Source organism: Pseudomonas sp. DWP2-2, from assembly GCF_049897065.1.
Taxonomy (GTDB): domain Bacteria; phylum Pseudomonadota; class Gammaproteobacteria; order Pseudomonadales; family Pseudomonadaceae; genus Aquipseudomonas; species Aquipseudomonas paracarnis.
Genome location: NZ_JAFCVN010000001.1, coordinates 631561 through 686641, shown reverse-complemented (window position 1 = coordinate 686641; position 55081 = coordinate 631561). Strand labels below are relative to the sequence as shown.

At 56.8% G+C, this 55081-nt stretch carries 58 protein-coding genes, 5 tRNA genes and 1 pseudogene (2 of these 64 running past the window's edge); 42 read left to right on the top strand and 22 right to left on the bottom strand.

Features of this window, described 5'->3' with window-relative positions; all coding sequences use genetic code 11:
• The 10 genes from purF to ACP7CZ_RS02860 all read left to right on the top strand — a co-directional run.
• Positions 1-1011, top strand: partial view of an amidophosphoribosyltransferase gene (gene purF, locus ACP7CZ_RS02905; protein WP_294204194.1) — the 3' portion only. Its footprint begins 495 nt before the window's first position; only the last 1011 of its 1506 coding nucleotides appear in the window; its start codon lies beyond the left edge, outside the window; the stop codon is at positions 1009-1011.
• A 65-nt stretch (positions 1012-1076) separates the two neighbouring features.
• Complete coding sequence (locus ACP7CZ_RS02900) at positions 1077-2288, top strand: O-succinylhomoserine sulfhydrylase (RefSeq protein WP_294204195.1); 1212 nt, start codon at positions 1077-1079, stop codon at positions 2286-2288.
• An 11-nt stretch (positions 2289-2299) separates the two neighbouring features.
• A complete protein-coding gene (locus ACP7CZ_RS02895) occupies positions 2300-3064 on the top strand; it encodes an SDR family oxidoreductase (RefSeq protein WP_294204196.1) in 765 nt (254 codons plus the stop codon).
• Between the two features lie 107 nt (positions 3065-3171).
• Positions 3172-3247 (top strand) — tRNA-Val (locus ACP7CZ_RS02890).
• A gap of 55 nt (positions 3248-3302) precedes the next feature.
• Positions 3303-3379: transfer RNA gene (locus tag ACP7CZ_RS02885), tRNA-Asp, on the top strand.
• Positions 3380-3484: 105 nt separating this feature from the next.
• Positions 3485-3561: transfer RNA gene (locus ACP7CZ_RS02880), tRNA-Asp, on the top strand.
• Between the two features lie 388 nt (positions 3562-3949).
• A complete protein-coding gene (locus ACP7CZ_RS02875; RefSeq protein WP_294187564.1) occupies positions 3950-6781 on the top strand; it encodes a xanthine dehydrogenase family protein molybdopterin-binding subunit in 2832 nt (943 codons plus the stop codon).
• Positions 6774-7313 carry a (2Fe-2S)-binding protein gene (locus tag ACP7CZ_RS02870; RefSeq protein WP_236455126.1) on the top strand — a complete coding sequence of 180 codons (540 nt, stop codon included), beginning with the start codon at positions 6774-6776 and terminating at the stop codon, positions 7311-7313. Before ACP7CZ_RS02875 ends, ACP7CZ_RS02870 begins: the two co-directional genes overlap by 8 nt.
• A 2-nt stretch (positions 7314-7315) precedes the next feature.
• Entirely contained in the window at positions 7316-8551 is a 1236-nt protein-coding gene (locus ACP7CZ_RS02865; RefSeq protein ID WP_034128254.1) for a c-type cytochrome, read from the top strand.
• Position 8552: 1 nt separating this feature from the next.
• The gene (locus ACP7CZ_RS02860) at positions 8553-9524 is read left to right on the top strand and encodes an XdhC family protein (RefSeq protein WP_294187557.1); all 972 of its coding nucleotides are present in this window, start codon (positions 8553-8555) and stop codon (positions 9522-9524) included.
• A 73-nt stretch (positions 9525-9597) separates the two neighbouring features.
• On the opposite strand, the gene ACP7CZ_RS02855 is transcribed toward ACP7CZ_RS02860, so the two are convergent.
• Positions 9598-10881: an NAD(P)/FAD-dependent oxidoreductase gene (locus ACP7CZ_RS02855; RefSeq protein WP_116666556.1), complete on the bottom strand. Its 1284-nt coding sequence runs from the start codon at positions 10879-10881 to the stop codon at positions 9598-9600.
• 184 nt (positions 10882-11065) lie between these two features.
• Here ACP7CZ_RS02855 and ACP7CZ_RS02850 point away from each other — a divergent pair.
• The 3 genes from ACP7CZ_RS02850 to ACP7CZ_RS02840 all read left to right on the top strand — a co-directional run bounded on the left by ACP7CZ_RS02850 (position 11066) and on the right by ACP7CZ_RS02840 (position 12936).
• Positions 11066-11142, top strand: a tRNA-Val gene (locus ACP7CZ_RS02850).
• A gap of 272 nt (positions 11143-11414) precedes the next feature.
• Positions 11415-12347, top strand: a complete 933-nt coding sequence (locus tag ACP7CZ_RS02845; protein WP_294187553.1) for a hypothetical protein — start codon at positions 11415-11417, stop codon at positions 12345-12347.
• Entirely contained in the window at positions 12319-12936 is a 618-nt protein-coding gene (locus tag ACP7CZ_RS02840; RefSeq protein WP_294187552.1) for a hypothetical protein, read from the top strand. Before ACP7CZ_RS02845 ends, ACP7CZ_RS02840 begins: the two co-directional genes overlap by 29 nt.
• Here ACP7CZ_RS02840 and ACP7CZ_RS02835 read toward each other — a convergent pair.
• Positions 12845-13135, bottom strand: a complete 291-nt coding sequence (locus ACP7CZ_RS02835; protein ID WP_365693010.1) for a tyrosine-type recombinase/integrase — start codon at positions 13133-13135, stop codon at positions 12845-12847. The genes ACP7CZ_RS02840 and ACP7CZ_RS02835 overlap by 92 nt on opposite strands.
• 457 nt (positions 13136-13592) lie before the next feature.
• On the bottom strand, positions 13593-13823 hold the full coding sequence (locus tag ACP7CZ_RS02830; protein WP_294187547.1) for a hypothetical protein: 231 nt from the start codon (positions 13821-13823) through the stop codon (positions 13593-13595).
• Between the two features lie 186 nt (positions 13824-14009).
• On the opposite strand from ACP7CZ_RS02830, the gene ACP7CZ_RS02825 reads away from it, so the two are divergent.
• From ACP7CZ_RS02825 to ACP7CZ_RS02805, 5 genes are all read left to right on the top strand, one after another.
• Positions 14010-14516, top strand: a complete 507-nt coding sequence (locus ACP7CZ_RS02825; RefSeq protein WP_294187545.1) for an MltR family transcriptional regulator — start codon at positions 14010-14012, stop codon at positions 14514-14516.
• Between the two features lie 414 nt (positions 14517-14930).
• A complete protein-coding gene (locus ACP7CZ_RS02820) occupies positions 14931-15680 on the top strand; it encodes a DUF4145 domain-containing protein (protein WP_294187544.1) in 750 nt (249 codons plus the stop codon).
• Between the two features lie 135 nt (positions 15681-15815).
• Positions 15816-16100, top strand: coding sequence for a hypothetical protein (locus tag ACP7CZ_RS02815; protein ID WP_294187542.1), 285 nt, complete (start codon positions 15816-15818; stop codon positions 16098-16100).
• Entirely contained in the window at positions 16097-16552 is a 456-nt protein-coding gene (locus tag ACP7CZ_RS02810; protein ID WP_294187540.1) for a PIN domain-containing protein, read from the top strand. The genes ACP7CZ_RS02815 and ACP7CZ_RS02810 overlap by 4 nt, the downstream gene beginning before the upstream one ends.
• Before the next feature lie 104 nt (positions 16553-16656).
• On the top strand, positions 16657-17256 hold the full coding sequence (locus tag ACP7CZ_RS02805; RefSeq protein ID WP_294187539.1) for a hypothetical protein: 600 nt from the start codon (positions 16657-16659) through the stop codon (positions 17254-17256).
• 529 nt (positions 17257-17785) lie between these two features.
• Here ACP7CZ_RS02805 and ACP7CZ_RS02800 read toward each other — a convergent pair.
• Together ACP7CZ_RS02800 and ACP7CZ_RS02795 are read right to left on the bottom strand one after the other, a co-directional pair.
• Entirely contained in the window at positions 17786-18007 is a 222-nt protein-coding gene (locus tag ACP7CZ_RS02800; protein WP_294187537.1) for a hypothetical protein, read from the bottom strand.
• Between the two features lie 136 nt (positions 18008-18143).
• Positions 18144-18494, bottom strand: a pseudogene (locus ACP7CZ_RS02795) (LuxR C-terminal-related transcriptional regulator); the annotation flags it as partial.
• A gap of 1182 nt (positions 18495-19676) precedes the next feature.
• Here ACP7CZ_RS02795 and ACP7CZ_RS02790 point away from each other — a divergent pair.
• The 4 genes from ACP7CZ_RS02790 to ACP7CZ_RS02775 all read left to right on the top strand — a co-directional run bounded on the left by ACP7CZ_RS02790 (position 19677) and on the right by ACP7CZ_RS02775 (position 22593).
• On the top strand, positions 19677-20393 hold the full coding sequence (locus ACP7CZ_RS02790; RefSeq protein WP_014719143.1) for a DUF969 domain-containing protein: 717 nt from the start codon (positions 19677-19679) through the stop codon (positions 20391-20393).
• Positions 20390-21340 (top strand): DUF979 domain-containing protein, encoded by a 951-nt coding sequence (locus ACP7CZ_RS02785; protein ID WP_294187533.1) that lies wholly within the window; start codon positions 20390-20392, stop codon positions 21338-21340. The genes ACP7CZ_RS02790 and ACP7CZ_RS02785 overlap by 4 nt, the downstream gene beginning before the upstream one ends.
• Before the next feature lie 7 nt (positions 21341-21347).
• Positions 21348-21977 carry a pyroglutamyl-peptidase I gene (gene pcp / locus ACP7CZ_RS02780; RefSeq protein ID WP_054898331.1) on the top strand — a complete coding sequence of 210 codons (630 nt, stop codon included), beginning with the start codon at positions 21348-21350 and terminating at the stop codon, positions 21975-21977.
• A gap of 79 nt (positions 21978-22056) precedes the next feature.
• Positions 22057-22593 (top strand): anti-virulence regulator CigR family protein, encoded by a 537-nt coding sequence (locus ACP7CZ_RS02775; protein ID WP_054898330.1) that lies wholly within the window; start codon positions 22057-22059, stop codon positions 22591-22593.
• Between the two features lie 12 nt (positions 22594-22605).
• On the opposite strand, the gene ACP7CZ_RS02770 is transcribed toward ACP7CZ_RS02775, so the two are convergent.
• Genes ACP7CZ_RS02770 through ACP7CZ_RS02760 form a run of 3 tightly spaced genes read right to left on the bottom strand, consistent with a single transcriptional unit; the run spans position 22606 to position 24977 of the window.
• Complete coding sequence (locus ACP7CZ_RS02770; protein ID WP_294187531.1) at positions 22606-24006, bottom strand: heavy metal sensor histidine kinase; 1401 nt, start codon at positions 24004-24006, stop codon at positions 22606-22608.
• Entirely contained in the window at positions 24003-24674 is a 672-nt protein-coding gene (locus ACP7CZ_RS02765; protein WP_003192516.1) for a heavy metal response regulator transcription factor, read from the bottom strand. The genes ACP7CZ_RS02770 and ACP7CZ_RS02765 overlap by 4 nt, the downstream gene beginning before the upstream one ends.
• 42 nt (positions 24675-24716) lie before the next feature.
• On the bottom strand, positions 24717-24977 hold the full coding sequence (locus ACP7CZ_RS02760; RefSeq protein ID WP_054898328.1) for a DUF2790 domain-containing protein: 261 nt from the start codon (positions 24975-24977) through the stop codon (positions 24717-24719).
• A 183-nt stretch (positions 24978-25160) separates the two neighbouring features.
• On the opposite strand from ACP7CZ_RS02760, the gene ACP7CZ_RS02755 reads away from it, so the two are divergent.
• Entirely contained in the window at positions 25161-25838 is a 678-nt protein-coding gene (locus ACP7CZ_RS02755; protein WP_072446269.1) for an HAD family hydrolase, read from the top strand.
• Between the two features lie 20 nt (positions 25839-25858).
• Here the strand turns inward: ACP7CZ_RS02755 and ACP7CZ_RS02750 are convergent, their stop codons facing one another.
• The 3 genes from ACP7CZ_RS02750 to csrA all read right to left on the bottom strand — a co-directional run bounded on the left by ACP7CZ_RS02750 (position 25859) and on the right by csrA (position 26902).
• Entirely contained in the window at positions 25859-26143 is a 285-nt protein-coding gene (locus tag ACP7CZ_RS02750) for a hypothetical protein (RefSeq protein ID WP_072446267.1), read from the bottom strand.
• A 93-nt stretch (positions 26144-26236) separates the two neighbouring features.
• The gene (locus ACP7CZ_RS02745) at positions 26237-26497 is read right to left on the bottom strand and encodes a hypothetical protein (RefSeq protein WP_072446265.1); all 261 of its coding nucleotides are present in this window, start codon (positions 26495-26497) and stop codon (positions 26237-26239) included.
• Between the two features lie 210 nt (positions 26498-26707).
• Positions 26708-26902: a carbon storage regulator CsrA gene (gene csrA / locus ACP7CZ_RS02740; RefSeq protein ID WP_003192511.1), complete on the bottom strand. Its 195-nt coding sequence runs from the start codon at positions 26900-26902 to the stop codon at positions 26708-26710.
• A gap of 264 nt (positions 26903-27166) precedes the next feature.
• Between csrA and ACP7CZ_RS02735 the strand changes: the two genes are divergently transcribed.
• A complete protein-coding gene (locus ACP7CZ_RS02735) occupies positions 27167-27532 on the top strand; it encodes an SPOR domain-containing protein (RefSeq protein WP_034128243.1) in 366 nt (121 codons plus the stop codon).
• Positions 27533-27563: 31 nt separating this feature from the next.
• Here the strand turns inward: ACP7CZ_RS02735 and ACP7CZ_RS02730 are convergent, their stop codons facing one another.
• The 3 genes from ACP7CZ_RS02730 to ACP7CZ_RS02720 form a co-directional block, all read right to left on the bottom strand.
• Positions 27564-28253 (bottom strand): endonuclease, encoded by a 690-nt coding sequence (locus ACP7CZ_RS02730; protein WP_052199994.1) that lies wholly within the window; start codon positions 28251-28253, stop codon positions 27564-27566.
• 2 nt (positions 28254-28255) lie between these two features.
• On the bottom strand, positions 28256-28507 hold the full coding sequence (locus ACP7CZ_RS02725; protein ID WP_082423443.1) for a DUF1654 domain-containing protein: 252 nt from the start codon (positions 28505-28507) through the stop codon (positions 28256-28258).
• A gap of 258 nt (positions 28508-28765) precedes the next feature.
• Complete coding sequence (locus tag ACP7CZ_RS02720) at positions 28766-29854, bottom strand: asparaginase (protein ID WP_294187508.1); 1089 nt, start codon at positions 29852-29854, stop codon at positions 28766-28768.
• A gap of 564 nt (positions 29855-30418) precedes the next feature.
• Here ACP7CZ_RS02720 and ACP7CZ_RS02715 point away from each other — a divergent pair.
• The 7 genes from ACP7CZ_RS02715 to ACP7CZ_RS02685 are packed head-to-tail and all read left to right on the top strand — an operon-like array spanning position 30419 to position 37387.
• Complete coding sequence (locus ACP7CZ_RS02715; RefSeq protein WP_003192504.1) at positions 30419-31378, top strand: sugar ABC transporter substrate-binding protein; 960 nt, start codon at positions 30419-30421, stop codon at positions 31376-31378.
• 57 nt (positions 31379-31435) lie between these two features.
• A complete protein-coding gene (locus ACP7CZ_RS02710) occupies positions 31436-32989 on the top strand; it encodes a sugar ABC transporter ATP-binding protein (protein WP_294187505.1) in 1554 nt (517 codons plus the stop codon).
• The gene (locus ACP7CZ_RS02705) at positions 32986-33963 is read left to right on the top strand and encodes an ABC transporter permease (RefSeq protein WP_054898321.1); all 978 of its coding nucleotides are present in this window, start codon (positions 32986-32988) and stop codon (positions 33961-33963) included. Before ACP7CZ_RS02710 ends, ACP7CZ_RS02705 begins: the two co-directional genes overlap by 4 nt.
• Before the next feature lie 3 nt (positions 33964-33966).
• Entirely contained in the window at positions 33967-34989 is a 1023-nt protein-coding gene (locus ACP7CZ_RS02700; protein WP_054922657.1) for a LacI family DNA-binding transcriptional regulator, read from the top strand.
• A 23-nt stretch (positions 34990-35012) separates the two neighbouring features.
• The gene (gene rbsK, locus ACP7CZ_RS02695) at positions 35013-35930 is read left to right on the top strand and encodes a ribokinase (protein ID WP_054922656.1); all 918 of its coding nucleotides are present in this window, start codon (positions 35013-35015) and stop codon (positions 35928-35930) included.
• Positions 35927-36331 (top strand): D-ribose pyranase, encoded by a 405-nt coding sequence (gene rbsD, locus ACP7CZ_RS02690; protein WP_034128236.1) that lies wholly within the window; start codon positions 35927-35929, stop codon positions 36329-36331. Before rbsK ends, rbsD begins: the two co-directional genes overlap by 4 nt.
• A gap of 27 nt (positions 36332-36358) precedes the next feature.
• On the top strand, positions 36359-37387 hold the full coding sequence (locus ACP7CZ_RS02685; protein WP_054898319.1) for a nucleoside hydrolase: 1029 nt from the start codon (positions 36359-36361) through the stop codon (positions 37385-37387).
• A 29-nt stretch (positions 37388-37416) separates the two neighbouring features.
• Here ACP7CZ_RS02685 and ACP7CZ_RS02680 read toward each other — a convergent pair whose 3' ends face one another.
• Entirely contained in the window at positions 37417-37623 is a 207-nt protein-coding gene (locus ACP7CZ_RS02680; RefSeq protein ID WP_003192496.1) for a hypothetical protein, read from the bottom strand.
• Positions 37624-37780: 157 nt separating this feature from the next.
• On the opposite strand from ACP7CZ_RS02680, the gene ACP7CZ_RS02675 reads away from it, so the two are divergent.
• Together ACP7CZ_RS02675 and ACP7CZ_RS02670 are read left to right on the top strand one after the other, a co-directional pair.
• Positions 37781-38086 carry a hypothetical protein gene (locus ACP7CZ_RS02675; RefSeq protein WP_034128280.1) on the top strand — a complete coding sequence of 102 codons (306 nt, stop codon included), beginning with the start codon at positions 37781-37783 and terminating at the stop codon, positions 38084-38086.
• A gap of 144 nt (positions 38087-38230) precedes the next feature.
• On the top strand, positions 38231-38551 hold the full coding sequence (locus tag ACP7CZ_RS02670; protein WP_054898318.1) for an I78 family peptidase inhibitor: 321 nt from the start codon (positions 38231-38233) through the stop codon (positions 38549-38551).
• Positions 38552-38618: 67 nt separating this feature from the next.
• Here the strand turns inward: ACP7CZ_RS02670 and ACP7CZ_RS02665 are convergent, their stop codons facing one another.
• Both ACP7CZ_RS02665 and ACP7CZ_RS02660 read right to left on the bottom strand, forming a co-directional pair.
• Entirely contained in the window at positions 38619-38831 is a 213-nt protein-coding gene (locus ACP7CZ_RS02665; RefSeq protein WP_003234260.1) for a cold-shock protein, read from the bottom strand.
• A 289-nt stretch (positions 38832-39120) separates the two neighbouring features.
• On the bottom strand, positions 39121-39435 hold the full coding sequence (locus tag ACP7CZ_RS02660; protein WP_019820908.1) for a hypothetical protein: 315 nt from the start codon (positions 39433-39435) through the stop codon (positions 39121-39123).
• A 364-nt stretch (positions 39436-39799) separates the two neighbouring features.
• Here ACP7CZ_RS02660 and thrS point away from each other — a divergent pair, with 364 nt between their 5' ends.
• The 9 genes from thrS (at position 39800) to ACP7CZ_RS02615 (ending at position 47254) form a co-directional block, all read left to right on the top strand.
• Complete coding sequence (gene thrS, locus ACP7CZ_RS02655) at positions 39800-41722, top strand: threonine--tRNA ligase (protein WP_003192490.1); 1923 nt, start codon at positions 39800-39802, stop codon at positions 41720-41722.
• Positions 41722-42273 (top strand): translation initiation factor IF-3, encoded by a 552-nt coding sequence (gene infC / locus ACP7CZ_RS02650; RefSeq protein ID WP_015884933.1) that lies wholly within the window; start codon positions 41722-41724, stop codon positions 42271-42273. The genes thrS and infC overlap by 1 nt, the downstream gene beginning before the upstream one ends.
• A gap of 59 nt (positions 42274-42332) precedes the next feature.
• Positions 42333-42527, top strand: a complete 195-nt coding sequence (rpmI, locus tag ACP7CZ_RS02645) for a 50S ribosomal protein L35 (protein WP_002553160.1) — start codon at positions 42333-42335, stop codon at positions 42525-42527.
• A gap of 29 nt (positions 42528-42556) precedes the next feature.
• Complete coding sequence (gene rplT / locus ACP7CZ_RS02640; RefSeq protein WP_003192488.1) at positions 42557-42913, top strand: 50S ribosomal protein L20; 357 nt, start codon at positions 42557-42559, stop codon at positions 42911-42913.
• A gap of 109 nt (positions 42914-43022) precedes the next feature.
• Positions 43023-44039, top strand: a complete 1017-nt coding sequence (pheS, locus tag ACP7CZ_RS02635) for a phenylalanine--tRNA ligase subunit alpha (protein WP_003192486.1) — start codon at positions 43023-43025, stop codon at positions 44037-44039.
• Between the two features lie 26 nt (positions 44040-44065).
• Positions 44066-46444: a phenylalanine--tRNA ligase subunit beta gene (gene pheT, locus ACP7CZ_RS02630; protein WP_072446261.1), complete on the top strand. Its 2379-nt coding sequence runs from the start codon at positions 44066-44068 to the stop codon at positions 46442-46444.
• 3 nt (positions 46445-46447) lie between these two features.
• Positions 46448-46750, top strand: a complete 303-nt coding sequence (ihfA, locus tag ACP7CZ_RS02625) for an integration host factor subunit alpha (RefSeq protein ID WP_002553164.1) — start codon at positions 46448-46450, stop codon at positions 46748-46750.
• Positions 46731-47087, top strand: a complete 357-nt coding sequence (locus tag ACP7CZ_RS02620) for a MerR family transcriptional regulator (protein WP_003174972.1) — start codon at positions 46731-46733, stop codon at positions 47085-47087. Before ihfA ends, ACP7CZ_RS02620 begins: the two co-directional genes overlap by 20 nt.
• Before the next feature lie 90 nt (positions 47088-47177).
• Positions 47178-47254, top strand: a tRNA-Pro gene (locus tag ACP7CZ_RS02615).
• Between the two features lie 667 nt (positions 47255-47921).
• On the opposite strand, the gene ACP7CZ_RS02610 is transcribed toward ACP7CZ_RS02615, so the two are convergent.
• From ACP7CZ_RS02610 to ACP7CZ_RS02590, 5 genes are all read right to left on the bottom strand, one after another.
• A complete protein-coding gene (locus ACP7CZ_RS02610) occupies positions 47922-48248 on the bottom strand; it encodes a hypothetical protein (protein WP_153334724.1) in 327 nt (108 codons plus the stop codon).
• A gap of 128 nt (positions 48249-48376) precedes the next feature.
• The gene (gene brxL / locus ACP7CZ_RS02605) at positions 48377-50416 is read right to left on the bottom strand and encodes a protease Lon-related BREX system protein BrxL (RefSeq protein ID WP_153334723.1); all 2040 of its coding nucleotides are present in this window, start codon (positions 50414-50416) and stop codon (positions 48377-48379) included.
• Positions 50417-50430: 14 nt separating this feature from the next.
• Positions 50431-53055 (bottom strand): BREX-1 system phosphatase PglZ type A, encoded by a 2625-nt coding sequence (gene pglZ / locus ACP7CZ_RS02600; RefSeq protein WP_153334722.1) that lies wholly within the window; start codon positions 53053-53055, stop codon positions 50431-50433.
• A 170-nt stretch (positions 53056-53225) separates the two neighbouring features.
• Entirely contained in the window at positions 53226-54671 is a 1446-nt protein-coding gene (locus ACP7CZ_RS02595; protein WP_153334721.1) for a tetratricopeptide repeat protein, read from the bottom strand.
• A protein-coding gene (locus tag ACP7CZ_RS02590; protein WP_153334720.1) for an ATP-binding domain-containing protein crosses the window boundary here: on the bottom strand, positions 54668-55081 show its 3' end. It continues 2352 nt past the right edge of the window; only the last 414 of its 2766 coding nucleotides appear in the window; its start codon lies off the right edge, out of view; it ends in the stop codon at positions 54668-54670. The genes ACP7CZ_RS02595 and ACP7CZ_RS02590 overlap by 4 nt, the downstream gene beginning before the upstream one ends.

The window sequence follows — 55081 nt, the reverse complement described above, 5'->3', positions numbered from 1 at the left end:
GGTTATGCGGTGGTGGCGATGATCACCGGTTACGGCATCGTTGGTTTCCGCGACCCCCACGGCATTCGCCCGATCGTGTTCGGCCAGCGTCACACCGACGAAGGCGTCGAGTACATGATCGCTTCCGAAAGCGTGTCCCTGGACGTGCTGGGCTTCACCCTGATCCGCGACCTGGCGCCGGGCGAGGCTATCTACATCACTGAAGACGGCAAGCTGCACACCCGTCAGTGCGCCGTAGCACCGAAACTCACTCCGTGCATCTTCGAGCACGTCTACTTGGCGCGTCCGGATTCGATCATCGACGGCGTCTCGGTCTACAAGGCGCGCCTGCGCATGGGCGAGAAGCTGGCCGAGAAGATCCTGCGCGAGCGCCCCGAGCACGATATCGATGTGGTCATCCCGATCCCGGACACCAGCCGTACCGCCGCGCTGGAGCTGGCCAACCATCTGGGCGTCAAGTTCCGCGAAGGCTTCGTGAAGAACCGCTACATCGGCCGTACCTTCATCATGCCCGGCCAGGCTGCGCGCAAGAAATCGGTACGCCAGAAGCTCAACGCCATCGAACTGGAGTTCCGCGGCAAGAACGTAATGCTGGTAGATGACTCCATCGTGCGGGGCACCACCTGCAAGCAGATCATCCAGATGGCCCGCGAAGCCGGGGCGAAGAACGTGTACTTCTGTTCCGCTGCGCCTGCGGTGCGTTACCCGAACGTGTACGGTATCGACATGCCGAGCGCCCATGAGCTGATCGCGCATAATCGTTCGACCCAGGACGTGGCCGACCTGATCGGCGCCGACTGGCTGATCTACCAGGACCTGCCGGACCTGATCGAAGCGGTTGGCGGTGGCAAGATCAAGATCGAGCAGTTCGACTGCGCCGTGTTCGACGGCAAGTACGTGACCGGCGATGTCGACGAGGCCTACCTGAACAAGATCGAGCAGGCGCGCAACGACTCGTCGAAGATCAAGACCCAGGCGGTCAGCGCGATCATTGACCTGTATAACAACTGAGTAAACACCGGCCCTGAGGGGCCGGTTTTGTATCTTAAACAAAGAATTGAATAAGGAGTCGCAGCATGAGTCAGGAATGGGATGCCGGTCGGTTGGACAGCGACCTCAATGGCGTAGCTTTCGATACCCTGGCTGTGCGCGCCGGCCAGCACCGTACCCCGGAAGGTGAGCACGGCGACCCGATGTTCTTCACCTCCAGCTACGTGTTCCGTACTGCCGCCGACGCCGCTGCGCGGTTTGCTGGCGAAGTGCCGGGCAACGTGTATTCGCGCTACACCAACCCGACCGTGCGTGCGTTCGAAGAGCGTATCGCGGCCCTGGAAGGTGCCGAGCAAGCCGTGGCGACTGCCACCGGCATGGCGGCCATCCTGGCGGTGGTGATGAGCCTGTGCAGCGCCGGCGACCATGTGCTGGTATCGCGCAGCGTGTTCGGCTCGACCATCAGCCTGTTCGAGAAGTACTTCAAGCGTTTCGGTATTGAAGTCGATTACGTGCCCCTGGCGGACCTGTCCGGTTGGGAGGCGGCCATCAAGGCCAATACCAAGCTGTTGTTCGTCGAATCGCCATCCAATCCGCTCGCTGAGCTGGTGGACATCGCCGCGCTGTCCGAAGTCGCGCATGCCAAGGGCGCGATGCTGGTGGTGGACAACTGCTTCTGCACCCCGGCCTTGCAGCAACCGCTGAAGCTGGGTGCGGACATCGTGGTTCACTCGGCAACCAAGTTCATCGACGGCCAGGGCCGTTGCATGGGCGGCGTGGTGGCCGGTCGCAGCGAGCAGATGAAGGAAGTGGTGGGCTTCCTGCGCACCGCCGGCCCGACCCTCAGCCCGTTCAACGCCTGGATCTTCCTCAAAGGCCTGGAAACCCTCAGCCTGCGCATGAAAGCCCATTGCGCCAACGCCCAGGCCCTGGCCGAGTGGCTGGAGCAGCAGGACGGTATCGAGAAGGTGCATTACGCCGGCCTCAAGAGTCACCCGCAACACGCCTTGGCCCAGCGCCAGCAGCGCGGTTTCGGTGCGGTGGTGAGTTTTGAAGTGAAGGGCGGCAAAGACGGCGCCTGGCGCTTCATCGACGCGACGCGCTTGATCTCCATTACCGCCAACCTGGGTGACAGCAAGACCACCATCACCCACCCGAGCACTACCTCCCACGGGCGCCTGGCGCCGCAGGAGCGTGAGGCGGCCGGCATCCGTGACAGTCTGATCCGCATCGCGGTGGGCCTGGAAGATGTTGCTGACTTGCAGGCAGACCTGGCCCGCGGGCTGGCGGCCTTGTGATCGAGTGGTCCATGGAGGCCGCAGCGGCCAGCAACGGGCGCGTGGCGCTGGTGACGGGCGCGGCGCGGGGCATTGGCCTCGGGATTGCCGCGTGGCTGATCAGCGAAGGCTGGCAGGTGGTGCTGACCGACCTGGACCGCGAGCGCGGTGCCAAGGTGTCCAAGGTGCTGGGCGACAATGCCTGGTTTATCACCATGGACGTGGCCGACGAGAAGCAAGTGGCCCAGGGTGTCGCCGAGGTGCTGGGGCAGTTCGGGCGCCTGGATGCGTTGGTGTGCAACGCGGCGGTGGCCGACCCGCGCAATATCACCCTGGAAAGCCTCGACCTGGCGTACTGGAATCGGGTGCTGGCGGTCAACCTCAGTGGGCCGATGCTGCTGGCCAAGCACTGCGCGCCTTACCTGCGTGCCCATGGCGGTGCCATCGTCAACCTGGCCTCGACCCGGGCGCGTCAATCCGAGCCTGATACCGAAGCCTATGCGGCCAGCAAAGGTGGGCTGTTGGCCCTGACCCACGCCCTGGCCATGAGCCTTGGGCCGGAAGTGCGGGTCAATGCGGTCAGCCCTGGCTGGATCGACGCACGTGACCCGGCTGCGCGGCGTGCAGAGCCGCTCACCGACGCCGATCATGCCCAGCATCCGGCGGGCAGGGTAGGGACAGTGGAGGACGTGGCGGCGATGGTAGCCTGGTTGCTGTCACGCCAGGTCGGGTTCGTCACCGGGCAAGAGTTCGTGGTGGACGGCGGCATGAGCAAGAAGATGATTTACAGCGAGTAGGGCGGGTAGCTGTCTTGAAGTCATTTTGTCTTTTTCAGAAAAACTTCAAGCAGGCTATTGACTTAGGTCCGCTACCTGCGTAAATTTCGCGGCCTCAACGAAGCAAAGGGTGATTAGCTCAGCTGGGAGAGCATCTGCCTTACAAGCAGAGGGTCGGCGGTTCGATCCCGTCATCACCCACCACTTCTTGAGAGTTTTGCCCTAGGGCAAGACGCAACGTTAAAGGTTGCACCGACGCGCAGCGGTAGTTCAGTCGGTTAGAATACCGGCCTGTCACGCCGGGGGTCGCGGGTTCGAGTCCCGTCCGCTGCGCCATATTTTCCAGGTTCGATATGTCGGGCTTGAGATTGAACAGCCAAGGCTGATCGATCAGATGTTTAAAGGTGGTTGAGGGTTCATGCTCAATCAGCCAAGCGATACGCAGCGGTAGTTCAGTCGGTTAGAATACCGGCCTGTCACGCCGGGGGTCGCGGGTTCGAGTCCCGTCCGCTGCGCCATATCTGCATCAAGGCCCACTGAACGCCTTGAAGCACAAGGAAAGCCACTGGCTCACCTTGATCCGATAGCAAAGACCCTGGTCGAAAGACCGGGGTTTTTTGTGTCTGGGGTTTGAAAAAAAGCCTCATCTTCTTCGCTACCAACAGCGCTCATTATCGGCAAACGGCCGGCAGAACATTTCGATTCTGTCGGCCGTTTTGCGTTGTTGTGTCAAAAAATTTCAATGTGGTTATTTGCCGCAGGCGCAGAAACCTTTAAAGTTAACCCTTCGGTCAACTTTGCACTGTCATCATGGCCTTTTGATTCGTCGAGAAAGGTTTCTGCAAGTCTCCAGATTCGGTGTACTTAACCATAAGGGCGGATTTATAACCGCTCAGAGGATGATCCATGTCCAACCGTGAAATAACCCGGCGCTCGTTCCTCCAGGGCGGGCTGGTGGCGGGTGTGAGTGTCACGCTCACGCCGCTCAGCACCCAGGCGCTGGCTGCCTTGATGGAAAACAGCGTGACCGTGCCGTCTGAAAAGTGGCTTGGCCATAACGGCAAGGCGCGCCAGCGTAACGATGCCTTGTCGAAAGTCTGCGGCAGCAAGGTGTTTGCCCGCGACATCCGTTCCAAGGACATGCCTGGCTGGCCCCAGCAGCAAGGTCACGCCATGTTGCTCAAAACCATCAAGGCCGACCACATCTACGCGGGCTACGACCTGTCGTGGCTTGGCGCCGAGCTGCAGCCGGACCGTATTGTCACCGCTGCCGACCTGGACAAGGACGGTATCGTCTTCCCGGAAGAACATGCGCCGGACCCGTTGCTACCCGAGGGCAAAGTGCCGATGTTCATCGGTCACCCGGTGGCGATCCTGATCTGGAACGACTTCGAGCGTTTCCGTCAGGCCAAGAACAAACTCAAGTTCAATGACAAGGCGATTCGTTACGGCGCCAAAGTGCCGTATTACGAAGGTGACCCCTACGGTAGCTTCCGCTACGTGCGCGTGGGTGGCCCGACCTCGGCCGATGAAGACGAATTCGCCAGCCTCAAGGATTCGATCCTGTTCCCGATGCTGAAAAACCGTCGCCCAGTGTGGAATTCCCAGCCGAACCTGCACGGCAACCTGACCGAGCGCGGGCTGTTCTACGCCGAGCGCATGAAGAGCCAGATCAACACGCCACCGGACAACTGGCTAGTGTTTGACGAGCGCTACAAAACCCCATCGATCGAACCGGCCGCCATGGAGCCGGACAACGGCAACGGTTGGTACGATCCAGCGACCAAAACCCTGCACTTTGTGGTGGCCACCCAGTGCCCATTGGAAGTTGCGACCGAGACCGCCAAGATGATCTCGCCGTCGCGCTTCGGCCTGGCTCATCTGAACATGCACCCGGGTTACACCGTGGGTTACGGTTCCAAAGACCACAACATTTTCGTCTACTACGCCGCCCTCGCTGCGTTGTATGGCGCTGGTGTGCCGGTGCGCCTGGCCAACGACCGTTACGAGCAATTCCAGAGCGGCATCAAGCGTCACCCATTCGATATCCGCTATCAGTTGGCGGTCGACAAGAACGACCACAGCTTCAAAATCTTCCTCGCCGACATGAGCGTCGACGGCGGTGGCCGGATCAACTACAGCCCATCGGTGGCTGCGGTCGGCGCCACGGCGGCGCAGTCGATCTACTACATGCCGCAGAACGACCTGCAAGTCACCGCGTACCATTCCCGTGGCGTTGAAGCCGGTTCGATGCGGGGCTACGGCACCCTGCAAAGCATGGCGGCGACCGAAATGATGGTCGACGAAATCGCCGGCCGCCTTGGTGTGGATGCCATCGAGCTGCGGCGCAAGAACGCATTGCGTTCGGGCATGAAGAACACCCAGGGCGCGATCCCTGCCGGTGCGTTGCGGCTGCACGAAATTCTCGACAAGGCCGCTGTGCACGACGTGTGGAAAAACCGTGACGCGATCAAGCAACAACGCGAAGCCGCAGACCCGGATAACTGGTATGGCGTCGGTTTTGCCATCTGCCAGAAAGACTTCGGCACCGGTTCCGAAGCGCCGATGGCCAGTGTTGAATTCAGCGCTGACGGTCGCATCAGCCTGCGCCACATCGGAATCGAAATCGGCACCGGCATGTCCACTTCGCAGTCGCTGGTGGTTGCCGACTTCCTCGGCAGCCCGGCCCACGAAGTGAAGACCGGCGAAACACAATGGCAGGAAATGCAACTGGTCACCGGCGGCAACCCTTACACCATGAGCCAGGCCGAGCAGGACAACCTGCTGCGTAACCCGCGTTGGGTGGGCAAGCGCGCTTCGGCGTCTTCGGCGACCAACTCGGCGTACTACTTCAGCCACGCCACCCGCGAAGCGGCGCGTGTGCTGTTCAACCACGGCCTGTGGCCAGCGGCGCTAGAGATCTGGCGCCAGGGCCCGTTCGGCGGCCAGGCCAACCCCTATGTGGTACGCCGCGAAGACGCACATTGGGTGGACGGCAAGCTCACCGCCAACGGCATGCAGCCATTGAGCTTTGAAGAACTGGCCAGGCGCGCTCATGAGCGAGGCCTGGTCACCGCTGCCACGGTCCACGGGTTCAACCGCTGGAGCTGGGCCGAGGCTGAGTACAGCATCGACGGCGTGCGCGAGCGCCTGCCGCTCGACGGTCTGGCGGTGAAATACGGCGATGGCGCACCGAAAGCCAAGCAGGCGCTGATGAGCACTGCCGGTTTCCACCTGCTCGATCGCCAGAACGTCAGCTATCCCGCCACCCAGTTGAATAACGCTGCGGTGACGTACTACAGCCCCGTCGCCACGTTGGTCGAGTTGAAGGTCAACAAGGGTTCGGCGCAGGTCGAAGTGCTCAATCACCATTCATGGGTCGAGTGCGGGCGTGTGCTGGTTGAAGAGTTGGTCAAAGGCCAGCTCGAGGGTGGAGTGGCCATGGGTATCGGTCACGCGTTGATGGAGGAAATGCCGTTGTACGAAGGCGGGCCGGGGGAGGGCGACTGGAACTTCAACCGCTACCGTCTGCCGATGGCGCGTCACGTTGCCGTATGGAAGCAGACCTCGGAGATTCTGCCGGCGCTGTCGCCAAGCGACCCGTCCAAAGGTATCGCTGAAGTGGTGATGATCCCGATTGTCGGGGCCATCGGTAATGCGGTGGCACACGCCATCGGTAAACGTGTTCGCGACCTGCCAATCACGGCTGCCCGCATCAAGGAGGCCCTCAATGGCTAACCGTCCGCTTCAACTGACCCTCAATGGTCAACCCGTCGGCCCGGTGGACATCCCTGATGACCTGCCGATGATCGACTACCTGCACGAATACAAAAACCTCACGGGCTCGCGGCTGGGCTGCGGCCAGGGCATTTGCCACGCCTGTGTGGTGATCGTCGACAACCCGGACGGCACCAGCGAAGAAGTGCGCACCTGCATCACCGGCGCGCATTACTTCGAAGGCAAGCAAGTGCGCACTATCGAAGGCCATGCCAAGCGCGATGAGTCGGGCCAGGTCACTGAGCTCAGTCCGATCCAGCAGCGCTTCGTGGATGAGTTCGCCTTTCAGTGCAGCTATTGCGCGCCGGGCTTCGTCAACGCGGCGACCGTGTTGGTGGAGAAACTGCAACGCCAGCCGACCGTGCACAGCAAGCTGGAACAAGTCATCGAGGACAGCCTCGGTCATCACGTCTGCCGTTGTACCGGGTACGTGCGTTATTACAACGCCACCCGCAACGTGCTGACCGATCTCGGCCTGGTCAAGGAGGGTTAAGCATGAAGCTTTTTCTGACCCGCCTGGCCTTGGCGGTCGGCCTTGCCGCGCCGGTATTGTTTGCCCACGCTGATGATCAAGCCAAGCGCGGCGAATACCTCGCCCGCGCCGCTGACTGCATGGCCTGCCACACTGCACCGGGCGGCGCGCCGTTTGCCGGCGGCCTGCCGATTGTCTCGCCGTTCGGCACCATCTACGGCACCAATATCACACCAAGCAAAGAACACGGCATCGGCTTGTACAGCGATGACGAGTTCTTCGCCGCGTTGACCGAAGGCAAGCGTCGCGACGGTGCGTACTTGTATCCGGCGATGCCCTACACCTCGTACCACCTGATGCCGCGTGAAGACTCGGACGCCATTCATGCGTACCTCAAAACCATCGAGCCGATCGAGCGCGCAGCGCCGGTCACGAGCCTGAGCTTTCCCTTCAACGTGCGCCTGGGCCTGATGGGCTGGAACGTGCTGTACGGCAAAGCGCTGAAACTGGAACCGGCCGAAGGCAAGAGCGAAGCCTGGAAGCGCGGCCAGTACATGGTCGAAGTGCTCGGCCACTGCGGCGAATGCCACACGCCACGTGGCCTGCCCGGTGCGATGGAGCTGGACAAGCGCCTGACCGGCGGCATCCTCAATGGCTATCTGGCGCCCAGCCTGCTCGCCACCGACCTGGCCGCGCGCGGCTGGAATGAGCAGGACCTGGCCACGTTCCTCAAGCATGGCATGAGCGCACAAGGGACGATGTTCAACGAGATGTTCCCGGTGTTCCACAACAGCACCCAGGGCCTGAGCGATACGGACCTGGCCGCGATGGCGACCTTCCTGCTCGGTGATAAACCGCCCGCAGCCAAGGCGCTGGTCGAAGTGCCGGTGGAACACCTTGGCCCGAGCGCTCAGCGCGGCCGCCAGGAATACCTGAACGTCTGTGCCGGTTGCCATGCCGCCGATGGTGAAGGCAAGCCGCACATCGCGGTGGCGATGCGCGGCAACACCACGCTGCGTCTGGAAGACCCGCGCAACCTGGTGCGGGTGATCGAGGACGGGATTGGCGAGCAGAAGTTCTCCGGGTTCGAGCACATGCAACCGATGCCGGGCTTCGCGGGAAAACTCAGCCCGGAACAACTCACCGATCTGATCAATTACCTGCGCCAAGGCTGGGGCGGGCAATCGGCGGAGCTGGCGGTGAGCGATGTGCAGAAGCTGCAGGCTGAGGCGCCGTCCATCGAGCACAAGGCGCACTGACATGCAGCATCTGGATCTGCAGGTGATACGACGGGCGCTGGCGTGGTCGGTGGCGGGGCAGCGCATTTGGCTCTGTACGGTGCTGGCCACCTACGGCTCGGCGCCGCGGGCGCCGGGTTCGCTGCTGGCGGTGAACGCCGCTGGGCAGTGGATTGGGTCGTTGTCGGGTGGTTGCGTCGAGGAAGACTTTCTCGAACGCGTCGCCGAAGGTGCGTTTTTCGCTGCGGTCAACGTGGTGCGCTACGGCGCAGGGGACGATCCGCGCTCGCGGGTCAGCCTGCCCTGCGGCGGCATTCTCGATGTATTGGTTGAGAAGTTCGAGCCTGACTGCGAGGTGCAGGCGCACCTGCGTGAAGTGGAGTCGGCGCTGCTCGGGCAGCGCCGCTTGATTCGCCAGGTCGACCTGGCCAGCGGGGCGCGCAGCCTGGTCGCTGATTGTGAGCAGGGCGTGCGCATCGAGCGTGACAGTGAGCGGGTGCGCATCCGCGTCGGTGCGGCTCAGCGTTTATTACTGGCCGGGTACTCCAGCGTGGCGCAGGCGTGTGCCGAGTTTGCAGTCGGCCTTGGGTTCGAAGTGATTCTCTGCGACCCACGTGATGAAGTGCTCGAAGGCGTGGTGCTCAATGGCGTGGAGATTCGTCGCCAGTTGCCGTCGGTGTTTATTGCCGACGGCGGCTGTCACCGTGATACGGCGGTGGTTGCGCTGACGCATGACCCGCGTATCGACGATCTGGCGATGATGGAAGCGGTGCGTACCGACGCGTTCTACATTGGCGTGATGGGGTCGTTGCAGACCTCGCAGAAACGCTTTGAGCGACTGCGCCGCGTCGGTGGGTTGGGGGAGCCTGAACTGGCGCGGATACACGCGCCCATCGGGCTTAACCTGGGCAGCAGGACGCCGTCGGAAATTGCGTTGGCGGTATTGGCGGATATCGTACGGATTCGTAGCGGGATTGCTCGCGACCAGCTCTGAAGCGCATCTTTGCTTGAAGGCTTGATGTAAATGTGGCGAGGGAGCAAGCTCCCTCGCCACAGGTTGCCTGTGTTTACATCCCGAATTTATCCCGCAACCCGTAGTACCAAGCTCCCAGCGCCGCAAACGGCGTGCGCAACATTTGCCCACCCGGGAACGGGTAATGCGGCAAGCCCGCAAACGCATCAAAACGCTCAGCCTGACCTCGCAAGGCCTCCGCCAGTACTTTGCCTGCCAAGTGCGTGTACGTCACGCCATGACCGCTACAGCCCTGGGAGTAATAGATGTTGTCACCCAGGCGGCCGACCTGCGGCAAACGCGACAGGGTGAGGAGGAAATTGCCGGTCCAGGCGTAGTCGATCTTCACGTTCTTCAGTTGCGGAAAGGCCTTGAGCATTTTCGGTCGGATGATCGCTTCGATATTCGCCGGGTCCCGCGCGCCATAGACCACGCCGCCGCCGAAGATCAGGCGCTTGTCGCTGGTGAGGCGGTAGTAGTCGAGCAGGTAGTTGCAGTCCTCGACACAGTAATCCTGTGGCAATAAAGTCTTGGCTACTTCATCGCCCAGTGGCGCCGTGGTGATCACTTGGGTGCCGCACGGCATCGACTTGGCCGCTAGCTCCGGCACCAGATTGCCCAGGTAAGCGTTCCCCGCGACGATAATGAATTTGGCCCTGACCCTGCCTTCGGCGGTGTGTACCACCGGATTGGCACCGCGCTCAATGCGCACCGCTGCCGATTGCTCATAGATCGTGCCGCCCAGGGATTCCACAGCCGCGGCTTCACCGAGCGCCAGGTTGAGCGGGTGGATATGGCCACCGCTCATGTCCAGCAAACCCCCCACATAGTTGTCACAGGCCACCACCTCGCGGATGCGGCGCTCGTCCAGCAACTCCAGTTGCGTATGGCCGTAGCGCTCCCACAGACGCTTTTGCGACTCCAGGTGGCCCATGTGCTTGCTGTTGAGGGCGGCGAACACGCCACCGTCCTTCAAGTCGCACTGGATCTGATACTTGGCCACGCGCTCACGGATGATCCTGCCGCCTTCAAACGCCATCTGCCCCAACAACTGCGCCTGCTGGGGCCCGACGCTGCGCTCGATCACGTCGATATCGCGGCTGTAACTATTGACGATCTGCCCACCGTTGCGACCCGAGGCACCAAACCCCACCTTGGCGGCTTCCAGCACCGTGACGCGAAAGCCGTTCTCCAGCAGAAACAGCGCACTGGAAAGCCCGGTATAGCCGGCCCCGATCACGCACACATCGGTCTCGACTTCACCTTGCAACACAGGACGGGGCGGAACTGCATTCGCAGAAGCGGCGTAATACGACTGGGGGTAGGGGGTGTTCGCCATCCTGGAACCTCTGTTTTATATTTTTTACGAGTGCGCCGATCCTACCTGAGTTGAAAATTGCCTGCCAGCCACCCGAAAATCACGGGTGTACCCGGCGCAAATAAAAAATTCGCATATTCATAGGGTTAGCTGCAAAAAAGATGTTGACACCCCTTCGGAATTCCGTAGAATGCCGCCTCACAGCAGGCACGTAGCTCAGTTGGTTAGAGCACCACCTTGACATGGTGGGGGTCGTTGGTTCGAGTCCAATCGCGCCTACCAAACAAAATCCGCTCTGCTGGGCGGTCTAGAGGGGTCATCGGAAACGGTGACCCCTTTTTGCTTTCTGCGATTTGCAAAACTTTTGCAAAACCCCCAACTGACTTATGCTCTATAACTGATCTGCTGTAAGTACATCCAGTTCTGATCTCTCACCAGGATGAGTATGATGGCGCTTTGGTATGTGGTCTCAACGCGTGCTCAAACATCATTGCAATCGCTGGAACCATCTGGCGTTTGCTAAGCACATCAGTGTCATAGGGAAGTGAATTTAGATGTACATATCAAAAAATTTTGGTTTTTCTTTTTCGACCGCGAAAAGTGACATACCGCTCTGTGACTTCCTGAATTCTCTGATTGGCAAGAATATAGAGTTCTCCCTAAAATCTGGGAATGTTCGCCGTATTATAGTTGATCAAAGTGATAATTTCTTTTGTGGTGTCGTTATTACTCTTAAGGATCAAAGAAGCTATGCTTCGCTGGTGAACGATCAAGGTCAGGTAAAAGTTAAGATCTCTGATCTGGCAGATCTTGAGAAAATCGCAGAGTTTAATTTCTGGGTTATAAATAAGCTTAATGGATTTGGCATGTATCAGTATCATTATGGTGCTTGCACGCTTTCAAACTTTGCCTCAATGGTAACATCTCAATATCGAAGGGATCTTGAGGCTAAAAGAAAGGTTGAACTTGCGAAGTTGCCAGATAAGGCTCCTGCGAAGCAAGAGAAAGCAGTCAATAGTCGCTTTTTCCATGGCTTGGCTTTTGAGATGTTAGTGCAGGCTAGGGATATTGAAGAGGTTTTGGCCAAATACAAAGAAATCCGGTCTTTCAAGTATGAGGTCGCATCAGTTGAAGCGCTCGCCAATGACGATTTTCCACTTCTTGGTATGGTATCCAAGGTTCGACATCATGTAAGTTTTGACAGCACTGTAGATTCTCATTTGATTATCAAAGGGATTCAGGACATGATGTCGTCGGTTAAGGATAGGAGCGGTAGAGTCGAGGTCCTTGATGATGAAGATGAACCTTTTTCCGTTAAGCTTATGGACGTTCCCGTTAATTTCGGCGAGATGCCATATGACATTTTCATGAAAGGGCTAGCCACGTTTGACTCGACTGACGCGAGCAAATGTGATCTGATTAAAGTGCTTATGGATAAGTGCGAAAAGGAGTACGCTCATGTATTCACAAAAGAAGTTGCGAATTAATCTAAATGAGCGGTGGGTAATACCTACCGCGATTGTTATTACAATGGTTTTGTACGCGGCTGTTATCCTGCTAGCTACGAGCCCCTCAAGTTTGGCTGACTTTATTTTGCTTCCGCCCGGAACCACTCGAAGGATATATGAGTTCTATGCTGGCAATTTGCGAGGAAGTTTTTTTACCGGCTTTCTTGCGCTAGGTGGTTTCTTAATGTCGGCCAAGACCTTCATTATTGTAAATATGAAAAAGGAAGTTTATGACTCTGCGGCGTATGAGAAGAAATGGCTCGATGGCCTTATGCTGAACGGTGCTGCAAAATATGACACGTTGTTTTATCCTCTTCGTAGATTAAGTAATATTATTTTTTATACAATTGCTTTTTGTTTTATTGCGTCTGTAGCGCAGCTTACTGTGGGGCTATTTAAAAATATTCCTGCAGTGATGATATGCTTCTTTCTTGTCGTTGTTGCGGTTTGTTTCTTGATGTTGTCACTGTTTTTGATTAAGAAAAATCTTGGGACGATGTTCGATCATCTTGATGAAAAAAGTCGTCAAAAAATGGAGGCTGACCGTAATGGAACCCCCCTGCAATAGGGGGGGCTACAGAGCCAATTCGGCGCTTACTACGACGTACTCTATTTTCTTCATGCCCCTCCTGATAGTGCTTCGTCATTTTCTCATCCGAATGTCCCATGAGCGCCTGGATATATTCCTGCGGGAATTTCTGCTGCTCGTACAGCCATGCACCCAATACGCGGATCTCGTGAAAAGTGGGGCGCTCTCCGGCCGGCACGTGGTCATAGGCGTGCGCTGCGTCCCTGGCCTTGCTGAACTCCTTGGTCAGGTGGTCCGGCGTTACCGATGTCCAGTGATCCTTGGCGTCTATCTGCTCCCGCCTGCGGGCTTTGGGCTTGTAGTGGATCAGGTAGGGCGAGGCGAGCGCAGGCACTCTCCGACCACGTCCCGCAGCGCCGCCCCCATGGTGATCTTTAGGTGTACGGGGTTATCGTAGCCTTGGGTTTTGCCAGGCTAGACGGTGAGTTTGTTCTTTTCCATGGCGTAACCTCCCGGCGCGGCCATTGAACATAGGGGCCGTCATCCGTATCGAAGATCCCCATCAGGAACCACCCAGGCCCTGGCGACTCTGGATTCTAGGCGGTGTACGCAGCATCCTAGTCAGGTAGATTCTCGATCTCGTCGCCAGAGTGCCAGCCTTTCAGCTCCAGCCCCTGTTCCTTGACCCAGGCAATTTAGGGCGCCGGGTCTTCGTCCCCGCCAAAGCTCGGAATGTTAGGGTGATACCACCAGCCGTCCGCATCGCGCTCTACTTTGACCGCACCGAATGGCTTGCTGCCGCTGTGCGCCACGCAGGGAGTGATGTAAACCACGTCGGAGTAGCAACCGCCGCCAGAGCTGAACTCCGTGCTGCATCCGCACTTGGCTGGCTCGCTGTTGACGAACGTAATCTTTTGTTCAAGCATGACTTCGTCCTTGCCGCTATTTTGGGCGATCTACAGGGATTGGAAATATCGGGTAAGATTTTAAGTGGTTGAATTGTGAGGTTGTCTGATTTGCTGCATCATCGATTCAGCCTTGGCTGAGGCAGTACCTCACGTAATTTCCCTAATTTTATTTACCTGAAATGCTTGTTGTAATGGGAGCGTAGCTTGAAGCCAGAAACTGCAACTTTAATGAATGAGTCTGATAGAGGTTGCGTTATCGTTGCGGCAGTTATTCTCGAGAAACGCTTGGTTGATGATTTAACTAGCATATTCAAACTAAATGAATTATCGAACAGATATATCGCCCATATGTTTGATGGTAACGGAGCACTTGGGAATTTTTCATCAAAAGTCTTGTTGGCGCGAGGAATTGGACTGATTTCTGAAGACGTTTTTCATGATTTGATGGTTGTCAGAAAAATGCGCAATGAGTTTGCGCACTCTCTTAATGATATTTCGTTTTTAGATCCCGCAGTTAAAGGGCGAATTGATTCAATGTTTTTTGCTCGTCAAGCCAAAGAAATTATGAGGGGGATTCCAGCCTTCAATCTCTCTGATAATATGGAAGGGGAAGCCGTGTTTAGCTATAAGTCAATATTTTGTGTTGCGGTAAAGAATATGGAGGTCTATTTGCTGGAGAGTCGCGCTCTAAGAGCAGGATTAAAAATTTAGCTACCTTAGCTTGCGGTGATTACGATTTGCGTGCATATCTGTTGTTTTCTGTGGTTATGGGGAGTCCTTGCCGGGCCATACTCGGGCGGTGGAGTAGGGCTTGAAGCCGGATGTATTGGTAAAGGAACAACGTCTCTCCCATAATCTGGAGACTTAACTCAATGAAACGCTTAATTCGCGCGCTTCAATTAACTACGGCGTTGGTGCGCCTATTCGTTGATTTCGTTCGCATGATCGATGCGCTCATCCGTTTGTTGCGGGAGACCGAACCTATGTTGACCGCGGTCTGGCGCAGGTGGCTGGGCATGAGTTGGGGCCCAAGCTGATTGCTGGGAAAGACCTATAGGTTTTTATGGGCACGGGGATGCCTGGCGTTTATCATCAGGCTTTTCGGCGCGTTCGCTGGAGGTGGAAATGGATAAGGAATTACTTCAAGGTGCCTTCAAGCGCGGTGAGATTCCCGAATATAAGTGCCCGCACTGCCATAAAGGCGTGCTTCGAGAGGAGGGTGAGCTCAGGGCTGTTGAGACTGAAGCGTCCAAAGCCAGGCACCGGGAAGACTGGTGGGATCCCGAAATGATAGAAGGGGTATTCAGTTTGACCCTACAGTGCTCAAAGTGCCGTGAGATGGTGCTCGCTATTGGTAGTACCTTTGTGAATCAAAGTGTCGACTTGGACGATGAGGGCGAGCTTTCGATGGAGTACTTTGAATTCCTAAAGCCCGCTTACTTTCAACCTTCACTCAGATTAATTGATTACCCTGCCAAGACGCCTAAGGAAGTTACCGCTTCGTTAAATGTGGCAAGCAGTCTTTACTTCTCCAGCCCCCCTTCATGCTGCAATCAAGTCCGAATAGCCGCAGAAAGCATTTTGACTTATCTGGGGGTTCCAGCGAAAGACGGCGAGTCATTCATCCCTTTTGGCAAGCGAGTTCAGCATTTGCCGGATGACCAAAAATCTGTGAAGGCTCTCTTTAGCGCGATCCGCTGGTTAGGCAATCATGGTAGCCATCCAAGTGGTGAGATACAGCCTGGAACTGCGCTTCACGCGCTGGAGATGACCGAATTTCTTTTGGAAGAAATATTCGGGGAGCGCAGAGCAGCCCTTGAGAAGCTTGCAGATGCCATCAATGAGAGCAAGGGGCCCGTCGGCAGGGTGCACTAACGGCTTTATATCTAAGCGCGCGCCTGCCTCGCCGTCTGGCGTGATTCGTTTATATGGGGTATAGGTATGGTTTTTTTGATCTGAGTACATAATTCGCTTAGGCTTTAGCGACTAAATTGCGCAAGGAGTTTCAAAATGTCACTTTCGATTCGCGAAGCATCCCGATCAGCAGTCGGTGCGGTAACTGAGCTCTTCGACGAACAGTCAATCTCCAATGTCATGTTTGAAGAGGTTGATAAGGACACCGCCGGTAACTGGTTGATAACCGTAGGTTTCGATAGGAAGCTTGAAAAGTCATCAGTGGGTTTGGGTGGGATGCTGGGTGAGGCTTTCAGAATCGAGCGAAAGTATAAAGTTGTAAAGGTTGATGGCAGCGGCGAGGTGTTGTCGGTAAAAGACCGGCTGCTCGCCACCAAATGAAGCGGCGTGTTCTGATTGACACTAATCTTTTAATGCTACTTGTTGTGGGTTATTACGATAAAGATTTCGTTTTCGAACACAAAAGAACTAATAAATTCACGCCCGATGATTTTGATGTGCTCGAAATATTGATCGAAGGCGCAGATATCGTGTTAACACCTAACGTGTTGACGGAAGCTAGTAATCTTCTATGGCAATGTTCGGAGCCGCATAAATCTTTGATTAGATCAAAACTCGCTCAAATTGCGCATATTTGCGATGAGCAGTTTATTGCTAGCAGTGATGTGATTTCCTGCCCTGAATTCATGGGCCTAGGCTTAACTGATGCCGGTATTCTTGAGCTCAAGAAGGTGTCAGGTCTAATTCTGACCCAAGATTTAGACCTGCATTTGGCAGCATTGGCCAGGGGGCTTGAAACCGAAAACTTTACTCACTATAGAAATCTTATTTAGCTCTTAGCTAAGGAAGGCCGACCTGCTGCAGATCGGCCGTTCTTGTTACTTCGGATCGAACGCAAAAGAGATGCCTGATCTTACTCAGCACTTAAGGATAATTTATGAATGACATGTTTGGTGAGTTTGCAAAAGACAATATTTCGATTGTCAAAAAGAATGGGCAAAAATTTGAGGGTTTAAAAGCCAGCGTTCAAAAGGGGAAAGTATACCTTTGGAACTCTTCCATCTTTGTAGAACCCAACGATCTTATTCTTCGACATATGTCGAACGGTGGCGCTGAAACCTTCGAAGTGGTTGAGCCTGGTTTTTTTGAAGCTGTTATGGATTTCGAAGCCCACTATCAAATGACGGTTCGGCGCTTAGGCGAGGCTGAAGCGAGCAAGGCGGTCCAAAACGTGACTTATATCTTTCATGGTGATAACGCACGCGTGAACAATCATAGCGTTGATCACTCAGTCAATTCTGTTGCTCATAATAATAAATTTTCAAGTGTGGTTAGCGAGCTTAGATCGGAAATTGAAAAGCTGGATATTTCTGCCGCGGATAGACAAGAAGCTTTTGAAGTTCTAGGTGAACTCGAAACGCAACTTAAACTACCCGCACCAAAAAAAACAATTATCAAAGGACTTATTGCAGCGCTCCCTTCTTTCGACTCGATTGCTTCAATTGGAGCATCCATTGTCGCAATGATCGGATCTTAAGGATGGAGCAGCGCTAGGAGCGATTGACGCTAGCCCATGTCTGTCGTCGCCGCTGGCGCACCTGGTTGCTGGCGTGCTCCATGGGCTGTCGGCGAACTTGAAGCCGTTCTCCTGCGCGATCAGCGTCACGCGCTTGATGTGCATACCCAGGGTCTTCGCTGCCACGCTGGCCACGACGCCCTTAGCTGCTTCGGCGCGTACGGATGGTGCGAGCTTGCCGCGTTCTTTCCGCAGGCGTTCGTGATGTGCCGTGGTGCCATTGTAGGGACCGTCAACACCAACGCCGTTGGGATGACCTGGGTTGTCTTGCCTGAACCGAAGAAGGCGTTCAACTGCTGGTTCAGTTCGTCGATGATTGAGCACCCTGGATCCGGCATTGGCTCGCCGATCATGGCTGTGCACCGTAGTAGGCGAACAGCACAAGCAGCGCCGAGAAGCCGGCCGTCCAGCGCACCATTCGCCAACCGAGGCGCTTCGACGTGGCCTTGGCTGCATTGAAGAAGTCAGCGTTGCGCTCGAGCTGGTCGGCTTACTGACAGGCGCCGTCGTGGCCGGTACGTGCACCGCGGGAAACGCCTGTGGAGCGCTCCACCACATCGAACAGGTTCTTGCCGAGCGGCACCACGTTGAAGCGCGGCGCCCTCACAGGTTCTTCGCGACCGATCTTCATGTACATCTCCGAAGTGGAAAGCGAAACACGTTCCCGCAGGGTCTGCAGAAAGGCTTGGTTTTGTTGGATGGCTGGGTTCATGCCGACTCCTTGGTTGTGGTTGCGTTTATTCGTCAGCACCCTGACCGCCTGGTATGTGCCGGTGGGCCCAGGGGAGGGGGCTGACGGGTAAAGGCAAGTCGTAAAAAAGCCCAGTCGAAACCGGGCTTTCGTCCTGTTACAAACGCCTCCGTACGTGACAAGCCGGCAGAGCCTTCTGGGGCCGTGCAGGTACTCGGCGGTCACGACGCATGGAGTCGTCACCGATCATTGCGTGCATCGAGATCAGGCTGGACAGCACAAAGCGCATCGGCGAAATGATCTGGCGGCGCATGGTCTCAGCTACCGCTGCTGTCTGGTGGGTCACGCCAAGCTTGAGCATGGCGCAGGAAAGACGCTTGGCCACGGTGCAGGCCGCCACGTCGAACTGGCGGGCTATCTCTTTTGCTGTCTTGCCCTGGGCGGTGCCCAGCAGGTACTGAACTTCCTTTGGCGCATGGCCGCGTCCGAGATGACCCTTCCATGCACCGCTGTTCGTTCTGGCTGGAGATCATCTTCAGGCTCATGATCTGTTTGCCTCTTTCCGAGTAGTCGACATTTAAGCGGCTGAGCTCAGCCTCCACACTACGAGGCTTTTCTTCTGCATCCGCCTTGCCTGTCATCAGCAGGTCATTCATCTGCACCAGCCCGGCGATATTCGCGCGCTCGACGCGGCATGCGCTCTGTCTCCACCAGTTCATCTACGAGGATGGAGCATTGGTGCTGGTACATCTCTAGCGGAGTGGGGCAGCCGTGCCAATCATCGGTGTCCGTGTCAACGTGCATAGCGTGAATCTTAAATTCTATATGTGCGTACAGTGATCGAGGCGTTGCAGGTTTGGGGGGGGTGTTCGTCGGCAGGACGCCGGGAGGGGAATCAATGCAGGAATATAAATATCTAACTTATTGATTATTATAGGGATATAAGCTTTTTTGGTCTGGCCTAAATAGGCATTATTATTTCTATATATATCAAAAATCTTACGAGCGTTCCGGGGTCACCTTGTCATTGTGGGGGTCGTTGGTTCGAGTCCAATCGCGCCTACCAAACAAAATCCGCTCTGCTGGGCGGTCTAGAAGGGCTCACCGAAAGGTGGGCCCTTTTTTGTTGTCTGAAATTTGGGCAAAGGAAAGCCAAGACGCCGAGCGGCGTCCTTTCAGGGCTTGAATGTTCGATCAGGCGAACAGAGTCGCCACCGCCAGCAGGCAAATTACCTGGGCGAACAGCTGGCAGCGTATTTCGCCAAGCGTGGTCGCCATATTACTCATTTGTCCGGCATACATAGCGGGAACCCCTCATTGTCGGCACGACGCCGTGAATGAACTCCAAGTACACACAGCTGCACCGTGGAGTATAGGCGCTGATCAGGAATTTTCCCTGCCGACGCCATAGCGAGTTCATCCTCGCGATTTTTCCAAAAAAACTGCGCTGAATCTCTGCATGGCACCGTACCGCCCGAAGCCATCCCCCCACAAAAATTATTGGTTTGCAGCAACAATTTTTCTTGTTGGACACCCCCGGCCCCAGGCAGCAAAGTTGCGCCACTGACGCTCGACCTTCCAGGTCAACAATAAAAAACCGAGCCGACTGCACGCCACTTTCACGCTGTGAGCCCTTTGCCCACATCCTGCTGTAATGGCGCCGCAGCGCGCACTAAAGGACCTCCCCGCCATGCAAACTGTTGTGAACTTATGGCCGTTGATCGGCGTACTTGTCATCGTGGTCGGCTTTGTATTGCGCTTCAATCCGCTGTTGGTGGTCACCGCGGCCGCCATCGCCACCGGGCTTGCCGCCCAGTTCCCGCTGGAAAAAATTCTCGCCACCATGGGCGATGGCTTCCTTCAGACCCGTGCGCTGCAACTGATTCTGTTATTGCCGCTGGCGGTGATTGGCCTGCTGGAGCGCCATGGCCTGCGCCTGCATGCGCAGAACTGGATTGCACGCTTCGAACGCGCCACGGTCGGGCGTTTGTTGATCATCTATCTGTTTGTGCGTGAGTCCACGGCGGCCATGGGGTTGACCAGCCTGGGTGGGCACCCGCAGATGGTGCGGCCGCTGCTGGCGCCGATGGCCGAGGGCGCTGCAGAAAAACGTTATGGCAAGCTGCCTGACAAGCTGCGCCACAAGGTACTGGCCATGTGCGCTGCCACCGACAACGTCGGGTTGTTCTTTGGTGAGGACATCTTCGTGGCCTTTGGTGCGATTGCGTTGATGCACACCTTCCTGCTTGGCTCGGGGATTGATGTGGAGCCGCTGCACATTGCGGTGTGGGGCATCCCGACGGCGATCTGCGCCTTCATCATTCACGCTATCCGGTTGCATCGTTTTGACCGGCGCTTGACCCGCGAAATGAGCTCGGCCACCGCTCCGGTGGAGGCTGCTCAATGATTATTTCCATTCAATACCTGTACTGGCTGGCGGGCGTGCTGTTGCTGATCACCGCCGGCATGACCCTGCTCGACCGTTCCCACCCCAAGCGCTGGTCCAGTGCGCTGTTCTGGTTGTTGTTCGCCGTACCGTTCCTTATAGGCGAGCGCCTGCCTTCGGTGGTCATCGGAGTGGGTGTGGTGATGATGGCATTGATTGCGGGCTTGGGCGGCGTTGGTCGTGGCCGCCATGCCGAATTGCACGACAAGGCGTCCCGCGCCAGTGCCGGGCGCCTGGGCCACAAATTGTTCATTCCGGCGTTGGCGATTCCGCTAACCACGGTGATTGGCTCAGTGTTGCTCAAACACATCGAAATCGGTGGTGTACCGCTGCTGGACCCGAAGAACACCACCTTTGTCTCCCTCGGCATCGGTTGCCTGATCGCCCTTGGCCTGGCCTGCTGGCTGACCCGGGATACGCCGGTACAAGCGTTACGCGAATCCCGTCGCCTGACCGAAGCCCTGGGCTGGGCCATGGTGCTTCCGCAAATGCTGGCGATGCTCGGGCTGTTGTTCAATGAGGCCGGGGTGGGCACGGCGGTCGCTCATGTCACCACCACCTACATCAACCTGGACTACAAGTTGGTGGCGGTGATGGTCTATGTGTTGGGCATGGCCTTGTTTACCGTGATCATGGGCAATGGTTTTGCGGCCTTTCCGGTGATGACCGGTGGCGTCGGCGTGCCGGTGCTGGTGGGGATTTACGGCGGCAATCCGGCGGTGATGGCGGCGATTGGTATGTTCTCTGGCTATTGCGGTACGTTGATGACGCCGATGGCGGCCAACTTCAATATCGTACCGGCGGCGCTACTGGAGCTGCCGGATAAAAATGCGGTGATCAAAGCCCAACTACCCACGGCGCTGATGATGCTGGTGGTCAATATCGTGCTGCTCTATCTGTTGATGTGAGGCCACTGTGCAAAACGTATTGCTGACGGGCTTCGAGCCCTTTGATAAGGCGGCGGTAAACCCTTCTTGGGAGGCCGTGCGCCAGTTGGACGGTGTGCAGTTGTGCGAGGGGGTGCAAATGGTTTCGCGTTGCTTGCCCTGCGCATTTGCCACCGCTGCCGAAACCTTGCTGCAGTTGATCAACGAACTGCGGCCGGCAATGGTCATCGCCACGGGCCTGGGGCCTGGGCGCAGTGATATTTCCGTCGAGCGCGTTGCGATCAACGTTAACGATGCGCGTATTCCCGACAATCTGGGGGCGCAGCCGATTGATATTGCGGTAGTGGATGGCGGCCCGGCGGCGTACTTCTCGACGTTGCCGATCAAGGGCATGGTCAAGGCGGTGCGTGAGGCGGGCATTGCGGCCTCGGTATCGCAGACGGCGGGGACGTTTGTGTGTAATCAGGTGTTTTATCGTTTACAGCATGCCTTGGTGGGGACTGGGGTGCGCAGTGGGTTTATTCACGTACCTGGTTTGCCTGACGCGGGCGAGCATTCGATGTCGCTATCGACAATAGTCGAGGGGTTGCGTGTGGCGGCATTGGCAGCCTGGCAAACCCAGGTAGATATCGCCTTGAGTGGTGGTCAGGTGAGCTGACGGCAGGCGCTGTTGTTTGTGTACGCTGTGTTGCGATTTCAACTACAGTTCAAGCACATATTTGCCTTGGGAAGTCACCATGTTAAAGCGTACGAAGTTCGTGTCGGTTGCGTTGTCCCTTGCACTGTCCGTGACCAGTGGCCTTGCCTTTGCAGATCCAGGCAATGGCAAAGGCCAAGGTAACAATAAAGGTGATGTCTACGGTGGGCAGGGCAAAGGCCAAGGCAATAGCAAGGGTGATGCCTATGGTGGGCAGGACAAGGGTAAAGGCCAGGGTAATAACAAAGGTAATGCCCAGGGTGGGCAAGGTAGGGGCAAGGACAATGGCGGGCCTTCCAGGAATGACTTCAGCGTTGATCGCGGTCTTGTACTGAACGTGCTGGGCGGTCACCGCGATTATTGGAGCCCTGGGCCAGCCTTGCCGCCTGGCATTCAGAAAAACCTGGCACGCGGCAAGCCCCTGCCGCCCGGTATTGCCAAGAAGCTGGACGGCCGCTTGCTGGGGCAGTTGCCTCGCTACGACGGTTACGAGTGGCAGCAAGCGGGGACCGACTTGATATTGGTGGCCATCGCGACCGGTATCATCTACGAAGTTCTGAACGGCGCGTTTGATTGAGTCGCAGCGCCCTCAGGCTTCACGGCCGGGGAAAAACAACTCAAAACAGGTCACGCCATCTTCACTGCTTACACGGTACCGCCCGTTATGCAGCTGCATGATGGTCGCCACGATCGAGAGTCCCAGGCCGTTGGACTGGGCTGACCGCTCGCGGGATTCATCCACCCGGTAGAACCGTTCGAACAGCCGCGGCAGGTGCTCGGCCGGGATCGTCTGGCCGTGGTTACTGACCCTCAGGTTGATGCCCGCGCCATCCGGCACTGCCTGGATACTCAGTTCCGAGCCCGGCGCGCCATATTTGATGGCGTTGGCGCACAGGTTGGCCAAGGCACGGCGCAGCAACATCGGCTCAGCCCAGATCACCCCTTCGCCCAAGGCGGTGATGTGCATGTCCACATCACCGGCCAGCCCCTCGAAGTAATCCGCGATGCGTTCCACTTCATCCGCTGCGTCCAGCGCCTGGCGTTGGCGCAGTGCGCTGGCGGGGTCGGTGCGGGCCAGGAACAGCATGTTGTCGAGCATTCGCGCCAGGCGTTCCAGCTCTTCGACATTGGAGGCCAGCAGTTGCTGGTAGCTCTCGATGCTGCGCTGCTGCTGCAGGGCAACCTGGGTTTCGCCGAGCAGGTTGTTGATCGGGGTGCGCAGTTCATGGGCCATGTCGGTGGACACTTGGCCCAGTTGTACAAAGCCTTTGGCCAGGCGTTCAAGCATGGTGTTGAACGAGTCGATCATGGGCAGCAATTCTTTCGGTGTGCCGTGGCTGTCGAGCCGTTCGGCCAGGTTGCTGACGCCGATCCCTTGGGCATGCCGGGCCAGGCGGCGCAATGGCAGCAAGCCGCGATGAACCAGCAGGTAACCCACCAGCGCCAGGATGATCGCGGCGATACTCGCCAGGATGTATACGCTGAGTCGATAACTGGTGAGCACCGCGGTGCGCTCGGTCATCAGGCGGCCGCTGGTGATTTGCAGGCTGCCCAGGTCGCCGGAGTCGATAGCCACGGCCACTAGCGAGAAGGGAATACCGTTCAGGCCTGGCAAATGTTGCACGTCGCTCAACATGAGTTTGTGATCCTTGGGCAGCGGCTGGATCGACGGCAACTCAATATTCCCCGGGTTTACCAGCAGCAGTGGCTGTTTGTCGGGGGCGGCAATGCTCAGCACGGATTCGCGGTTGCCCAACATGTTCTGGAACAGCTCTGGCTTGGTCTTGATCAGGTCCAGGGTATTGCTGTCGTTGAGCAGGTTGCGTAACTGGTCCACCCGGGATATCAGCGCGGCGTCATCGCGGCGGATCAGTTCGCGCTCCAGTTCCCGGTACAGCGCCACGCCCAGGGTGGCCAGCAAGGCGAAGGCGAGCAGGGCGAAGATCAACGCCAGGCGCAGGGTCAGGGAGTAAGGGTGTTGACGGTTCATGGCTGGGTATCGAAGCGGTAGCCAATGCCCCGCACGCTGTGGATCAGCTTGAGCTGGAACGGGTCGTCGATTTTCAGGCGCAGGCGGCGCACGGCGACATCCACCACATTGGTGTCGCTGTCGAAGTTCATGTCCCACACCCGCGAAGCAATCAGCGAGCGGGACAGCACTTGGTCCTGGTGCGTGGCAAACAGATGCAGTAGGGCGAACTCTTTGTTGGTCAGGGTAATGCGCGTGCCGGCGCGGGTGACCCGACGTTTGAGTACGTCAATGTGCAGGTCGGCGATGTGCAGTTGCTCTTCATCCCGGCTCGGGCCACGACGGTTGAGGGTACGCAGGCGCGCCACCAGTTCGGCGAACGAAAAGGGCTTGATCAGGTAGTCATCGGCACCAAGTTCAAGGCCTTTGATGCGGTCGGCGATGTCATCGCGGGCGGTGAGGAACAGCACCGGCGTATCGGCCTCTTTGCGCAGGCGACGCAGCACTTCCCAGCCATCCATTTTCGGCATCATCACGTCGAGTACGATTACGTCGAACGGCGTCTCCAGGGCCTGGTGCAAACCGTCCACGCCATCGCGGGCCAGGCTCACACAATGCCCCAGTTCCTGCAGGCCATTGAGCAGATAATTGCCGGCCTTGGGTTCGTCTTCGACTACAAGGATGTTCATGGGAAGTGCTCTGCTTCAATAAGTTGCGCCAGTGTAGCCCGATCAATTGTCATTGGCGCAACCGGTGCCCTGGACTTGGTAATCGAGAACATGTTCACGGTCTTGGTGGTCCAGATAGCGCAGTTGCGCCGGCACAACCCCGCATTGGCCGTAGGTGTCGGTGCTCGACAGCACCCTGGCGACATCCAGGTGCACGAAGAAGCCGGTTTTGTCGTGGATCACGTTGGTAGCGGGGGCGGTATCGGCAGCGAATGCCGAGCCAGTGGCGAGCAAAGCGGCGAAGCCCAGGGCAATCAGTTTCATGGTGGTGTCTCACGTTCCGGGTGGGTAGTGAGCTCACGGTAACCAGGCGACCCCAACAGCCAACCAACAGGATCATGACAAGTTCGTCATTTTTTACTTGGAGGTGACGGGCCAGGACTCGGCGTTTACAAGCGTCGAGGTGATCCGTAGATTGCAGGGCCCAGCCCATGAGGAAGCCGCGCAGTGTCCAGCCCAACTCCAAATGTATTTACCCGGCGTTACCGCGCCTTTCTGTTCGATATGGACGGGACCCTGCTCAACTCCATTGCCGCTGCGGAGCGCGTCTGGAGCATCTGGGCTGCACGGCATGGCTTGGATGTCGAGGCGTTTCTGCACACCATTCATGGCGCCCGCGCGATTGATACGATCACCCGCCAGGCATTGCCGGGCGTCGATCCGCAGGTAGAAGCCCAATGGATCACCGAGGCTGAGCTGGACGATGTCGAAGGCATCGTGGCGATTCCCGGCGCGGTGGCGTTTTTGGCGAGCCTGCCCGTCGATCAATGGGCGTTGGTCACCTCAGCGCCAAAGGCATTGGCCGTGCGCCGGCTGCAAGCAGCGGGCATCCCCGTGCCGGCGGTACTGGTGACAGCCGAAGATGTGAAGACGGGCAAGCCCGATCCGGCCTGTTATGTGCTGGGTGCTCGGCGCCTGGGCGTGCCGGTGCAGGACTGCCTGGTGTTCGAGGACGCCACAGTGGGTATTCAGGCTGGGGAAGCGGCGGGGGCGGATATCATGGTGGTGACCTCGACACACGTGGCGCCGATGGTGACCGCCCATGCTTGCATCGAGGAATATAGTGCGTTGAAAGCCGAGCGTGGGGCTGATGGCTTGCTGTCCTTAAGTTCGTTGGCGCCATGATATGTGGAAGGCCGAGCCCGTTACCGGTCTCGTCCTTCCATGCAGTCGAGCGCCTGCAGTCGGCTGTTTTTCATCCCCTGGCGCGACACCACCATTTCCCTGAGTATCTCGGTGGCGAGCCGGTTGATGGCTTCTGTACCGTGATAATGCGCGCGCACGATGCCGGTAATCGCGAAGTGATCGGTTCCCGGGCCGCTGAGAACGGCTGAGAGAGTACCGTCGGCATGCAGCGTGCACTCAACGGTATAGCTGGGCAGGCGCGCTGCCAGTGCTGACTCAATCTGGGCTTTACTGAGGGTATCCATCTGTATCTGCACCTTTGACTGACTGCGCAAGCCCAATGATAGGTGGTGCGGCGGCGCTGTAAATACCGGCGATCCGATAACAGGTAAACGCCCTCAGCGTGCGGTTTTTTCATGGGGGCGATGAGCGGCACGCTGGCGCAGTTTGCGCAAGATCACCTTCTGGATGGGTTTGAGGCAGAACACAAGCAGGTAGCCACAGAGCAGAAGCGCAAGATCCAACCAGGAATGGGTGTCGGGATCAGCCCCTTCCACTTCCATTCTCAAGCAGCACCCGAGTGCCACGAAGACCAGCCCTATCAGCAGGGCGATCATCCAGGATTTTGAAACAAGCGGTTGCGACGCGGCTGGCCTCATCGACGTGTTCCCGAAATGCACTCGGACGGCAGGATAAAGTGTCAGAAGTTGGGCTGCCAATAGCGCGACAAGTTCCGGATTCCCTCACAGTTTCATCTTGCAGCGAAGGGAGGGCTCAAGGTGCGCTGGTCACGCGCGGAAGCGCGAACAGGCCAATTGGGTTTTCGCCAGCCGTTACAGTGAACGAAAAGGCTGGCTACTGGAGGCGTTTCAAGGCGTCTGGTTTTTGTCAGGTGCAGTCAGGCCGGCCTGGATACGCTGGTAAATCTCCTCGCGATGCACGGCAACATCCTTAGGTGCGTTGATGCCGATTCGTACTTGCTGGCCGCTAACGCCCAGGATGGTGATCGTAATGTCATCACCGATGTTTATGCTTTCACCGACTTTGCGGGTGAGTATAAGCATGGACTTCTCCTTGAATTACTTTTAAGGACACATGTTTCAGACAGGGTAGGTGTCGGATGTGTGTAGCTTACTGCGAAGCGCTTCCCTGTGACTGCCTCTTTCTAGGACGCATAGAGGCGACATTAATTCCCATGGCGGTATCATACAGGTCGCGATACATGATTCGCATTGTTTAAGCCAACGTTTATGACGGCCAGAATAGACAGTGAATGGTAAAGTTGCCTCTTTGATCCTCAAAGGAGCAGGGCAGTGCGTAAAGTAGCGATGGCAATTGTGGTGTTGGCGTTGGCCGGATGCGGTGAAGGTAAGTCGGTCGACGCCCCCAAGGCCAAGCCTGCCGTGACCGAAAGCCTGCCGCAAACCGGTGCGATTGCCGCTCAGGAATGGGATATACGGGTCGGCCCGCCGGACCATAAGCTGCAGGCGATCACCGACCTGACCGCCTGGTTGCTGGAGCACGGGTTCAATTTCTACATTGTGAAAGTCGACGGCAAGGATGAGGTGCTATTGGGGCCGTTCGCGACCAAAGCCGAGGCCGAAGCCAAGCAGGCGCTGCTAAACGAAAAAATGGCGCGGGCCAAGAAAAACGACACCGTGTCGGAGATTATCGAACACCAGGCTGCGCAGTAGCAGGTGAAGTGGGCGGGCACCCCGCCCACAGTCAGCCGCAGGCCTTGAGGTTGACCGGGCCGACGAATTCATTACCACGTCCCATCACGCACGCCACTGTCTGGTTGCGCTGGCGCTCCCAGGTTTGCACCGGATAGGTCTTGTTCCAGGCTTCATACAATTGCCGGTCCTGCTTCGACAGGCGCAGGCCATACTGCTTGCTCATATAAAAATACGTGCGTGCGATCATCCCGCGAATGGACGGGCGCGGCATGACTTTCTTCGCCTTGAAGTCCACCTGGGTCAGGCATGAGCCGTACTGCCCGCTTTGCACCGGCAGCCAGCCAAAACTGAAGTTGTTACGGTCACCATTCACTTCGCCGATGCTCGGCACCAGGTTGTGCAGGTCTGCCTCGGCGCGCTTGAACACCTCATCATGGCGCGTGCAGTTTTTTCGCCCGCCATTTTGCCAGCATTGGCGCTGATGTCCGATTTGCCAAGCCGGCACGATGTGTTCCCACTCAATGCGTGCAGCGCGGTTGGCGTTTTTGCGGGGGATGTAACCGCAGGCTTTCAGGTTCACCCGGTTACCGGTGTATTTGCAGCCGCAATAAAATTCGGTGGATTGCGGCGCGTAGAGCTTCCAGGCGATCTTCTTGGCTTCGCTGAAGGTGCGAGGGGCTTGGGCGTTGGCGGTGAAGGTTAAAAACAGACAGCACACAGCAATAAAACGGGCACTCACAATCAATCTTCCTTCGGCACAACCCAAAAAATCTGCACGCCACCGTCGTCCCGATAGGCGAGGGTGACGTTGTCATTTTCTGCAATCTCTTCCAGTAAACGTTGCCAATCGTTCTCCGGTTCCTCGGGTAAACGGAAGATCAACGCCGCCTTGGTTTTCTGCGCGTTGGTCGAATTGATGATTTTTTGCACGCGGATAGCCAGGCGCTGATAGGCGTCAGGCGCTGCAGGTGCTGCGGAAGAGGGCTTTGCCACAGAGCATTCCTTAATTGGCTGTACGCACATACAGTATTTAACTGTAGGCAATTTCGCAACTGCTTAAATTTCAAGAAGTTCGTCTGACAGCGAATCAGGGAGTTTGTTGAAGTTCGGGGGGAGAGGGGCTGAATGTGGCGAGGGAGCTTGCTCCCGCTCGGGTGCGTAGCGCCCGCAAGTATTTTGGGCGCTTCGCAGCCCAGCGGGAGCAAGCTCCCTCGCCACAAAAGCATCTTTCTACAGATGAATCAGCAGGGATTAGTATTCCCAGAAGATCCGTTGCAGTTCCTTGCTGTCCTGGGTCTTGGTCAGGGCGACCATGGCCAGGATGCGGGCTTTCTGCGGGTTCAGGTCAAGGGCGGCGACCCAGTCGTATTTGTCGTCTGGCTGTTCGGCGTTACGCAGAACCATGCCACCGGCGTTGACGTGGGAAGAGCGAATGATCTGCACGCCTTGTTTACGCAATTCCACCAGCGCTGGAACGACCTTGGACGATACTGACCCATTACCGGTACCGGCGTGAATGATCGCTTTGGCGCCCGCTTGGGCCAATGCCTTGTAGGCAGTGTCGCTCACGTTGCCATAGCCGTAGGCAATTTCAACGTCAGGCAGGCTTTTGATGGTCTTGATGTCGAACTCAGAATCCATGGTGTGACGCTTGGCCGGCAGGCGGAACCAGTAGGATTTACCCTCGACGACCATGCCCAGCGGGCCCCATGGGCTCTTGAACGCTTCGGTCTTGATGTTGATCATCTTGCTGACGTCGCGGCCAGATTGGATCTCGTCGTTCATTGTCACCAGCACGCCTTTGCCCCGTGCATCCTTGCTGCCCGCGACCGCAACGGCGTTGTACAGGTTGAGCATGCCGTCCGCCGACATGGCGGTGCCTGGGCGCATGGAGCCGACGACCACGATAGGCTTGTCGGTTTTTTCCACCAGGTTCAGGAAGTAGGCGGTTTCTTCAAGGGTGTCGGTGCCGTGGGTGATCACGATGCCGTCCACGTCCTTGTTGTCGGCCAATTCGGCGACACGCCGACCCAGTTGCAGAAGGTTTTCGTTATTGATGCTTTCCGACGCAATTTGCATCACTTGTTCGCCGCGAACATTGGCGATCTGGCTAAGCTCAGGAACGCCGGCGATCAGTTGTTCGATGCCGACTTTGGCCGCCTGGTAGGTGGCACTGTTGGCCGCACTGGCGCCGGCGCCAGCGATGGTACCGCCGGTGGCGAGGATGACTACGTTGGACAGTTTGGTCTTGCTTTCGACTTCCTTTGCCTGGGCGGCAACGGGGAGCAGCAGCAGAAGGGCCAGGGCGCCCGGAATGACGTTCTTCAATGCAGATTTCATTATTTTTCTCTCTGGTTTTTGATGAGTGCTGTAGCAGGTTCATCTAGAACACCCGGGCGGTTCTGAACGCCGCGAGGTGCTGAGAAAGAGCAGGATTTGTACCAGACTGAGCATGTTGGTTTTTATAAATTAACTTATTGATTTAAAACAACTTAACCTAAGATTTTAGTTTCGTGGGGCTTGGCGCTGTCCGGCTTTCCGAACGCGAAGGGTTGTGGTGTTCGGTTGTCCGAAAGCGATCACGATATGTCCGAGCGCTGTGGTCGATCATTCGCAGTGCAGTCTGTCGTTTCAGCGAACGGCAGAAACGGCGAGCTGGCTTAAACGTATCAGCGGTCGGTGGCTCAAGGGAGAGCTTGGAGGGCGCCAATGAAAGGCTTGCTGCTACCGTTGACAAATCTCGACAAGGTTCTCATAGTTTGCTCAACGCAAACGTTTGCGAGATGTTTCACTGCGCCCTTGGCGCATCGTGACAGCTCGTATCAGCCGCCCAGGTGGGAGGGCTGCCGAAGGGCTCTTCGGTGCAGGCGTTGCTCACAATAATCATAAGATCGGAGTGAACCCATGAAGCTGCCATTTGCTGGACGTCTTCTTGCTGTTGCTGTGCTTGCTGCCGCATCCGCCGCTTTGCCTCTCTCTTCTGCATTTGCCGATGACGCTGCCAAAACGCCTACCGTGGGTTTGGTCATGAAGTCCCTTGCCAATGAGTTTTTCGTCACCATGACCGACGGTGCGAAGGATTACCAGAAAGCGCACCCAACAGAATTCAAGTTGATCTCCAACGGCATCAAGAACGAAACCGATACCAGCGCGCAGATCGCCATTGTCAACGAAATGATCAACGCCAAGGTTGATGCGCTTGTCATTGCTCCCGCCGACTCCAAGGCACTCGCCAGTGTGCTGAAAAAGGCTTCCGATGCCGGTATCAAGGTGGTCAACATCGACAATCGCCTGGACCCGGAAGTACTCAAAAGCAAAAACCTCGATATTCCGTTTGTAGGCCCGGATAACCGCAAAGGCTCCAAGCTGGTGGGCGACTACCTGGCCAAGCAACTGGCCGCCGGTGACAAGGTCGGCATCATCGAGGGCGTACCCACTACCACCAATGCCCAGCAGCGCACCGCAGGCTTCAAGGATGCGATGGACGCGGCAGGCATGAAGATTGTTTCCACCCAATCCGGTAACTGGGAAATCGACCAAGGCAACAAAATCGCGGCAGCGATGCTGAGCGAAACGCCGGATATCAAGGCGCTGTTGGCCGGTAACGACAACATGGCCCTGGGCGCTGTTTCCGCCGTGCGTGCGGCAGGCAAGGCCGGCAAGGTGTTGGTGGTAGGTTACGACAACATTGACGCGATCAAGCCAATGCTCAAGGACGGCCGCGTGTTGGCCACCGCTGACCAGGCCGCCGCCCAGCAAGCCGTGTTCGGTATCCAGAACGCGCTGAAGCTGGTCAAGGGTGAGAAAGTCGATGCCAAAGATGGCGTGATCGAAACCCCGGTCGAACTCGTCATCAAGCAGTAATCCTGGCAGTACCCAACAGCGCCCGCTCGTCCTGAGCGGGCGCCTGGAGATTTTCCTATGTCATCTTCCGCCCCGAACGCTGTCCTCTCGGTCAGCGGTATCGGTAAGACCTATGCCCAACCGGTTCTGTCCGACATCACCCTGACGCTCAATCGCGGGGAAGTGTTGGCGCTGACCGGTGAGAACGGCGCAGGCAAAAGTACCTTGTCGAAGATCATCGGCGGCCTGGTCACGCCCACCACCGGGCACATGCAATTCAACGGTCAGGATTATCGCCCCGCCAGCCGCACCCAGGCCGAAGCCTTGGGCGTGCGCATGGTCATGCAGGAACTCAACCTGCTGCCGACGCTGACCGTGGCTGAAAACCTGTTCCTGGATAACCTGCCGAGCCGCTGTGGCTGGATCAGCCGCAAACAACTGCGCAAAGCCGCGATCGAAGCCATGGCCCAAGTCGGCCTGGACGCGATCGACCCGGACACACTGGTAGGCAGCCTGGGCATTGGTCACCAGCAAATGGTCGAGATCGCTCGTAACCTGATCGGCGACTGCCATGTATTGATCCTCGACGAGCCCACGGCGATGCTTACTGCTCGTGAAGTCGAGATGCTGTTTGAAAAAATCACGCGCCTGCAGGCTCGAGGCGTGGCGATCATTTATATTTCGCACCGGCTCGAAGAGTTGGCCCGTGTCGCCCAGCGCATTGCGGTATTGCGCGACGGCAAGCTGGTCTGCGTCGAGCCGATGGCCAATTACAACAGTGAGCAGTTGGTGACCTTGATGGTCGGTCGCGAACTGGGTGAACACATCGATTTGGGCCCGCGCACCATCGGAGGCCCGGCCTTGACCGTGACGGGCCTGACCCGTTCGGACAAGGTCCGCGATGTGTCCTTTGAAGTGCGCGCCGGTGAAATCTATGGCATTTCCGGCCTGATCGGCGCCGGCCGCACCGAATTGCTGCGCCTGATCTTCGGCGCCGACCCGGCTGACAGCGGCACCGTGGCCTTGGGTTCGCCGGCCAAGGTGGTGAGCATTCGCTCGCCGGTCGACGCGGTCGGTCATGGTATTGCCTTGATCACCGAAGACCGCAAGGGTGAAGGCCTGCTGCTGACCCAATCCATCAGCGCCAACATCGCCTTGGGCAACATGCCGGAAATTTCCGGCGGGGGCGTCGTCAACAGCCGTAACGAAACCGCTCTGGCCAAGCGCCAGATCGACGCCATGCGAATCCGCAGTTCCAGCCCGACGCAACTGGTGTCCGAGCTGTCGGGTGGTAACCAGCAGAAGGTGGTGATTGGCCGCTGGCTGGAGCGCGACTGCGCAGTAATGCTGTTCGATGAGCCCACCCGCGGTATCGACGTCGGTGCCAAGTTCGATATCTATGCCTTGCTCGGTGAATTGACCCGCCAGGGCAAAGCGCTGGTGGTGGTGTCCAGTGACCTGCGTGAGCTGATGCTGATCTGTGACCGCATCGGTGTGCTGTCCGCCGGGCGCCTGATCGAGACCTTCGAGCGTGACAGCTGGACCCAGGACGAATTGCTCGCCGCCGCCTTTGCCGGCTATCAGAAACGTGATGCGCTGCTCAACGAAGCAGCGCCTAGGAATACCCCATGAAAACAAACATTTCCCCCGGTAAAACTGGCGGCAACTTCTATGGCCTGGGTACCTACCTCGGGCTGGCGGGTGCCCTGCTGGCGATGATTGCGCTGTTCTCGATGCTCAGCGATCACTTTCTGTCCTATGACACCTTCAGCACCCTGGCCAACCAGATTCCAGACCTGATGGTGCTGGCGGTGGGCATGACCTTCATCCTGATCATTGGCGGCATCGACCTGTCTGTGGGATCGGTACTGGCATTGGCGGCCTCGGCAGTCAGCGTGGCGATCCTGGGCTGGGGCTGGAGCGTGTTGCCTGCCGCTCTGTTGGGCATGGGTTGCGCGGCGTTGGCCGGCACCATCACCGGTTCCATCACGGTGGCCTGGCGCATTCCGTCATTTATCGTATCCCTCGGCGTGCTGGAGATGGCCCGCGGCGTGGCCTACCAGATGACGGGCTCGCGCACCGCTTATATCGGTGACTCGTTTGCCTGGCTGTCCAACCCGATTGCCTTCGGTATTTCTCCGTCGTTCATCATCGCCTTGCTGGTGATCATCGCGGCCCAGTTGGTACTGACCCGTACGGTCTTCGGCCGCTACCTGATCGGCATCGGCACCAACGAAGAAGCGGTGCGCCTGGCGGGTATCAATCCCAAGCCTTACAAGGTCCTGGTGTTCAGCCTGATGGGCCTGTTGGCTGGTGTGGCGGCGCTGTTCCAGATCTCGCGCCTGGAAGCGGCGGACCCGAATGCCGGTTCGGGCCTGGAGCTGCAAGTGATCGCCGCCGTTGTGATCGGTGGCACCAGCCTGATGGGCGGGCGTGGCTCGGTCATCAGTACGTTCTTCGGGGTGTTGATTATTTCGGTCCTGGCCGCCGGGCTGGCGCAGATCGGCGCGACGGAACCGACTAAACGCATCATTACCGGTGCCGTGATCGTGATTGCCGTGGTCCTCGATACTTATCGCAGCCAGCGCGCCAGTCGGCGGGGCTGAACCATGGCAACGATCAAGGATGTGGCAGCGCTTGCAGGTATTTCCTACACCACCGTGTCCCATGTGGTGAACAAGACGCGCCCAGTCAGCGAGCCGGTACGCATCAAGGTCGAGGCGGCGATCAAGCAGTTGGACTACGTGCCCAGTGCCGTGGCACGCTCGCTCAAGGCCAAGACCACGGCCACCATCGGGCTGCTGGTGCCCAACAGCCTCAACCCGTATTTTGCCGAGCTGGCTCGGGGTATCGAGGATTACTGCGAGCGTAATGGCTATTGCGTGATCCTCTGCAACTCGGATGACGACGCAGAGAAACAGCGCAGTTATTTGCGCGTGTTGCTGGAAAAACGCGTCGACGGCTTGATCGTGACATCCGTGGGCGGTGATGACAGTGGCCTTGCCGCAGGCTTGAGTGCAGTGCGCACGCCGATGGTGATTGTCGACCGGGCGCTGGATGGGATTGATGTGGACCTGGTGCGCATCGATCACGAAGAGGGCGCTTACCTGGCGACCCGGCACTTGCTGGAGTTGGGGCACCGGGACATCGCCTGTATCGGCGGCCCTGGGCATACCCGCGTGGCGCAGATGCGCCTGGCCGGGTACCAGCGTGCATTGCGCGAGGCGGGCATCGAGGTGTTGTCCAGTCGTACCCTGGAAAGCGATTTCACCAGCACGGGCGGGTATGCCGCAGCCGTACAGTTATTATCGCAACACCCGCCCAGCGCGATTTTCGCCAGCAACGATATGATTGGTTTTGGCGTGCTGCGCGCCGCCGCCGAGCGCAATGTGCGGGTGCCGGGCGAGCTGTCGGTCATCGGTTTCGATGACATCCAGATGGGGCGCTACGTCTACCCGGCGCTGACGACGGTTGGCCAGTCGATCCTGCAATTGGGCGAGACTGCGGCCGAATTATTACTGCAACGAATAGCAACCCCCCAACTGCCGATCGATCAACGTATCGTGACGCCCAGTATTGTTTTGCGTGAGTCGACCGCGCCATTGGCTGATGTGTTCGCCCAATACCGCTGAACCGAATTGATGAGTACTGATGTATGCCAGCAAAAGTAGTGGTAATAGGCAGCTTGAACATGGACCTGGTCACCCGCGCCAGTCGCTTGCCGCGTGCCGGTGAAACCCTGATCGGCCAGACATTTTCCACTGTGCCCGGTGGCAAGGGCGCCAACCAGGCCGTCGCCTCGGCACGCCTGGGGGCGAGTGTCGCCATGGTGGGGTGCATCGGTACCGACGCCTATGGCAGCCAATTGCGCGATGCGCTGCTGGTGGAAGGGATCGACTGCCAGGCCGTCAGCACGGTGGATGGCTCCAGCGGTGTGGCGTTGATCGTGGTCGATGACAGCAGCCAGAACGCCATTGTCATTGTGGCCGGCAGCAACGGTGAGCTGACGCCTGCGTCGCTGCGAACGTGCGACGCTGTGCTGCAGGCGGCAGACGTGATCATCTGCCAGCTTGAGGTGCCGATGGAGACCGTTGGGTATGCGCTCAAGCGGGGTCGCGAACTGGGCAAGACCGTCATCCTCAACCCGGCCCCGGCAAGCGGACCATTGCCCGCTGACTGGTATGCCTCGATCGATTATCTGATCCCCAATGAAAGCGAGGCCAGCGCTCTCAGCGGCGTAGCGGTCGACTCCCTCGACAGTGCCAAGGTCGCCGCGACCGCGCTGATCCAGGCGGGTGCTGGCAAGGTCATCATCACCCTGGGCGCCCAGGGCGCGCTGTTTGCCGACGGCAAGAGCTTTGAGCACCTGGTGGCGCCGAAGGTCAAGGCGGTGGATACCACCGCTGCTGGCGATACCTTTGTCGGTGGCTTTGCCGCCGCGCTGGCCGCGGGCCAGAGCGAAGCCGAGGCGATCCGTTTTGGCCAAGTGGCGGCGGCGTTGTCAGTGACCCGCGCCGGCGCTCAGCCTTCCATTCCTACGCTGCACGACGTACAAGGTTTTGTGCCCGCATGAAAAAGACACCTTTGCTGAATATCGCCCTGTCGCGCGTGATCGCGTCCCTGGGCCACGGTGACATTCTGGTCATCGGCGATGCCGGCCTGCCGGTACCTCCCGGCGTCGAATTGATCGACCTGGCACTGACCCAGGGCATCCCGGACTTCATCAGCACCTTGCGCATCGTGCTTAGCGAAATGCAGGTGGAAAGCCATGTTCTGGCAGAAGAGATCCTGCTGAAGCAACCGCCCGCGCTGACCGCGCTAAATACGCTCACAGAGCAGGCTGCACTGGGCGAGCGACGCCTGCTCAGCCATGACCAATTCAAGCAATTGAGCCGCAATGCCCGCGCTGTGGTGCGCACTGGCGAGTGCCAGCCGTACTGCAATATCGCGCTGGTGTCCGGCGTAACGTTCTAGCGTCCCCCCTATGACAAGGAGTGCTTTATGCAACGTGGTCTACCTACCCTGAAAAACCTGTTCCGGAGTGTTCTGCTTTTGTCCGCGCTCACTGCTGCAAGCGCCCAAGCGGCGGAAAAAATCGACCTGATCATCGATACCGACCCGGGTGCCGATGACGTGGTGGCCTTGCTGTTCGCCATGGCCTCGCCGGAGGAGTTGAGCATTCGTGCGCTGACCACCGTCGCCGGCAATGTGCGCCTGGACAAGACCTCCCGCAACGCGCGCCTGGCGCGCGAATGGGCAGGTCGCGAGGACATCCCGGTGTACGCAGGTGCGCCAGCGCCGTTGTTGCGCAAACCGATCTACGCCGAGAATATCCATGGCAAGGAAGGCATCTCGGGCGTCACGGTGCATGAACCGAAAACAGGCCTGGCCGAAGGCAATGCAGTCGACTACCTGATCAAGACCCTGAGCAGCGCCAAGCCGCACAGCATCACCATCGCCATGCTCGGCCCGCAGACCAACCTGGCACTGGCGCTGACTCAAGCGCCCGAAATCACCCAGGGCATCAAGGAAGTGGTCGTGATGGGCGGCGCCCACTTCAACGGCGGCAATATCACCCCAGTGGCCGAGTTCAACCTGTTCGCCGATCCGGTGGCGGCGGAGATCGTGCTCAAAAGCGGTGTGAAGTTGACCTACCTGCCGTTGGACGTGACCCATAAAGTCCTCACCAGCGACGCCCGCCTGAAGAAGATTGCGGACCTGAACAACAATGCGAGCAAGGTCGTCAGCAGTATTCTGAATGAGTACGTCAAAGGCGATATGGAGCACTACGGCATTCCGGGTGGCCCGGTCCATGACGCTACCGTGGTGGCGTACCTGCTCAAGCCTTCGCTGTTCAGCGGTCGTGAGGCCAATATGGTGGTCGACAGCCGCGAAGGCCCGACCTTCGGCCAGACCATTGTCGATTGGTATGACGGCCTCAAGCAGCCGAAGAATGTGTTCTGGGTTGAGAATGGCGACGCCCAGGGCTTCTTCGATCTGCTGACCGAGCGCCTGGCGCGTCTGAAGTAAGTTAGCGGGGCGGCGCTCGTCGCCCTGTTCTATTCGCGCTCTTGGGCGCCCATGTAGTCGGCCGGGTATTTCTCGAATATCTGGCCGATGAATGCTTGCGCCGCCTGGGTGCCCAGTTCCTTGACCAACAGGTCGATACCAATGATCGCCAGTTCTTCCGGGCTTCCGGGGCTGTAGGAACTTTGCCCTTGGGGCCACTTGGCTTTGATGTCGGCTTGAAGCGTTACGGTGGTCATGGAAATCTCACGGGCTAAAAATGCGGGGGCAATGCACTGGAACGCCGTTCCAGAGGGGCGCAGTTAAGCATTTTGTACGGCATTTGGCACTGCTACTTAGGCATGAAGCGGCGGCTGTGCGACACTGTTGGCCTGTTAAATGGCCGGGAAACACCGCGTGCAAATCGATTTGAGCAAGCCCGACAACCTGACGCTGGACGCCGTGCGCCAATTGCTTGGCAGCGCCAGTGACGACGAACATACCCAGTTGCGGGTAACCAAAGAAGGCATCGCCTACATTTCTTCCGGCGTAGTCGGTGGGGCTGATATCGCTGGCCTGGTGTTTCGCCTGGAGACCTGGGCCAAAGGTTCCGGCTATGTCGGCAACGTGGCGGCCAGCGATGAAGTCTGGGTCATGCAGATTTTCAACGCGCTGAAGCAGAATTGGCCTACTCCTTCGTCGGACTACATCGATATCTACTGAATACGTTCATATCTAGTCACGATTCACCAAGCGATTGCAGGCCGTGACTCAGGCAGACTTGCCCACAGGCGGTTAACGTCTTGAAACCAATCGCTTTGAATGCTGTCGCACGATCTCTGTCCACTTTTTATCATAGGAGGCTTCATGCCTTGGAAGCTCGCATCATTCGGTACTTTGTTGGCTGCGCTCGCGTTGGCGGGTTGCAGTACCCCGGGTGCCTCTGAGCCAGGCAAAGCTGCCACTGTGACCGATGCCGGTCATAGCCGCTGTGAGTCGAAGGCCGCAGAGTTCGCCATCGGCCAGAAAGCCTCGCCCCAGTTGCTGGAGCAAGCACGTACGCGTGCTGGCGCGCAGAATGCACGCATCCTCAAGCCCAACGACATGGTCACGCTGGAGTATCGCTCCGACCGCCTGAACCTGAACACCGACGACAATCTGGTGATCAACCGGGTTAACTGCGGCTGATACGGCTTTTGCATCGCCCATAAAAAACCCCGTCACATGGACGGGGTTTTTTTAGCTCAGCGGAGAATTACTCGCCGCGAACCTGTGCAGCTTGCATACCCTTTTGGCCTTTCTCAGCCACGAAGGAAACGGTTTGGCCTTCTTTCAGGCTTTTGAAACCGTCGCTTTCGATAGCTTTGAAGTGTACGAACAGGTCGTCACCGCCACCTTGAGGAGTGATGAAGCCGAAGCCTTTTTCATCGTTGAACCATTTAACGGTGCCGGTTTGGCGATTAGACATGGTGTATCTCCAAGAAACATATATTTTCAGTAGTGCTGTGCTGCTCAGGCCAACTGGGCACACAGGGCTATCATAGTCGAAATGTTCGGCTTGGGAGCCCCCCCAAGGCACTGTTTGCTAATCAATCGCTTTGCGTTTGATCCGTTGTTCGGCTGAAAGCCCCGATTTACGGGGCTTCGCGACGAAATATCAGCTGTTAAAAAAAGCCGTAAAACCTGCATGATTTGTGTGAGATGGCAGTTTTCAGGCCGTTTTTTCAGCGAAATGACCGTCGAATCGTCAGCCAATCTTACTTTTTCTTCACCACTTTGCAGGACGAAATAGCCGCGACTGCTTTGTTTTTAAGCTCCGGGCTGGCGTTCTGGTTGGTCATCAATTCCTTGATCTCGGCAGTGCTCAATTCGGCATTGATCTTGTCAGCGCCACATTCACAGTGGGCTTTGGCAGTTTTGACGTCCACGTTCTGGCTGGCTGCGGCACTGCAGTCGTTGACGAAGGCGTCACGGGCGCCAGCTGGCCAGTTGGAAGGGGCTGCAGCCTGCGCGCCGAGGGAAAGGAGGCTCAGGGTAGCGGCGACAGCGAGGGTAGAGGTAAAACGCATCATGGGATGCTCCTTTGGGTCGAGGACGAACGGCGATTCTCAGTGGCTTTGAGGCCCTGCGTACAGCTCAAGTTCACTTTTGCAACTGTAAAGCCATGAATTGCTCTTTACCCAGCGCTTGACCAACGCGATGACCGTTCATCTGTGCTAGCATCCTTGCCTGGCTATTTCCGGGCGCGCCATTTGCCGCCTTGCCAGGTTCTTTTTGTTCACTCCAGTCACTCTGGTTCGATTATCGGTTGGCCGAAAGGCTCCTGCCGCTGTAAGGCAGGCGTTCATTATTGAGCGGCCTGGTGTTGGATCTTGTACTGGCTCATCCCAACCCACGTGACCTTTGGTAGGGGTCACCACTAGGAGAGGAGGCGCCATGCCAACTATTACTCTTCCCGACGGCAGTCAGCGTTCATTCGATCATCCGGTTTCCGTAGCCGAGGTCGCCGCATCCATTGGTGCTGGCCTGGCCAAGGCCACCGTGGCCGGCAAGGTCGACGGCAAGCTGGTTGACGCCAGCGACCTGATCACCAGCGACGCCAGCCTGCAAATCATCACGCCCAAGGATCAAGAGGGGCTGGAGATCATTCGCCACTCTTGCGCGCACTTGATTGGCCATGCGGTCAAGCAACTGTATCCAACCGCCAAGATGGTGATCGGCCCGGTCATTGAAGAAGGCTTCTATTACGACATCGCCTATGAGCGTCCTTTTACTCCGGACGACCTGGCGGCCATCGAGCAGCGCATGCACGCGCTGATCGAAAAAGATTATGACGTCATCAAGAAAGTCACCCCGCGTGCCGAAGTGATCGACGTGTTTACCGCACGTGGCGAGGACTACAAGCTGCGTCTGGTAGAAGACATGCCGGACGAGCAGGCCATGGGGCTATACTACCACGAAGAATACGTGGATATGTGCCGTGGCCCGCACGTGCCGAACACGCGCTTTCTCAAATCGTTCAAGCTGACCAAGCTGTCCGGTGCCTACTGGCGCGGTGACGCCAAGAACGAACAGCTGCAACGGATCTACGGCACGGCCTGGGCTGACAAGAAGCAATTGGCCGCCTATATCCAGCGCATCGAAGAAGCTGAAAAACGCGACCACCGCAAGATCGGCAAGCGCCTGAACCTGTTCCACCTTCAGGAAGAAGCGCCGGGCATGGTGTTCTGGCACCCGAATGGCTGGACTCTGTACCAGGTGCTTGAGCAGTACATGCGCAAGGTGCAGCGCGAAAACGGTTACCTGGAGATCAAGACTCCCCAGGTGGTTGATCGCAGCCTGTGGGAGAAATCCGGGCACTGGGCCAACTACGCCGACAACATGTTCACCACCCAGTCGGAAAACCGCGACTACGCCATCAAGCCGATGAACTGCCCGTGCCACGTGCAGGTATTCAATCAGGGCCTGAAGAGCTACCGCGAGTTGCCGATGCGCCTGGCCGAGTTCGGTGCCTGCCACCGTAACGAACCATCGGGTGCGCTGCACGGCATCATGCGGGTGCGTGGCTTCACCCAGGACGACGCCCACATCTTCTGCACCGAAGAGCAGATGCAGGCCGAGTCCGCAGCGTTCATCAAGCTGACCATGGACGTTTATCGCGATTTCGGCTTTACCGAAGTCGAGATGAAGTTGTCCACTCGTCCGGAAAAACGCGTCGGTTCCGACGAACTATGGGATCGCGCCGAAGCGGCACTGGCCGCTGCGCTCGACAGTGCGGGCCTTGCGTACGATCTGCAGCCGGGTGAGGGCGCCTTCTACGGTCCGAAGATCGAGTTCTCGCTCAAAGATTGCCTTGGCCGTGTCTGGCAGTGTGGTACCCTGCAGCTCGATTTTAACCTGCCGATCCGTCTGGGAGCCGAATACGTCTCCGAAGACAACAGCCGTAAACACCCGGTTATGCTGCACCGGGCGATCCTCGGTTCGTTCGAGCGGTTCGTCGGTATCCTGATCGAGCACTACGAGGGCGCGTTCCCTGCGTGGCTGGCTCCGACCCAGGCAGTGATCATGAATATCACTGATAAACAGGCAGATTTTGCCGCTGAAGTTGAAAAAACTCTCAACGAAAGCGGATTTCGTGCCAAGTCCGACTTGAGAAATGAAAAGATCGGCTTTAAAATCCGCGAGCATACTTTGCTCAAGGTTCCCTATCTTTTGGTTATCGGAGATCGGGAAGTCGAGATGCAGACTGTCGCTGTGCGTACTCGTGAAGGTGCTGACCTGGGCTCGATGCCCGTCGCCCAGTTCGCTGAGTTCCTCGCGCAAGCGGTTTCCCGGCGTGGTCGCCCAGATTCGGAGTAATTATTATTAAGCGTGAAATGAGACAAGATAAACGAGCTGCACCGAAAGCCCCGATCAACGAGAATATCTCGGCACGCGAGGTTCGGTTAATTGGCGCTGATGGCGAGCAGATTGGCATCGTCTCGATTGATGAAGCGCTTCGTATTGCAGAAGAGTCCAAGCTGGACCTGGTGGAAATCTCCGCCGATGCAATCCCACCTGTTTGTCGGGTGATGGACTACGGCAAATCTATCTTCGAAAAGAAGAAGCAGGTTGCCGCAGCGAAGAAGAACCAGAAGCAGATTCAAGTAAAAGAAATCAAGTTTCGTCCAGGGACGGAGGAAGGGGATTACCAGGTAAAACTGCGCAACCTGGTACGTTTCCTGAGTGATGGGGACAGGGCCAAGGTATCCTTGCGATTCCGCGGCCGTGAGATGGCCCACCAGGAGCTGGGGATGGAACTCCTCAAGCGGGTTGAAGCTGACCTGCTGGAGTACGGTTCGGTCGAACAGCATCCTAAGATGGAAGGACGCCAGCTTATTATGGTCATCGCCCCGAAAAAGAAGAAGTAATCAACAGGGCACGGCAGGCCTTCTGATTATGTTTATCAACTGAATGCGGAGTACCGAACATGCCAAAGATGAAAACTAAAAGTGGTGCTGCTAAGCGGTTTCTGAAAACTGCTAACGGCATCAAGCACAAGCACGCTTTCAAGAGCCACATCCTGACCAAAATGTCGACCAAGCGTAAGCGTCAACTGCGCGGTAGCAGCTTGCTGCATCCGTCTGACGTGGCAAAAGTCGAGCGCATGCTGCGCCTTCGTTAATTTTGGTTCAAGAATAGAGGAAGTAACTCATGGCTCGTGTAAAGCGTGGCGTCATGGCCCGTAAGCGTCACAAAAAAATTCTGAAACTTGCTAAAGGCTACTACGGCGCGCGTTCACGCGTATTCCGTGTTGCCAAGCAAGCGGTAATCAAGGCAGGCCAATACGCCTACCGTGACCGTCGTCAGAAAAAACGTCAGTTCCGCGCTCTGTGGATCGCTCGTATCAACGCCGGTGCACGTGTTAACGGTCTGTCCTACAGCCGTTTCATCGCTGGCCTGAAAAAAGCGTCCATCGAAATCGACCGTAAGGTTCTGGCTGAACTGGCCGTGAACGAAAAAGCGGTGTTTGCTGCGATTGTCGAGAAAGCTAAAGCCTCCTTGGCTTAAGTACCCCCGACAGTCACCCTGGGCTACTCCTGTGGCCCAAGGTGGTAAACGTCATAAATAGGGGAAGAGCCTTCAAGCTCTTCCCCTATTTTGTATCTGGAGTCTGTACATGGAAAACCTGGACGCGCTCGTCGCCCAAGCCCTTGAGGCTGTGCAAAGCGCTGAAGATGTAAATGCCCTGGAGCAAATCCGGGTTCACTACCTTGGCAAGAAAGGTGAATTGACTCAGGTGATGAAGACCCTGGGAAATCTGCCCGCTGAAGAGCGTCCGCAAGTCGGTGCGCTGATCAACGTCGCCAAGGAGCGTGTCACAGAGGTTCTCAATGCGCGCAAGGCGTCGCTCGAGGAGGCCGATCTTGCGGCCAAGCTCGCCGCCGAGTCCATTGACGTGACCTTGCCTGGTCGTGGCCAGGCGTCGGGCGGTCTGCATCCGATCACCCGGACTCTGGAACGTATCGAACAGTTCTTCACCCACATCGGCTACGGCATTGCCGAAGGCCCTGAGGTCGAAGACGACTACCACAACTTCGAGGCGCTCAACATCCCAGGCCATCACCCGGCCCGGTCGATGCACGACACCTTCTATTTCAACGCCAACATGCTGCTGCGCACCCATACCTCGCCGGTACAGGTCCGCACCATGGAAGCGAACAAGCCGCCGATCCGCATTGTCTGCCCAGGCCGTGTGTACCGTAGCGACTCGGATATCACCCATTCGCCGATGTTCCACCAGGTCGAAGGCCTGCTGGTTGATCGCGATATCAATTTCGCCGACCTCAAAGGCACCATCGAAGAGTTCCTGCGGGTGTTCTTCGAAAAAGAGTTGGCGGTACGTTTCCGTCCTTCGTTCTTCCCGTTCACCGAGCCATCCGCTGAAGTCGACATGGAATGCGTGATGTGCAGCGGTAAAGGCTGCCGTGTGTGCAAGCAGACCGGCTGGCTGGAAGTGATGGGCTGCGGCATGGTTCACCCCAACGTGCTGCGCATGTCCGGGATCGATCCAGAAGAGTTCTCGGGCTTTGCCTTCGGCATGGGCGTTGAGCGTCTGGCCATGCTGCGTTACGGCGTGAACGACTTGCGTCTGTTCTTCGACAACGACTTGCGGTTCCTCGCGCAATTTCGCTAGTCGTAACGAATCTTTAGGAGAGCAGGATGAAATTCAGTGAACAATGGCTGCGTGGCTGGGTAAGCCCGCAGGTAGATCGCGACGAGCTGGTTGCTCGCCTGTCGATGGCCGGTCTTGAGGTCGATAGCGTTACGCCGGCCGCCGGTGTTTTCAGTGGTGTGGTGGTGGGCGAGGTGTTGAGCACCGAGCAGCACCCTGATGCCGACAAATTGCGTGTGTGCCAGGTCAGCAACGGCTCGGAAACCTTTCAGGTCGTGTGCGGAGCGCCTAATGTGCGCCCGGGCCTGAAGATCCCGTTCGCTATGATCGGTGCCCAGTTGCCGGGCGACTTCAAGATCAAGAAGGCCAAGCTGCGTGGCGTTGAATCCAACGGCATGCTGTGCTCCCAGGCCGAACTGCAAGTGGGTGAGGGCAATGATGGCCTGATGGAGCTGCCGGCCGACGCGCCAGTGGGTCAGGACATCCGTGTTTACCTGGAACTGGAAGACGCCAGCATTGAGGTCGACCTGACCCCCAACCGTGGCGACTGCCTGTCCCTGGCTGGCCTGGCCCGTGAAGTGGGCGCGCTCTACAACGCACCTGTCACTCGTCCAGTGGTCGCTGCCGTACCGGCGGTACACGACGAAGTACGCTCGATTGAGGTACTGGCACCAAACGCCTGCCCGCGTTACCTGGGACGTGTGATCCGCAACGTGGACCTGTCCAAGCCAACCCCGCTGTGGATGGTCGAGCGCCTGCGTCGTGCCGATGTACGCAGCATCGACGCTGCCGTCGACATCACCAACTACGTGATGCTGGAACTCGGCCAGCCGTTGCACGCGTTTGATCTTGCCGAAATCAATGGCGGCATCCGCGTGCGTATGGCCGAGGAAGGCGAGAAACTGGTGCTGCTCGATGGCCAGGAAGTCAGCCTGCGTGCCGACACTCTGGTCATCGCCGACCACACACGTGCCCTGGCAATTGCCGGCGTGATGGGTGGCGAGCACAGCGGTGTATCCGCGACCACCCGTGACGTATTCCTTGAAAGCGCGTTCTTCGACCAGATCGCGATCGCTGGCAAGGCTCGTTCCTACGGCCTGCACACCGATGCGTCGCACCGCTACGAGCGTGGCGTGGACTGGAAACTCGCCCGTGAAGCCATGGAGCGCGCTACCGGCCTGCTGCTGGAAATCACCGGTGGTGAAGCCGGCCCGATTACCGAAACCGTCAACGAACAGTTCCTGCCGTCGATTGCGCCGATCACCCTGCGTGCCAAAAGCGTTGAGCAGATGCTTGGCCTGGTCATCGAGCCGGCTGAAATCGAGCAACTGCTGTCCGCGCTCGGCCTGGGTATTTCTGCGGGCGGGGAAGGGCAGTGGCAAGTTGCAGTACCTAGCCATCGCTTCGACATCAGTCTGGAAGTCGACCTGATCGAAGAGCTGGCGCGCCTGTACGGTTACAACCGCCTGCCGGTTCGCTATCCGCAAGCACGCCTGGCACCGCAACCCAAGGCCGAAGCGCGTGCGCACCTGCCTGAACTGCGCCGCCTGCTGGTTGCCCGTGGTTATCAGGAAGCCGTGACCTATAGCTTCATTGATCCAAAGCAGTTCGAGTTGTTCAACCCTGGTGTTGAACCGCTGTTGTTGGCCAACCCGATCTCCAACGACATGGCCGCCATGCGTTCGTCGCTGTGGCCGGGCCTGGTGAAGGCACTTTCCCACAACCTGAACCGCCAGCAAGACCGCGTGCGTCTGTTCGAAAGCGGCTTGCGTTTCGTCGGCCAGCTTGATGGCTTGAAGCAAGAGCCGATGCTGGCGGGCGTCGTCTGCGGCAGCCGTCTGCCGGAAGGCTGGGCGCAAGGCCGTGAGGTCGTGGACTTCTTCGACGTCAAGGCAGACGTGGAAGCGGTGCTCGGCTTTGCCGGTGCGTTGGACGCCTTTACGTTCGTGCCGGGTAGCCACCCAGCGTTGCATCCAGGCCAGACTGCACGTATCGAGCGTGAAGGTCGCCTGGTGGGCTTTGTGGGCGCCATTCACCCAGAACTGTCGAAAACCTTGGGGCTGGACCGTCCAGTCTTCGTGTTTGAGCTAGTCTTGGCTGAAGTTGCGTCGGGCAAGATGCCTAAATTCAGCGAGTTGTCGCGCTTCCCTGAAGTGCGTCGCGACCTGGCCCTGATCGCCGACCGTGAAGTCGCCGCCACTGCAGTTCTGGATGTAATCCGTGAAAATGCAGGGGAATGGCTGACAGACCTCAGGCTATTTGACGTCTATCAGGGTAAAGGCATTGATCCGCATAGAAAAAGCCTCGCAGTTGGCTTGACCTGGCAGCATCCATCGCGCACTCTTAATGACGATGAGGTGAATACCACGACGCAAAATATCCTCACCTCGCTCGAACAAAGGTTGAACGCCACGTTAAGGAAGTGACGTATGGGGGCTTTGACGAAAGCTGAGATGGCGGAACGTCTGTACGAAGAGTTGGGTCTGAACAAGCGCGAGGCCAAGGAATTGGTCGAGCTGTTTTTTGAAGAGATCAGGCACGCTCTGGAAGACAACGAACAGGTCAAATTGTCCGGTTTCGGCAATTTTGACCTGCGAGACAAACGCCAGCGGCCTGGCCGCAATCCAAAAACGGGAGAAGAAATCCCGATCACGGCTCGCCGTGTGGTCACCTTTCGTCCAGGGCAGAAGTTGAAGGCCCGAGTTGAGGCTTATGCTGGAACCAAGTCATAACGACGAGCTACCCGTCATCCCAGGCAAGCGCTACTTCACCATCGGTGAAGTCAGCGAGTTGTGTGCGGTAAAACCGCACGTGCTGCGCTATTGGGAGCAGGAGTTTCCTCAACTCAACCCCGTCAAACGCACCGGGAACCGTCGGTATTATCAGCGCCAGGACGTGCTGATGATCCGACAGATCCGCGCGTTGCTGTACGACCAAGGGTTCACCATCAGCGGCGCACGCCAGCGTATGTCCGGTGACGAAGCCAAAGACGACACCACTCAATACAAGCAACTGATCCGCCAAATGATCTCCGAATTGGAAGATGTACTGGTGGTGCTGAAAAAATGATTCAAGCTTTAAAAATACTTCCACATTTCAAAAGCTTGCGGTATATTCCGGTTCGCTTCGTTAAGAAGCGAACCCAGTAACACGCCTAGTCGGGGCGTAGCGCAGTCCGGTAGCGCACTAGCATGGGGTGCTAGGGGTCGAGTGTTCGAATCACTCCGTCCCGACCATATTTTTCAATGACTTAGCCCGGTTCGGAAACGACCGGGCTTTGTTGTTTCTGGCGTTTGTTCATTTTGGTCACCGTTGGGTCACCGTTAGCAAAAAGCTCGTAGAGTGCGCCATACAGGGCTTCGTCACGTTAAGATTTGTCAAAGCTCCAGTCCTGACTGTATTGGCTGCGGACTGTTCCTTGTCGCGATCTTTCTCTTGGCGGGCACTGACTGATATCGGTACGACGAGCTGTACTCAGATCATTTTTCTGATCACCACCTGAAGGATATGGCAAATCAGGGTGAGGTCGATCACCAACTGGGTGAGATAGGTGTTTTCGTCCTACGGGTGGCAGAGTCCGTACCATCCGCAACAGTGAGGGGCTTTTGGCGTCAGTTAGAGGGTCTGGGGGCGGTGTAGGCGGGACCCCTTTGCGTTGGCATTAACTGAGTGAAGATCGTCGCATGGTGAGCGTTGTAGAGGGAGCGATTTTTCTGGTGTTCGGAGGAAGGCCAGAGATGGTGTAGTCAGACAAAGCTCGAAGCGACCGCCAAAGTACGGCTTTCTCGAAGCTCGTTAAATTGAGTAGGTTCGATGTAGCTGCGGGCCCATCCATCGTCAGGGCATGCAATGGCTGAGGCAATGGGCGCTTAAAGGAAAGCGCCCGGCGCAAGCTCCTTTTAACTACTCATCTTCGGCTACAGCGCTGAAAGCGAGGTCTTTTATCATTATCACGTCTGGAGTTACACACTGAGCGGCGTTGATAAAAAGCTTGCCGGTGCTGAAATCTTGGGTGTACTCCACCTTCCATGTGAAGAGCTGCTTTGCTTCGGTGGTTTCACCCCGCGACGTAGAGAAGAACCAAGTTTCGAAGTCGACGTCATCCTCATCATAGTCTTGTTGACTTGTCTGGACGGTATCACCTTGTTTCAAAGTGTCGGAGTCAACCCGAAATTCCTCATTTTGAAGGCTGATCACAGCCTCACCCTTACCTTCGATGTAAAACGCCATCCGATTGCACTCCTTGGTTAGAGTGGAATTGTAAGGGTGAATCAATGGGCCAAGCCAGCATTTCGAAAACTGGTGCAGGCCAAACAGCCCGCCTCAAAGTCGCAAGCGGGCTAATAGATAGACTTGTTTCAATCCACGCCCATTGCCTTAAATACAGCCTCTACTGGTTCGCCATAAAAGCTGGTCTGAAACTTGGTGAACAGTTCGGCTGGGATGCTAGGGATATCCTTGGCACTGCTCATTGGAAGCGCAACGCGCTTGCCTCCCGCGTCGAAAGCCACTTGCAGGCACTCGGCGATGCTTTCAACTGGCGTGATGCTGCCTCCCAAGCTCATATCGCCGAGCACTACCATTTGACCTTGCGCAGGCCTGCCCATTAGGCCGGAAGCAAAAGCTACTAGGCTGGGTAGTGCCATATGAGTAAGAGGGCCGGTGTTTTGCAGTTCAACCACATGTAAATGGAAGTCGTGCTCCAATACCTTAGCCGAGGCGCTGATACGCGAGGCGTTGGCCTTGAAGTAGTCAAAGGCAATTTTCACCTGTTCTTTGGCAGAGCTAGAGTTCCATAGACCTGAGGTAGCTAGCTTGCCAGTACCCTTGGTCACCTGCAGTTCGATCCGATAAAGCCCAGGCATGCCTTTGCCGCTCAAGCCTATAGTGTGGATAAAACCGGGTTTTCCTGGCCCTTCAGGGATAAGACCACCACCGCCTTGCTCTTTCACTATGACGAAGTGTTCTTCGAGGGTTTCGTTGTCGATGTAGCTAAAGTGAACATCGTAGAACTCCATTCCACCGATCTTCTTTAGCTGTTCTTTCACGCGTCGGCGGACTTGAAGTGCGTATTCGAGGCACTGGCGCACGTCTTCTTTGGTGAACACATCGTGTGGGTAGAGCAGCTTGAGCAGGCCGGATACTGTTTTGCGTACTGCGATCACATCGCGCTGGTTTAGGTTGTTACCCAGTTTGAAGTGTTTGTCGATGGCATCGGCGAAGCTGCGCTTGCGCATTTCGCGGAAAAACTCAGCCAGATAATCGACGATTAGCCCGTACCTGTTGGTGAAAAATTCCGGGCGCATTTTCGGAATTTCCCAGCCTGGGATGTAGGCGTGGAATCTGTCGAAAAAGGCTGCGTCGATCATCTGCTCAGGGAACGGGGCCAGCAGATGGCTGGTTTTTACCAGTGATTCAACGCTCTGGTTAATGTTACCGACGAAGACCATGGAGGCTGAGGCTTCCATCTGCTCGCGACCGCGACCAAAAGAACCGGAGGCCATGAAATCCTTCATGATCTGAACTCCGTCCTTGTCCTTGAAGTTGATGCCGGCCACCTCATCGAAGGCCACCACATCCCAAAGACCGACCAGACCGATGCGGCGACTGCTCATGTTGTAGAACAGGTTAGCAACGGTGGTTTGCCCACCGGAGACCAGCATGCTGTTCGGCGAGCACTCCTTGTAGATATGGCTCTTGCCGGTACCGCGTGGGCCGAGTTCGCAGACGTTGTAGTTGTTCTCCACGAAGGGAACCATGCGGGCCAACAAATGCCACTGCACGGACTCATCCAGGGTCGAGGGCTCCATGCCGATGGAGCGGATCAAAGCCTCGCGCCATTGCGGTGTATTCAGCGCAGCGCGCCCGGCAAACAGCTCCTGCATGTTCATGTTCGGCATCTGGATCGGCTTGAGCAGCGTGACGCCAAAAGGCGATCCAGATTGGCCTTCCTCGTGATAATAGCTCAGGGTTGCGATCACCCAGATGCCGCCCACAAGGAGCTTTTCGTATTCCTTGACGATGCCGGCAGAGATCTCAGCGTCCTTGATGCCAAGGTTGCTGAAAGAGGCTTCGTAGCGATCTTTTTTCTCATTCAATCGCACGGTGACCCGGTCGATCACCTTGTACGTACCGCGCTCGCGAACTAGAGACTTGACCTTCTCAGCCTCATCCGGGCGAACATAGTTTTCCGCTAAAACCGTTTTGACGTTCTTCAGGCCCTGTTCGATCACCTCTGAGTCATTGGACGCGCAGTACATACCCAGCAGGTACTCAAGCACGTAAACCGGTACGTTCGCACCTTCCTTTATCAGCTTGGTCAGATCCTTGCGCACCACTCGACCGGCAAAGTGCTCGTTGAGCAACTGATCGAGATCTTTATCCACTTGGGTTTCCATTTAGTCTCGCGCTCTCAAAAAAAGTCGTCGGTGAAGGCCAGGTCAATCGTCAAACGGTAGCGCTCAAGCTCAGTGTTCAGATCCTTATCGCGGATCACCAGGAAGTAATCTTTCTGCCGGTCGAAGTCGCTGCCTGATAGTGACAGGCGTACCTGTTTAAGGCGCTCGCTCATGGAATCCGTCGCGCAGTCGAACGTCACAATCTCCTCACTGGAGACCGGCTGCTCTCCTTCGTAGATCGCCACTGCAACCGTAACCGACAGCACCTGTTCGCTGACCGACTCGGTCTGGATTAGGTCAAAGCGCTGGATATTGGTGACCATCTTCAGGGCTGACTTTGGCGAGATCACCCCGACTTTGCGCTTGGTGCGTTTTTCGGCTTTCTCGCCCCGTAACTGGTTCACCGTCAGCACAGGCACAACGATTTCCTGAGGCATGGCTCCACCATGGACGAAGCGTGCACCGCCCACAAAGTGGAAACGGTTCGCACCTTTGGGTATCCAGAACTGAGTGTCCGATGTCGTGCCTGCGGTCTGTGTGGTCGAGCCCTGCCAAACATCCTTGGCAGCAGGCAGCGTATGGCCAATGACGTAACGCTTCTTGCTCTTGATCGCGCTATCCGGCTTCTCGGCAAGCGAGGTGCGATCGGCAGCCTCGAGCTTACTCTGCTGGAACAGAAACCCGTGATCCGCCGTGATCAACACCGTGCTGGTATTGAAGTGCATGAGGATCTTGCGGGTTAGCTCGGTGAGCTCCTCGATGGCGAAGTCGACGTGATGGAAGGTATCCACCTCAGAACCACCGCCCTTATCGCTGCGGTCATCAATCACGTTGTGGTAGACGTAAACCAGCTGTTGATCCTTGAGCGCTTCACGTCCCGCGTCACGGGACCATTCTTTGACCTGAAGCGCGGTCACGGCCATGCCGCCATGATGGGCAAGAATCTTGTCGCGAGCGATGGTGTTGCCAGTATTGAGTCCGTCTACGAAAACACCATCACTGCCTTCGCGATACTCCAGTGTCTGGTGTGGCAACAGGGAAGCCATGCCCAATGTGGTGTAACTCGGCAATACGCCCAACTGGCTATTCAGGCTGGCCTTGCTGTAACGCTTTTCATTGATGCGCTGGCACAGCTCGACGGCGGCTTCATAGCGGAAGGCATCGCTAATGATCACTACAACGCGCTTACTACGATGCCCCTCCAACAATGGCGCTACCCAACGCTCATAGAAATTATGCTGGTTAGGAATGCCAGGTATTTTCCAGTGCTCCAAGCGCTGTTCGGCCTCAACGCGGTCGCCCCAGGAGCGTCCAAGCTGATCGAGATACCAATACGCATAACACTGCTCGACGGCCTCATCGAGCTTCTTCAGCAGCTCGACGTGGGCGCGCTGAGAGGCGGCGAAATAATGGCGGTAAGCCGTGTCAAAGCGATACAATTCGCTCTCATAGGCTTTGTACAGTGCCTCTGAACTGGTGAAGTGGAAGCCTGCAGCGTGCTTGTGGCGCAGCGTAAACAGGTCGATTGCAGACGACAGCGCCGTGTATAGCAGCCGGTACTTGCGGCGTGTCTCATCGTCCTTATGGCGAGTCGCCCAATAGTTATCCAGTCGCTCGGAAATGATCTTCGCAAACAGACCGAGGTCACGCGGATCTGCCTCCGGAATAGCCTTGGTCAGATCGACGATGATCTGTCGCTCGACGGCTTCGAAGGTTGCAACATTTGCCAAGCTCTCCAACGAAATTTCACAAATTTTCTGAGTGATATGTAGGGCCTCACCGACCCAGCCGGAAATCTCATCATAGGCTTGGTAAAACCGTGAGCTGTCACGCCAGCGGGAAAGCAGTGCACGTGAAGTAGCGCGTGCGCTGGCTGAGGGGATAGCAATCGCTGAGGCCCAGTTGGGTATATCGCCGATACTTTCGCAGAACCCGGTTGCCAGCAGTCGAATTAGGAAATGCCCAAAGCTAAAGGTTTTATCGCCACTGATTTCCTCGATGGAGGCTGGATAGCCTACCTCGTCACGCAGGGCCTGCAGTAACGCAGGCATAAGGTGGAGCTTGTACAGCTCATCGATGACCGCTGGGTTCTGCTCAAGACCCAAATCGTCATGTACGGCACCATCGGCCAAAGTGCAAAGCAGCGTCATGACGTCACTGCCACTTGCACCCAGCACAACAGCAATCATCGCCAGATCCAACTCATGCTCAGTGTCAGTTGGTTGAATCAAACGCTTCAGACTAGCTAGACGAGCCTTGCTGCCAAGGAAACGCTCACGCTTGGCTAGATGTTCACGGAGCACCTGCTGTTGTAAGCCCAGGTCATTGAATATCACTGACACTTTGTCAGCATAGAAACTGCGCGAGTACAGCTTGATGTCCAGTAGCCAGTCATCATTCGCGTCTGGTTCGATGCAAGGGAAATAGAGCAGGTACTTACCTTCAGTGTCCTCAAGCTCCAGCTTGAGCTTGGTACCGAAGGTGGAATGCCCCTGCATGTTCAGCACCTGAACGCCGGGCAGATCAAGCTGGCCGAGTTCATCCGTGAAGCCCTGCTCAGGGTCGTACCAGAAAACGATGCGGTGGTTTTCTTTGAAGAATGCCTGATTCAGGCCTTGTGTCAGTTGTTGGGTGTTCATGCACTTATTCGCCTAAGCCTGAAACAGGAAACGAGAGGTCAGCGTGGGAAATGTCATCGTGAGACAACAATGCATCCCTGACGGCCCGGAACTCATCAATATGTACGTTTTTTCGGCGTACATGTCGCCCTTGAAAACATTCGGAGATTTGTTGTCACCATAGTTGTAATTCATGGCTGGCCTTGCAATGGTCCGAGTTCACCTGAGCTTGGTGAACTAACATCTTTAAATAGGGTAATAGCTTTCCACCCGTATTTGTTCTTGACTTTGTCAAAAGACATAACGGCTGTGCCGGAAACTTCGGCGTCCCGCTGTACGCCTTCAACCAGACCTGGCGGGACAAAAAACTCGCCATTTACAAATCCAAATCCTTTTTCGCTTACTTTCAAGCTTCCTTTGAATGAACGGATGTCCTGAGTTTCAATCACCTGTATGTTCTCAACCGAAACGACATCCTGACTCTCAGAGCCCATGTCGCAAAAGGTCTTCAAAAGAGTTCCAGGCTTAGGGATTTTTCGATTTTCGAAGACGGCTTTTCGCGCAAAAAGTTTAAGATCTCTGTGGATATAAATCGTGGCGCCTTTACCTGACTCGTGTACTGAAAGAAGTACACCTGACAAGTAGGTTGGTTTGACCATGGCGTACTGATTGGCACCTTTTGCGAGCTCTTTTACATGAGCATCAAGATCACTGGTATCCAGCGATGCGTCAAACCATGCAGATGACGTAAGCTCAACGATGCTGTCTTTAAGCGGCCAGCCATTATTGCTGTAGATTCTAGTCAGTTTTACCAGCGCCTTTGAGGCGTAATCATGCACGCCTGTCTGGGCAAGTAACTCCGCCAGTCGCACCAGTCCGGGGATGCTGAATTTGGGGTCGTGAGCGCAGGTTAAGCCGAAAGAGACTAGGCAAATAGCTTTTTCTGGTTCGTTTTCGTAGGTTTTGGCCAAGCCAAACCATGCCCAGGATTCGCCGCGCTTGTTTTTAAGCACAGATAGATAGGCGTCTCTTGCCCTCACGATGTCGCCGGCAGTTACAAAAATCCTGGCTTTATCGTATTCAAGCCAAATCTTGTTTTTCGGTGAATCTTCGGCCTTATCCAAGGCGTAGTTTATAAGTGCGACGACTCGACTTGCCGGAAGGGGGCTCACTAGGCCTTTGTGCAGGTAATTGACGGCCACCATGCGTGCCAGTCGCAGTACAACGCTGGGCGACTCTCCTTTTTCTGTAATGAATGGTTTGTGATCTTCTGGACTAAACAGTGCACTGCCGCGTTGCAAAATGAAGAGACAGATTGGATCGCAGAATTTTCCGGTCTCACGGAAAAGATTCCACAAACGGAAATCAATATTTTCACTGGGGAGCTCTAATTGGAGCATGTGAATGCGTGAGGCCCATAGATCAATCATCCGCTGTTCATTGTGATGGGGCCTATTGTTGTCTCGCGTTTTGATAGGCTCCAGCAGTTTTTTCAGCTCTGCATAAATGACCCAAAACAACGAAGTCTTCAGGAACGAGTTACCAGAATCTTGCTCCAATGCCTTGGAACCTACCTGCCAGGCACCCTCCAAGTCCTCACGCGATTTGTGATCCCGAATATCATCAAAAATACTCATGACTGCACCGCCATTGCCTTTTCCAGCTTTTGCACGATGCTTTCTGAGGACGCTTTTAAGACGCGGATTGAGCTGATCATTCCTTCTTTGTCAGCATTAACTTGGATTTCAACGGCGTCGTTTTCAACTGCGAGCGTCAACTGCACTCGATAACTGGTCTCAGCCCCGTCGACTATCACGAACCTGTGCGCAGCCAGCCGTTCCTGAAGTGCCTCGACAGCTTCAGCCAAGGTTTCGCTTTGTGGCTTGAAAGGCTTCATCAGAAGCCTGTTGATGGTTTCCTTTTCAATATTGCTGCAGTCGAGAAAAACCACGTTGGTAACGGCAAGTTTTTTGTCGTAATGCAGCCTGACTCGAATGCTTGTAGCGGCTGTTTGGTAAGAGAGCGAGATGACCACCTGATAGCTGTA

Bases quoted from the DNA above. Each gene is read 5' to 3' on its own strand.
- ACP7CZ_RS02900 (WP_294204195.1), top strand. From the start codon at position 1,077: ATGAGTCAGGAATGGGATGCCGGTCGGTTGGACAGCGACCTCAATGGC.
- ACP7CZ_RS02895 (WP_294204196.1), top strand. From the start codon at position 2,300: ATGGAGGCCGCAGCGGCCAGCAACGGGCGCGTGGCGCTGGTGACGGGC.
- ACP7CZ_RS02875 (WP_294187564.1), top strand. From the start codon at position 3,950: ATGTCCAACCGTGAAATAACCCGGCGCTCGTTCCTCCAGGGCGGGCTG.
- ACP7CZ_RS02870 (WP_236455126.1), top strand. From the start codon at position 6,774: ATGGCTAACCGTCCGCTTCAACTGACCCTCAATGGTCAACCCGTCGGC.
- ACP7CZ_RS02865 (WP_034128254.1), top strand. From the start codon at position 7,316: ATGAAGCTTTTTCTGACCCGCCTGGCCTTGGCGGTCGGCCTTGCCGCG.
- ACP7CZ_RS02860 (WP_294187557.1), top strand. From the start codon at position 8,553: ATGCAGCATCTGGATCTGCAGGTGATACGACGGGCGCTGGCGTGGTCG.
- ACP7CZ_RS02855 (WP_116666556.1), bottom strand. From the start codon at position 10,881: ATGGCGAACACCCCCTACCCCCAGTCGTATTACGCCGCTTCTGCGAAT.
- ACP7CZ_RS02845 (WP_294187553.1), top strand. From the start codon at position 11,415: ATGTACATATCAAAAAATTTTGGTTTTTCTTTTTCGACCGCGAAAAGT.
- ACP7CZ_RS02840 (WP_294187552.1), top strand. From the start codon at position 12,319: ATGTATTCACAAAAGAAGTTGCGAATTAATCTAAATGAGCGGTGGGTA.
- ACP7CZ_RS02830 (WP_294187547.1), bottom strand. From the start codon at position 13,823: ATGCTTGAACAAAAGATTACGTTCGTCAACAGCGAGCCAGCCAAGTGC.
- ACP7CZ_RS02820 (WP_294187544.1), top strand. From the start codon at position 14,931: ATGGATAAGGAATTACTTCAAGGTGCCTTCAAGCGCGGTGAGATTCCC.
- ACP7CZ_RS02815 (WP_294187542.1), top strand. From the start codon at position 15,816: ATGTCACTTTCGATTCGCGAAGCATCCCGATCAGCAGTCGGTGCGGTA.
- ACP7CZ_RS02810 (WP_294187540.1), top strand. From the start codon at position 16,097: ATGAAGCGGCGTGTTCTGATTGACACTAATCTTTTAATGCTACTTGTT.
- ACP7CZ_RS02805 (WP_294187539.1), top strand. From the start codon at position 16,657: ATGAATGACATGTTTGGTGAGTTTGCAAAAGACAATATTTCGATTGTC.
- ACP7CZ_RS02800 (WP_294187537.1), bottom strand. From the start codon at position 18,007: ATGAACCCAGCCATCCAACAAAACCAAGCCTTTCTGCAGACCCTGCGG.
- ACP7CZ_RS02790 (WP_014719143.1), top strand. From the start codon at position 19,677: ATGCAAACTGTTGTGAACTTATGGCCGTTGATCGGCGTACTTGTCATC.
- ACP7CZ_RS02785 (WP_294187533.1), top strand. From the start codon at position 20,390: ATGATTATTTCCATTCAATACCTGTACTGGCTGGCGGGCGTGCTGTTG.
- ACP7CZ_RS02775 (WP_054898330.1), top strand. From the start codon at position 22,057: ATGTTAAAGCGTACGAAGTTCGTGTCGGTTGCGTTGTCCCTTGCACTG.
- ACP7CZ_RS02770 (WP_294187531.1), bottom strand. From the start codon at position 24,006: ATGAACCGTCAACACCCTTACTCCCTGACCCTGCGCCTGGCGTTGATC.
- ACP7CZ_RS02765 (WP_003192516.1), bottom strand. From the start codon at position 24,674: ATGAACATCCTTGTAGTCGAAGACGAACCCAAGGCCGGCAATTATCTG.
- ACP7CZ_RS02760 (WP_054898328.1), bottom strand. From the start codon at position 24,977: ATGAAACTGATTGCCCTGGGCTTCGCCGCTTTGCTCGCCACTGGCTCG.
- ACP7CZ_RS02750 (WP_072446267.1), bottom strand. From the start codon at position 26,143: ATGGATACCCTCAGTAAAGCCCAGATTGAGTCAGCACTGGCAGCGCGC.
- ACP7CZ_RS02745 (WP_072446265.1), bottom strand. From the start codon at position 26,497: ATGAGGCCAGCCGCGTCGCAACCGCTTGTTTCAAAATCCTGGATGATC.
- csrA (WP_003192511.1), bottom strand. From the start codon at position 26,902: ATGCTTATACTCACCCGCAAAGTCGGTGAAAGCATAAACATCGGTGAT.
- ACP7CZ_RS02735 (WP_034128243.1), top strand. From the start codon at position 27,167: ATGGCAATTGTGGTGTTGGCGTTGGCCGGATGCGGTGAAGGTAAGTCG.
- ACP7CZ_RS02720 (WP_294187508.1), bottom strand. From the start codon at position 29,854: ATGAAATCTGCATTGAAGAACGTCATTCCGGGCGCCCTGGCCCTTCTG.
- ACP7CZ_RS02715 (WP_003192504.1), top strand. From the start codon at position 30,419: ATGAAGCTGCCATTTGCTGGACGTCTTCTTGCTGTTGCTGTGCTTGCT.
- ACP7CZ_RS02710 (WP_294187505.1), top strand. From the start codon at position 31,436: ATGTCATCTTCCGCCCCGAACGCTGTCCTCTCGGTCAGCGGTATCGGT.
- ACP7CZ_RS02705 (WP_054898321.1), top strand. From the start codon at position 32,986: ATGAAAACAAACATTTCCCCCGGTAAAACTGGCGGCAACTTCTATGGC.
- ACP7CZ_RS02700 (WP_054922657.1), top strand. From the start codon at position 33,967: ATGGCAACGATCAAGGATGTGGCAGCGCTTGCAGGTATTTCCTACACC.
- rbsK (WP_054922656.1), top strand. From the start codon at position 35,013: ATGCCAGCAAAAGTAGTGGTAATAGGCAGCTTGAACATGGACCTGGTC.
- rbsD (WP_034128236.1), top strand. From the start codon at position 35,927: ATGAAAAAGACACCTTTGCTGAATATCGCCCTGTCGCGCGTGATCGCG.
- ACP7CZ_RS02685 (WP_054898319.1), top strand. From the start codon at position 36,359: ATGCAACGTGGTCTACCTACCCTGAAAAACCTGTTCCGGAGTGTTCTG.
- ACP7CZ_RS02680 (WP_003192496.1), bottom strand. From the start codon at position 37,623: ATGACCACCGTAACGCTTCAAGCCGACATCAAAGCCAAGTGGCCCCAA.
- ACP7CZ_RS02670 (WP_054898318.1), top strand. From the start codon at position 38,231: ATGCCTTGGAAGCTCGCATCATTCGGTACTTTGTTGGCTGCGCTCGCG.
- ACP7CZ_RS02665 (WP_003234260.1), bottom strand. From the start codon at position 38,831: ATGTCTAATCGCCAAACCGGCACCGTTAAATGGTTCAACGATGAAAAA.
- ACP7CZ_RS02660 (WP_019820908.1), bottom strand. From the start codon at position 39,435: ATGATGCGTTTTACCTCTACCCTCGCTGTCGCCGCTACCCTGAGCCTC.
- thrS (WP_003192490.1), top strand. From the start codon at position 39,800: ATGCCAACTATTACTCTTCCCGACGGCAGTCAGCGTTCATTCGATCAT.
- rpmI (WP_002553160.1), top strand. From the start codon at position 42,333: ATGCCAAAGATGAAAACTAAAAGTGGTGCTGCTAAGCGGTTTCTGAAA.
- rplT (WP_003192488.1), top strand. From the start codon at position 42,557: ATGGCTCGTGTAAAGCGTGGCGTCATGGCCCGTAAGCGTCACAAAAAA.
- pheS (WP_003192486.1), top strand. From the start codon at position 43,023: ATGGAAAACCTGGACGCGCTCGTCGCCCAAGCCCTTGAGGCTGTGCAA.
- pheT (WP_072446261.1), top strand. From the start codon at position 44,066: ATGAAATTCAGTGAACAATGGCTGCGTGGCTGGGTAAGCCCGCAGGTA.
- ihfA (WP_002553164.1), top strand. From the start codon at position 46,448: ATGGGGGCTTTGACGAAAGCTGAGATGGCGGAACGTCTGTACGAAGAG.
- ACP7CZ_RS02620 (WP_003174972.1), top strand. From the start codon at position 46,731: ATGCTGGAACCAAGTCATAACGACGAGCTACCCGTCATCCCAGGCAAG.
- ACP7CZ_RS02610 (WP_153334724.1), bottom strand. From the start codon at position 48,248: ATGGCGTTTTACATCGAAGGTAAGGGTGAGGCTGTGATCAGCCTTCAA.
- brxL (WP_153334723.1), bottom strand. From the start codon at position 50,416: ATGGAAACCCAAGTGGATAAAGATCTCGATCAGTTGCTCAACGAGCAC.
- pglZ (WP_153334722.1), bottom strand. From the start codon at position 53,055: ATGAACACCCAACAACTGACACAAGGCCTGAATCAGGCATTCTTCAAA.
- ACP7CZ_RS02595 (WP_153334721.1), bottom strand. From the start codon at position 54,671: ATGAGTATTTTTGATGATATTCGGGATCACAAATCGCGTGAGGACTTG.